Raw genomic sequence first — 56498 nt, forward strand, 5'->3', positions numbered from 1 at the left:
GCTTGGTCGGAATGGTCGTGTTGCGCTCGATGAGCTTGGTCATGATGCCGCCCTTGGTCTCGATGCCGAGGGACAGCGGGGTGACGTCCAGCAGCAGGACGTCCTTGACCTCGCCCTTGAGGACACCCGCCTGAAGCGCGGCACCGATGGCGACGACCTCGTCCGGGTTCACGCCCTTGTGCGGCTCCTTGCCGGTGAGGTCCTTGACGAGGTCGGTCACCGCGGGCATCCGGGTCGAGCCGCCCACGAGGATCACATGGTCGAGGTCGGAGACCTTGATCCGGGCATCTTTGACCGCCTGGTCGAACGGGCTCTTGCAGCGCTCGAGCAGGTCGGCGGTCAGCTGCTGGAACTGGGTGCGGGTGAGCTTCTCGTCCAGATGCAGCGGGCCCTCGGCCGAGGCGCTGATGTAGGGCAGATTGATCGTGGTCTCGGTGGACGAGGACAGCTCGATCTTGGCCCGCTCGGCGGCCTCACGGAGCCGCTGGAGGGCCATCTTGTCCTTGGACAGGTCCACCCCATAGGCGTTCTTGAACTGTTTGACCAGGTGGTCGACGATCCGCTGGTCCCAGTCGTCGCCTCCCAGATGCGTGTCGCCGTGGGTGGCCTTGACCTCCACGACACCCTCACCGATCTCCAGCAGCGAGACGTCGAAGGTGCCGCCACCCAGGTCGAAGACCAGGACGGTCTGCTCCTTCTCCTTGTCCAGGCCGTACGCCAAGGCGGCGGACGTCGGCTCGTTGATGATCCGCAGGACTTTGAGGCCCGCGATCTCGCCGGCCTCCTTGGTGGCCGTGCGCTGGGAGTCGTTGAAGTACGCCGGGACGGTGATGACGGCGTCCGTCACCTTCTCGCCCAGGTAGGCCTCCGCGTCGCGCTTGAGCTTCTGCAGCACCCGCGCGGAGATCTCCTGGGCGGTGTAGCGCTTCCCGTCCACGTCGCCCTTGTCCGGGAAGCGCCACTCCGACTCGCCCACGTGCCGCTTCACCGACCGGGCGGTGCGCTCCACGTTGGTGACGGCCTGGCGCTTGGCGATCTCGCCGACCAGCACCTCTCCGCTCTTCGCGAAGGCCACCACCGACGGGGTGGTGCGGGCCCCCTCGGTATTGGTGATGACGGAGGGCTCACCGCCCTCCAGGACGGACACCACGGAGTTCGTCGTACCGAGGTCGATACCGACCGAGCGTGCCATGTCAGCTCTCCTCTACGTACCCACCGCGTCCCCGACTCACCGAATGCCGGTGCCGGGGGCCGATACCGTCGGGCAGGGCCATGGAGTCGGCTACCCGGAATACCGGCCCGCCATGACGCTCGCGTGAGCGTCTGCTCGGCGATCGCGCTCCTACCACTCCAGGGTGCCCCCGCGCAGTGTCGACCACCAGCGGCAGGCCGTGTTCGACCGCGCGGGGCCACGGCGGATCCGGCTCGTACCGGACCGTCGATCTGCGCTCAACCGCGCCGTGAAGGCGGAGGGTGAAGCCCGTGCCACCGAGCGTCACGGCATCGGCGTGGCCGGTGCTGTCGTGCGGGAGGGACCTGACCCGGTGCGCGCGATCGGCTACGGTGCGAATCGGGTCGATGACAGAAAGAAAGCCCGGGCCGGTGGCCTGGGCTTGGTGTGCTCTTGGCACGCACAGCGCCTGCGAGGTGGGCTTCCTTCGCCGGCATTGTCCGGATCAGGTGATGGAGGTCGCCTTCCGGTCTCCCCGACCTTCAGGCCTCTCAGCCGCCGGTGCAGCATCTGTGACGAGAACCGTAGTCCCCGCTTCGATACTGCTCCGGTCGAGCTCCCTCGCTCGCCCCGCAGGCTTACTGTCAGGCTACATAGGTCCGTATTGCCTGACTAGCCCCGAATGGACTTTTTTCGAATTTTGTCGCAGTGACTCATCGGGTCCCGGTGCTCACCGAGCGCTCACGTCGGCGTCGCACCCAGGCCAGCAGGAAGAGCAGCAGGCTGAGCGCGCCGATGGCGAGGACTTCGCCCCGTACCGACCAGATATGCAGGGCCAGCATGGCCTGGGCGGTCAGTACGTCTACGACGGCCGCACCGGCGACCGCCGCCACGCTCCGGCTGGGGGCACCGCCCAGACGGAGTCTGGGGGAGGATCCAGCCCGGGGAGCCCGGCTGCCACGGCGACCGTGGGCGCGGCGATGAGGAAGAAGACGGTGACCGGTGCTCGCAGCGGCGAGGCCAGGTCGACGAGCGCGAGCAGCACGCCGATCCCGCCGACGGCCACGGCCGCCGCTGCGAGCAGTGGGAAGGCGTCCCGCGTCGTGGATCTACTGTCACTGATGGTCCGCATGGGCGACTTTGCCCCCCGAAGCGCCGGATGCCGGGCTTCAATGTCGCGCACCGGACCTTGGGCGTCAAGACGTGATCCCGCCCCGGGAACCGGCCAACTTCCGGTCCCGGGGCGGGAGTTATGCGGTGTGCCGAGTGATGCGGAGGGTCACTCCACGATCTTCAGCAGCTTGTTCGGCGAGCCGGAACCGGGGCTCGTGACGACATCGGAGGTCGCGCCGTTCGTCAGTGCCTGGGCGACCTGGGCGGGCGTGGCGCTGGTGTGCCCTGCCAGGTACACGGCTGCGGCGCCCGCGACGTGCGGGGAGGCCATCGAGGTGCCGGAGATGGTGTTGGTCGCCGTGTCCGAGGTCCTCCAGGCACCGGTGATGCTGGAACCCGGTGCGAAGACGTCCAGTCGCTGACCCCAGTTGGAGAAGTTGGACCGGGCGTCGCTGTTGGTGGTCGAGCCGACCGTGAGCGCCTCGGCCACCCGGGCCGGAGAGAACCGCTCGGCGTTGGCGTTCGAATTGCCCGCCGCCACCGCGTAGGTCACACCGCTGGCGATGGACTTCTGGACGGCGGAGTCCAGCGCCGGGTCGACGCCGCCGCCGAGCGACATGTTCGCCACGGACGGGCCGCTGTGGTTCTTCGTCACCCAGTCGATGCCGGCGACGACCTGTGCGGTGCTGCCGGAGCCTTGGTCGTTGAGCACCCGCACCGCCACGACCTTGGCCTTCTTGGCCACGCCGTGCGCGGTGCCCGCGGCCGTCGAGGCCACGTGCGTGCCATGGCCGTGTCCGTCGTCCGCGGTGTTGTCGTTGTCCACCGCGTCGAAGCCGTGGCTCGCCCGGCCGCCGAAGTCCTGGTGGGTGATACGCACGCCGGTGTCGATGACGTAGACCGTGGTGCCGCTGCCCGCGCTGTCGGGGTACGTGTACTTCTTGTCGAGGGGCAGCTTCGCCTGGTCGATCCGGTCCAGCCCCCAGGACGGCGGGTTGGTCTGGTCCGCCACCAGGCTGACTCTCTTGTCCTGGAAGACCCGGTCGACCGCGGGGTCGGCGGCGAGCCGCCGGGCCTCGGTGGCGTCGAGACGCGCCGCATAGCCGTTGAGCGCGGCCTGGTACGTGCGCTGCACGGTGCCGCCGTACTCGGCTATGAGCTCCTTGCCCTCCGCCGATGCGGCCTTCAGTCCGCTGTTCTGCTTCAGGGTGACGATGTAGCTGCCTTTCACCGCGTCAGGGGCGCCGGCCCCGACCACGGTTCCTTCTGCCGGGGCTGCTTCTGCGGGGAGCGCGCTGATCGCGCCGAGCAGCGCGGCGGCGGTCGCCGCCGTGACCGCGGTACCCATCCGGGTCTTGGAGGTACGTATCACTGCCATGGTGCGGGATCCTCCTCGTCGGTGGCGCGCTCTGGTGTGCGCGCCTGTGGGGGGTATGCGCACTGGGTCGTACGCATGGGCGGAGCGGAAGGGTCCGCACCCCGCCCGCAGATGAGAGTCCCGTGACCGGCAGGCGAGGAACAAGAGTTCTGACGCGATGTCATATGCCCGTCATACAGGAGCAATGCCCAGTGGGGATGCTGCCGGGCATTTTTGACATGAACACTTCCCGTGTCGGATGTGCGCTGGTACGACAGATGTGGCAGAGATCCTGCTAAGGGAGGATCCATGAAACTGTCCCGATTTGCGGCCGCACTGTCCGCACCCCTCCTCACCGCAGCGCTCGCCTTCACCGGGGCGGGCGCCGCACACTCCGCCCAACTAGCCGACCCACCCCACTATGTGGCCCTCGGCGATTCGTACTCATCCGGCGTCGGGGCCGGGAGTTACGACAGCGGCAGCGGGTCCTGCAAGCGCAGCTCCCGGGCCCACCCCGCCCTCTGGGCCGCGGCCAACCCGGTCGCGTCCTTCTCCTTCACGGCCTGCTCCGGCGCCCGTACGGGTGATGTTGTCGCAGGTCAACTCGGACCCCTGAACGCCGCCACCGGACTCGTCAGCGTCACCGTCGGCGGCAATGACGCCGGCTTCTCCGATGTGATGACCACCTGCGTCATGGGCTCGGAGAGCGAATGTCTGCGCCGCGTCCAGGAGGCGCGCGATTACGTCGCCACGACCCTGCCCGGCAAGCTCGACCAGGTCTACACGGCGATCCGCGACCGAGCCCCGGCAGCCCGGGTCGTCGTCCTCGGCTACCCCCGCCTCTTCAAACTGGAAGGAACCTGCAACGGCGGGATGAGCGAGCGGAAGAGGGCGGCGCTCAACGCCGCCGCCGACGACATCAACGCCGTCACGGCCAAGCGCGCAGCCGACCACGGCTTCGGGTTCGGTGATGTGACCACCACCTTCGCCGGACACGAGATCTGCTCGGGCGACGCGTGGATTCACAGCGTCACCTGGCCCGTCGAGAACTCCTACCACCCCACGGCCGCCGGCCAGTCCGGTGGCTACCTCCCCGTCCTCCGGTCAGCGACCTGACAACGAAGCCGTCCCCGATGTGGAGGAGGCCTCGCCGGTCGGGGCCTCCTCGCAGGTGACCGAGAACGACACGCGGTTCGACTCGACGCGCCGGGGACTGCGCACCTCGACCGCCATCGAGTCCTGGTACGTCTCCCCGTCCCTATAGGTGAGTTCGGTGTGCTCCACGGTCCGCGTCCTGTTGGTGCCGCTCGGATACGACGCCGTCTTCCATCCGGGGTCCGACCCCTCGCCGCTTCCGGTTCGCCAGCGGTACTCCACCTCGGCGGGGGTACGGCCGACCGTGATCTCCGCGGCGAAGTGGGGAGCCTCGGCGGCCGGCGGCGGGCAGGGCCCGCTGTAACTGCCTCGGACCGCGGTCACCTTCACCGTCACGGTGGGCGCGGGCGGCGTATCGGTCGACGGCTGCGAACTCTCGCGTCCCTCGGTGCCTCCCTCTTCGCCGCCTCGGCCTTCCGCGGCACCGGGTGAGCTCCCGGGGCCCGCCGCGCCCTTCTTCCGTCCCGCCTCCCCGCCGCCGGAGTCCCCGCCGGCCGAAGCCGCTCCCGCGGTGCTCCCGTCCTTGTCGCCCTCCTCAAGCACCGCCCACGTCACCCCGCTTGCCAGCAGCACCGCGACCAGTACGCCGACGGCCGTCGCGGCACGCCGCCGCGGCCGGTCCGGCCCGGGCCGGTGCTCGGACCCGTGGTCGGGAACGGGGTCGACGACCGCGGCTCCGGGCCGGCCCGGGACCGGCGGCGCCGCCGCGGCGGCCCGTCCGCGCTCGTCTGGCGTGGCCTCGGGCGCGGCCCTGGTCACGTCATCCCCCGGCACCGAAGGCGACTGAGCTCGCGGGGTCCCGCCGGCCGCCGCGATCTGCAGCATCCGCTCCGCTTCCGCCGCCCCCAGGCGCAGCTCCGGCTCCTTGCGCAGTAGCCCCGCCAGTACGGGTGCCAGAGCTCCGGCCCGGCGCGGCTCCGGCAGCTCCTCGTCCACCACCGCTCGCAGGGTGCTCAGCGGAGTGTCCTGCCGAAACGGCGTACGGCCCTCCACCGCCGCGTACAGCAGCACGCCGAGGGACCACAGGTCCGACTCCGGGCCCGGCGTACGACCCAGCGCCCGCTCCGGGGCGAGGAACTCCGGGGACCCCACGAGTTCCCCGGTCATGGTCAGCGCCGTACCGCCCTCGATCATCGCGATGCCGAAGTCGGTGAGCACGACCCGTCCGTCATTCGCGATCAGCACGTTTCCGGGCTTCACATCGCGGTGCAGCACCCCGGACTCGTGCGCCGCGCACAGTGCGGCCAGCACCTCGGCGCCGACGGTGGCGGCGCGCTGCGGCGGCATGGGGCCTTCCGCCTCCAGGACGTCGGCCAGCGACAGCCCGCGCACCAGCTCCATCACGATCCACGGCCGGCCGTCATCGGTGGCCACGTCGTGCACGGTGACCACATTGCGGTGCGAGATGCGCGCCGCTGCCCAGCCCTCGCGCTCCATGCGTGCGTACAGCCGGGCCACGTCACCCGTGTCCAGGCGGTCCGGCGCGCGCACCTCCTTCACGGCCACCTCGCGGCCCAGCACCTCGTCGCGGGCCCGCCACACCACCCCCATGCCGCCGCGGCCGAGCTCCGCGAGCAGCTGGTAGCGGCCCGCCACCAGTCGTTGCATGCCAGCACCTTCGGTCACGGCTGGGTCCCCTCGGCCGCGCGACGTCGACGGCGCCTGGGGGCACCCCCTGGGGGCACCTCCCAGCGGTAGCTGGGGGAGGTAGTCCCCCTGGGCCTAACGGCCCGGGAGGTACCCCCTGGGGAAGGGCGCCACCGCCCAGCATGGCCGAAGTTCCACCGCAACGGTACGATCCGAGCGAAACGGCGTGCTCTCGGCGTCAACTCGCCTTCGTGGCAGGCCGGTTCGGGTGTGAGCGTCAACACCCTTGCAGGTTAGGTGAATCCATCCCTGTGATACGTGGGTGACGTGACAGGAGGGTAGGGTTAACCTGCCTCGGCCGGGTGCCCTCGTTGGGTGGGGAGTGTCATGGAGCAGATAACGATGCGGAGCAGGCCACGCGTACCTGCCGTCAACTGCGGAAACGGCGCGTCCAGTACGCGTCTCGACCGCCATCTCGCCGTGCTGGCCGGCCCCGCCGTCCCGCAGCGCGAGACGGAGGAGGCCACCCTGCTGATGCGCGAGGTCGCTGCCCGCGACGTGCCGCGAGTCGGCTCCCACCGAGGCGCGCGGGTGTCGAAGGTCTCGCTCTTCGCACCGTTGCGGCGGCTGCGTCGCTCGCTCTTCGGCAATCGGGGCTGACCCTTCCTTCCCCGCCCCGGCCATCACTCGCCAAGGCTTCGGCCTAGGCGACCACCCCATCCCGGCGCAACGCCGCGACCTGTGTATCCGTCATCCCCAGGGCGCGCAGCAGCGCATCGGTGTGCTCGCCCAGCGCAGGCACGTCACCCATCCTCGGCGGCTCGCCGCCCGGCAGTGTGATCGGCGGCAGCAGCGTCCGCAGCGGGCCCGCCGGTGAGCCCGTCTCCCGCCACCGGTCCCGGGCGGCCAGCTGCGGATGGTCCGCCAGTTCGGCCACGTCATTGAGCCGGGCGCAGGCGATCCCCGCCCGCTCCAGGCGCGCGAGCGCCTCGTCCGCCGGAAGCGCGGCCAGCGCCTGCGCCACCACGTCGTCGGTCTTCGTCCGGTTCCGGGTCCGCGCCACATTGGTGGCGTAGTCCGGATCGTCGCCCAGTTCCGGACGTTCCAGCACCTGTTCGGCGAGCCGCCGCCATTCCCGGTCGTTCTGCACCGACAGCAGCACCAGTGGGCCGTCCGCCGTCGGATACGCGTCGTACGGCGCGATGACGGCGTGCGCGAGCGCGGTGCGCGCCGGGGGCTCACCTCCGTACATCCCGAAGTACAGCGGGTGCCCCATCCACTCGGCGAGCGCATCGAACATCGACACCTCCACCGGTCCGCCGCGGCCCGTGATGCCGCGCCGCAGCAGCGCCGCGAGCACCCCGGAGAAGGCGTACATCGCGGCGGCGATATCGGCGGCGGGAATGCCGGCCTTGGCCGGCTGGTCGGGCGTGCCGGTCACCGAGACGAGTCCGGCCTCGCACTGGACGAGCATGTCGTACGCCCGCCGGTGGGCGTACGGGCCGTCCGGGCCGTAGCCGGAGATGTCGACCGCGACCAGCCGCGGATGGCGGCCGCACAGTGTCGCCGCGTCCAGACCGAGCCGGGCCGCGGCGCCCTGCGCGAGGTTCTGCACGAAGACGTCGGCATCCGCGATGAGCTGCTGAAGGATTGCCAGACCGCGTGGCTCCTTGAGATCGAGCGCGATCGACTCCTTTCCGCGGTTGGCCCAGACGAAGTGCGAGGCCAGTCCGTGCACCGCGGTGTCGTAGGCCCGTGCGAAGTCGCCTCCGTCGGGCCGTTCCACCTTGACCACGCGGGCGCCGAGATCGGCGAGCTGGCGGGTGGCGAAGGGCGCGGAGACGGCCTGCTCGACGGCGACGACGGTGATGCCGTCGAGGGGGAGGGGCTGCGGTGCCACGGAGTCGTTCATGGTCCCGGTCCTATCGCGCCGACGGCGCCTTTGTCACCGTCGTGATCACTGACAGGGCCACCGGTGTCGCCCGGTGGGCCCCGGCTAGAGCAGGGCGAACTGGCCGTTCGGGCCTTCCTCGTGGTGGTCGAGTACGGACGCGGGGCGACGGGACGCGGCGGGTGACGGGAGCACGCCCGCCCGCCGCAGGTCGGCGGCGCTGAGCCGCGGGCCGTCGGCCAGTCGGGCGGCCAGCTGCCGTCGCTCCGGGCGCACCGCCGCCAGCAGGGCGAGCACCGTGATCAACTCGAGGAGTTCGGAGGTCCACTCCCTCGGCCAGCCGGCGGGCCGGACGGCGGCCAGCGTCCCGGGCTCGGGCGTGCCGGTGCGCCGCTCGAACCAGTGCTCCAGCACGCGGACACCGCCCGCGTGGAACTCCCAGGCGGCCGGAGGTACGGGCGCGATGCGGCCCGTGCCCAGGAGGAGGGCCCGTTCCTCCGGGTCGTAGTGCAGGGACGCGGGGAGCGCCCGGCGGTCGGTGAGGATGGCGGACCGGACGTAGGGCCGCTGCCCGCCGGGGAGTTTGGGCCTTTCATCGGGTCCGGCGGCGCAGCGGGCCCCGTACGTGTGCAGCCACAGCATCCTGCGGCCGAGGGCGACACCCGCGTCCCAGACGTCGGCGGACAGCGGCAGCGGTACCGCGCACTCTCCTCCGGCTGTGCGGCGAACGGCCGCGGCGGCGGTCCAGGCGAGCAGGTCCTCCGCGGTGACGGGCCGGTCGAGGCGAACGGCGAGGAGGTTCGGCAGACCGGGGGCGATGTTGGGCTCGCGGCCGCCCGGCCGGCGGTACAGGGGACGGATCCGGCCGGGACGGCCCGCCGAGGAGCGGCCGTCCGGCAGCAGCGCGGAGAAGGCCAGCACCGGGCCGGGCGTCTGGGGTATGTGCCCCTGCTCGATGGCGTAGAGCTGGTGCTCGTCGGCCACCCGCCACAGCTCGGGCCGGGCCACGTCGATGAGCCGGTGATCCGGGATCAGCCACTGCCGGTCGAAGGGGCCGTGCAGGACTCGGACCGGCTCCGGGCAGGGGCCGCTCTCCGTGGCCAGCGGTGCTGTGGGTGAGAGGTGACCGGGGAGCTGAGGAACGGCGGAGTGCAGTCTGCGGGCGCGTGACGGCTGGAGCAGCGCCTCGCGGGCTGCGGTGCTCTCCGCACGCAGCAAGGTGTCCCAACGGGTCCTCAGCGAGGCGGCGTCGGGGCCTAGCGGCCAGGCCCGGCCGATCCGCAGCGGGGCCACAGCCCAGGGCATGAGGTCCGCGAGCAGCGGAGCGCCCAGCGGCGCGGTCAGCTCCTCCGCTCTCTCCTCCGCCATGGCGCGGTCGTCCTCCCCGGCAGCGGCTGAGGTCACCGCCTCTCCCGTCGCTTCGGCACGCTCCCCGCCGCGGGCGTCCTTCCCGCCCCGGCGCCGCCCCGCATCGTACCCACGCCGCTTCTCCGTGAAGCGGGCCACGTGGGGTTGGGGCTTCGACGACTTGCGGGGATATCGGGCGGTTAGGAATCAAAGGCGTAGAACATGGCTATGATCCGTGGAACCGGCCAGAAGGGATGCGTGCGGATGGAATTCGGGGTCTCGACGTCCGTCACGGACGACGGCATCACGCCCACGGCACTCGGACCCGCACGGGAGGAACGCGGCTCGGACTCGCTGTTCGTCGCGCAGCACTCCCACGAGACCCTGCGCAGCCTCGACCAGCCGGCCGAGGTCGCCTCGGCATCCCGCTGAGGCGTCCGGACGGGGCTGGTTCCGTGCCGGACCTGGCGGTGGACGAGGCGCAGCGGCGGTTCGCGCGCAGCCGCGTGGCCCGGCTGGCCACCGCGGACGAGGGCGGCCGCCCGCATCTGGTGCCGGTGACTTTCGCGCTGCACGACGGCGTGATCGTGACCGCCGTCGACCGCAAGCCCAAGCGAACGCAGCGGTTGAAGCGGCTCGGCAATATCGCGGCGAATCCGGCCGTGTGCCTCCTGGCGGACGAATACGACGAGGACTGGGACCGGTTGTGGTGGGTCCGGATGGACGGCGAAGCGCGGCTTCTGCCACCGGCTCTCGCGGGGGAGGAGGCGTCCGGGGCAGCCGCGGAGTACCGGCACGCGATCGCGCTGCTGTGCGAGAAGTACCCGCAGTACCGTCATCGGCCGCCGGACGGGACCGTCGTCCTGATCGCCGTCCGGCGGTGGCGCGGATGGTGCGCAACGCTCCCGTGAGACATCCCGCACCCGCGCCGTACGAGACGCCGGCACCCGCGCCGTCCGCTGCTCAAGCCTCCACGGTCACCGTGAAGGAGAAGCGGTCGCCGCGGTAACGGATGCGGGCCACATCGACGACCTGGCCCCGGTCGTCGTACGTCACTCCCGTGTAGTGCAGGATCGGGCTGAGCAGCGGTACGTCCAGCAGCCTGGCCGTCTCCGGGTCGGCCAGGCGCGCCTCGACCGTGTCCGTGATGCGGCTGATGCGCACGCCGACCACGTCGCGCAGCACCTTGGTCATCGGCCAGTGCGCCAGATCGCCGAGGTCGATTCGCTCGGCGAGTTCGGGGCGCACCGCGTTCTCCGCCCAGTTGGTGGGCTCGCCGCTGCTCCCGTCGCAGCGGAGCCGGCGGTACTCCACGACCTCGTCCAGGTCCGGGAAGTGCTCCGCGAGCTCCGCCGGTACGGGGGCCGGGCCGTGGCCGAGCACGGTGGCCCGCTCACCGGACTGCTGGGCCACGATGGCGTCCACCGAGCCCAGCAGCCGTACCGGCGCACCGCGTTGCGCCGTCGGCTCGATGAAGGTGCCGCGCCGCCGGTGCCGGCTGATCAGGCCCTCCGACTCCAGCTCCTTGAGGGCCTGGCGCATGGTGAGCACGCTGACCCCGTAGTGCTCGGCGAGCCGGCCCTCGGTCGGCAGGCGCAGCGGCTCGTCCGGGCGGCGGCCCAGTATCGAGGCACGAAGCGACTGCGAAACCTGGTACCACAGCGGCAGCTTGCGGTTCAGGACCAGCGAGTCGGGCGCGAAGGCGGTCACGGTGGCTCCGCTGTGATCGTCCGCTGTCACGGCCGGAAGTTTCGCTGCAGACCCTGCCATACGTCGTCGTAGCCCTGCTGCAGGTGGTCCGCGGAGAGGGCCTGGGCGGTGGGGGTCACGGGCCAGCGGGTTTCGAACATGAAGGCCAGCCCGTCGTCGATCTTCTGCGGCGTGAGCTCGGCGGCGCTCGCCTTGTCGAAGGTCTCACGGTCGGGTCCGTGTGCGGACATCATGTTGTGCAGGGAGCCGCCGCCCGGCACGAATCCCCCCGGACCGGCTGTCTTGGCGTCGTACGCGCCCTCGATCAAGCCCATGTACTCACTCATCACATTGCGGTGGAAGTAGGGCGGGCGGAAGGTGTCCTCGCCGACCAGCCAGCGTGGCGCGAAGAGGACGAAGTCCACGCCGGCGAGGCCGGGGGTGTCGGAGGGGGAGGTGAGCACCGTGAAGATCGACGGGTCCGGGTGGTCGTAGCTGATGGTGCCCAGGACGTTGAACCGGCGCAGGTCGTAGACGTACGGCAGGTGGTTGCCGTGCCAGGCGACCACATCCAGCGGCGAGTGGTCGTACGTCGCCGACCACAGGTTGCCGCAGAACTTGTTGATCACCTCGACCGGTTGGTCCCGGTCCTCGTAGGCGGCTGTGGGTGCGAGGAAGTCGCGTGGGTTGGCCAGCCCGTTGGCTCCGATCGGGCCCAGGTCGGGCAGGACGAACGGCTGCCCGTAGTTCTCGCAGACGTATCCGCGCGCGCTCGCCTCCAGCAGCTCGACGCGGAAGCGGACTCCTCGCGGGATCAGTGCCACATGGCCGGGCTCCACCCGCAGCAGGCCGAACTCGGTGCGCAGCAGCAGCCCGCCGCGCTCCGGGACGATCAGCAGCTCGCCGTCGGCGTCCGAGAAGACCCGGTCGGTCATGGGGGCGTTCGCGTGGTAGAGGTGGATCGCCATGCCCGTGCGCTGCCGGACGTCGCCGTTGCCGCCGAGGGTCCACAGGCCGTCGACGAAGTCCGCCCGTCCCGCCGGCTCCGGCAGCGGATTCCAGCGCAGCCGGTTCGGGTCGGCTGCGGTTTCGTCGAAGGGAGCGCTGCGGAGCGCGCCGGTTTCGATGCGGCGGAACGCGGGGTGGGCGGCCGAGGGGCGGATCCGGTAGAGCCAGGAGCGGCGGTTGCGGTGGCGCGGCTCGGTGAACGCGGTGCCGCTGAGCTGCTCCGCGTACAGCCCGAGAGGGGCGCGCTGCGGCGAGTTGCGACCGATCGGAAGGGCGCCGGGGATCGCCTCGGAGCTGTGCTCGTTGCCGAATCCGGACAGGTACTCCAGCCCTTCGGCCGTCTTCCTCGCCTGCTCGCTGCCCGTACCGCTCATCGCGTGCTCCCGCCGCTGCTCAACGATTCCTATGTCAGACCATAGGAATGATGCGAGGGGTGCGTCAACGAGGCCTCACGGCATGATGGGCGGGTGCACACGCTCACCGACCAGCAGCCGCATCCGCCCCTGCGCCGGAAGCCCGTCCAGCAGCGCAGCGCCGACCGACTCGCCCGCATCCTCGATGCCTGCGCCGAGGTGCTGGACGAGACCGGCTACGAGGGCCTCAGCACCCGGGCCGTCGCGCAGCGTGCGGGCGTTCCCATCGGCTCCGTCTACCGCTTCTTCAGCAATAAGCGCGCCATGGCCGATGCGCTCGCGCACCGGAACCTCGACGTCTATATCGAGCGGGTGCAGGAGCAGGTCGACGCCGACCGGCTCGGCGTGGACCCGCCACTGGACTGGCGCCGCGCCATCGACATCGTCCTGGATGTCTATATCGGGATGAAGCAGGACATGCCCGGTTTTGCTCTGCTGGACTTCAGCGTGCCCTCGCCGACCGAGCGGGACGGGGGTGCCAATCACCTCGTCGCCCAGCGGCTCTGCGATCTGCTCGCCGGACCGCTCGGCCGCGCCCCCGACGCCGAGCTGCAGCGCACCTTCCTGATCGGTGTCGAGGCCGCCGACGCGCTGCTGCAGCTGGCCTTCCGTACCACCCCGGCAGGGGACCAGCTGATCATCCGCGAGACGAAGGAGCTGCTGCGCGCATATCTCGCGCGCATCCTCGACTGACAGGATGCCAACCGGTCGGTATGGTCGTGTGGGGGCACCGCCCTGAACCCCGGCGACAGTCCTCCTGGGCCCAGCGGCCCGGGTGGGGTTCCCTTGGAGGCGTGCCCCAGGGGGTGGCCGGGGAAGACGCGTGCCGCCGCCCGCCGCCGCCCCGGGAGGGACCGATGAGTCGTACCACCGCCAGTGCCACCCATACCGCCCCCCGTATCTGCCCGCTCTGCGAGGCCACCTGCGGCCTCACGCTGACGATCTCCGGGGACCGGGTCACCGGGGCCCGCGGTGACCGTGACGACGTGTTCAGCGCCGGCTTCATCTGTCCCAAGGGCGCCGCGTTCGGTGAGCTCGACGGTGATCCGGACCGGCTCACCGGCCCCCTGATACGCCGTGCCGGGCAACTGGAGGAGGCGAGCTGGGAGGAGGCGTTCGACGCGGTCGCCGCCGGGCTGCGGCCGCTGATCGAGGAGCACGGGCCGGACGCCGTCGCCGTCGTCCTCGGCAACCCCAATGTCCACACCATGGCCGGCGGCCTCTACCCGCCACTGCTGCTCGCCGCCCTGCGCACCCGCAACCTTTACACGGCGAGCACCGTCGACCAGATGCCCAAGCACGTCTCCAGCGGCCTGCTGTTCGGCGACCCCTTCGCGATTCCCGTACCGGACCTCGACCGCACGGCCCACCTGCTGCTCATCGGCGCCAATCCGCTCGACTCCAACGGCAGTCTGTGCACCGCCCCCGACTTCCCCGGCCGCCTGAAGGCGCTGCGCCGCCGCGGCGGAACCCTCACGGTGATCGACCCGCGTCGCACCCGCACCGCCCGGCTCGCCGACCGCCATGTGGCCGTACGCCCCGGTACGGACGCCCTGTTGCTCGCCGCCCTGGTGCAGGTGCTCTTCGCCGAGGACCTCGTCGACCTCGGCGACCTCGACGGACATGTGACAGGGGTCGACGAAGTCCGTTCGCTGACCGCCGACTTCACGCCCGAGGCGGTGGCGCGCGTGTGCGACGTCCCGGCCGAGGACATCCGGGCGATGGCACGCGAGCTGGCCGCCGCGCCCACCGCCGCGGTCTACGGCCGGGTCGGCAGCTCCACCGTCGAGTTCGGCACCCTGGCCAACTGGCTCGTCGATGTGCTGAACACCCTGACCGGGAACCTGGACCGCCCCGGCGGGGCCATGTTCCCGCTGGCCGCCACGGCCCGCGCACCCCGCCCGCCCGCGCCGGGCAAGGGCTTCGCCCTCGGGCGCTGGTGCAGCCGAGTCAGCGGGCACCCGGAAGCCAAGGGCGAGCTTCCGCTCGCCGCGCTCGCCGAGGAGATCGACACGCCGGGGGTGGGGTCCCCCATGCCGGAGGCCAGGGGAGGGAAGGTCCGGGCGGTGATCAGCATCGCGGCCAACCCCGTGCTCTCCGCGCCCGACGGCGACCGGCTCGACCGTGCCCTGGAAAGCGTCGACTTCATGGTGGCCGTCGACCCGTATCTGAACGAGACCTCCCGGCACGCGCACGTGGTGCTGCCCCCGCCCCGCCCCTCGCAGGTCCCGCACTTCGACTTCGCCTTCAACAACTTCGCGGTCCGCAACCAGGTCCGCTACACCCGCGAGGCCCTGCCTCTACCGGACGGCCGGCCCGACGAGTGCGAGATCCTCGCCCGGCTGGTGCTGTGCGTGAGCGGCATGCACCGGGCCGCGGAACCGGACGCCGTCGACGCGATGGCGATCGACCACATGCTCGGCAAGGCCGTGGCCGACCCGCACTCGCCGGTGCACGGCCGCGCTCCGGAGGAACTGGCCGGGCAGCTCACCGGCCGCACCGGCGCGGAGCGGCGGCTCGACCTCATGCTGCGACTCGGCCCATACGGCGACGGGTTCGGGGCCTTCGCAGCCGACGCTCCCGAGGGCCGGAGGACGGACGGCCTCAGCCTGGAGAAGCTCCTCGCCCACCCGCACGGCATCGACCTGGGCCCGCTGGCCCCGCGCATCCCGCAGCTTCTCAAGACCCGAAGCGGCAAGGTCGAACTCTGCCCCGAGCCCATCGCCGCCGATGTGCCGAGACTACGCCGGGCGCTCGCGGAACGGCCCGCCGGGCTGGTCCTCGTCGGCCGGCGTCATCTGCGGTCCAACAACAGCTGGATGCACAACGTGCCCGCTCTCAAGGGCGGCAGCAACCGTTGCACCCTCCAGGTGCACCCGGAGGACGCGGCCCGGCTCGGGCTGGCCGACGGCGGGGCGGCGTGGGTGAAGGGGGACGGTGGCGCGCTGGAGGTGCCGGTCGAGGTGACCGACGCCGTACGCACCGGGGTCGTCAGCCTGCCCCACGGCTGGGGCCACGACCGGCCGGGCACGCGGCTCGCCGTGGCCGCAGCCGATGCCGGAGCGAATGTGAATCAGCTGCTCGACGGCACGCGACTCGACCCTCTGTCGGGCACGGCGGTGCTCAACGGCTTCCCTGTGCAGGTAGCGCCCGCTGGATAGCCCGCGAGACGCGCCTGCGCAGCACGCTGCCTTGCGCCCTGTCAGGGCGGGCGCGCCTCACCCGCACCGTGGAGACTCCGGCGCGGGCGTGTCGGAGCGTGTGCGCCCGCGGCCTCGTGCGCCTTCTGTCCGGGGAGGAATCGGGAGATTGGCGTGTGGATGGAACGCCGCAGCGACTGTGTGGCCGAGCAGGCGGCGGGGTGACTCCCGCCCCGACGAGCGGCGGGCCACCCATGACGGATGTGAATCATCAGGTCAGCAAGTGGATGGTGCGCGAGGCCGAACGCACCGGCCGCGGGGTGGCTCTGGAGGACCTCCAGGGCATCCGCGGGCGGGCAAGGGCTCACCGGTCCCAGCGGCGCACCCTCCACTCCTGGGCTTTCGGCCAGCTGATCGACCAGTGCCGGTACAAGACCCAGCGCGCGGGTGTGGCGCTGGTCATGGTTGATCCGGCCTACACCTCGCAACGCTGCCCGCCCCTGCTCGGGGGCTGCGGGCATGTGTCGAGGCGGAACCGGCCCGCTCGCGGCCGGTTCGTATGTGAACGCTGCGGCCTCGCTGGGCACGCGGACCACTTCGCGGGCGCCAACATCGCCGAACGCGCGATGGGCGTCTGGGCCGACGTCAACCGGCCACACGCTACGGGCCGCCCGGCAGCCAGTCGGGACCACGAGAGCAGACCCGCTCCTCACGGCCGCCACCGCGCGGCGAAGCACCGGGAACTACCCCACCCCCGCCGCACCCCGGCACCCGTGGGACAAGCCCGTACTTCAGGAGCAGGTGGTTGACTGTCAGGTGGGCCGCGCTCACCTCGCTGGTGGTACTCGGCGCGGGAATACTCTTCGGAATCTCCCCCAGCTAACGCTGGGAGGTGCCCCCAAACCGTGACGCTCGCAGAGCCCGGCAGGAGCTGGCTGATCCGCCTGGTCATCGCCTTCGCGTTCGCGCAAGGGGCGGTGTCCATGGCCCGGCCCGCCGTCTCCTACCGGGCTCTCGCGCTGGGCGCCGACACCCGAGCCGTCGGCATCATCGCGGCCGGCTACGCGCTCCTGCCGTTGTTCGCGGCCGTACCGCTGGGACGGCGTACGGACGGGGGGCGGTGCGCGCCGCTGCTCCCGGTCGGTGTCGTGCTCATCGCGGGCGGCTGCGCGCTGAGCGGTACGGCCGGCTCGCTCGGCGCGCTGGCCGCGTGGAGCGGCGTGATGGGTCTCGGCCATCTGGCCTTCGTCATCGGCGCGCAGAGCATCGTGGCCCGGCAGAGCGCACCCGCCGAACAGGACCGCAACTTCGGCCACTTCACCATCGGCGCCTCCCTCGGCCAGCTCGTGGGCCCGATGGCCGCCGGACTGGTGGTCTCCGGGCAGGCCGGGGCGATGGCCGGCACCAGCGCCGCCGCACTGCTGGTCTCCGCCGCCGTCGCCGCTTGCTCCTTCTCCGCGCTGCGGGGGATCGAGCGGCCGGACGCCGTGCCCGACCGCGAGTCGCCGAGCGCTGGGGACACCCCTGGGACCATCTCCCAGACGGAGTCTGGGGGAGGTAGTCCCCCTGGGCCCCTGGGTGGGGGTCCCCCCAGCGGTAGCTGGGGGAGTACCCCCAAGGGGAGGCCGCGCGTGCCGGTCCATCGCATCCTGCGCACCAGGGGCGTCGCGGGTGGCATCTTCACCAGCCTCGCCGTCCTGTCCGCCACCGACGTGCTCACCGCCTACCTCCCGGTCGTCGGGGAGCAGCGCGGGATTCCGCCGGCGACGATCGGCCTGCTGCTCAGCCTGCGCGCCGCCGCCACCATCGTCTGCCGGCTCGTGATGAACCCGCTGATCCGGGTCCTGGGCCGTACGGTCCTGCTGGTCGGCAGCTGCGTCGCGGCCGCTCTGCTCTGCGCGGGCATCGCCGCTCCCCTTCCCGCCTGGGCACTCGGCGTGCTGCTCGCGGCCATCGGATTCTGCCTGGGGGCGGGGCAGCCGCTCTCCATGACGACCGTGGTGCAGTCCGCGCCCGAGGAGGCCCGCAGCACCGCGCTCGCCCTGCGCCTGACCGGAAACCGGCTCGGCCAGGTCGCCGCTCCGGCGGCCGCCGGACTCGTGGCGGGCCTTGTCGGTACGGCGGCGCCGTTCGCCATGCTCGGCTTGGTCCTGCTCGCCTCGGCGGCCACGGCGACCGGCGCGCCGCATATCGCCGAGCCCCGGGAATCCGCTGTCGCCGGACGCGACCGACCACGTGGTCGCCCGAGCGCGGAGCGACTCCCGTAGTCGTCAGGCCGCTCTGCGCCCTCGCGCGCCAAGCTCGAGGACCGAGACGCGCCTGGTCGCCGTGCGACACCCAGGTACGGATCGACGAGCTCGTCCCATCCAGCCATCCCCCGCGGCCCGCGTCGAGGGTGTGCGCGCTCGAGCGCGGGTACGCGTGCCGGGCCGAGTGGCCCTGGCGGCGGAAAACTACCGCCGCTAGTTTGGGACACTGCAGACCCGATCACGTACGCGGAACCAGCTGGCGCGGGAGGACGCGATGAAGGCCCATGACGGGATGTACATCGACGGAGGCTGGCGGCCGTCCGCCGGGACCGGCACGATCGAGGTCGTGAACCCGGCCGACGAGCAGGTCGTCGGGACCGTGCCGGCCGGGACCGCCGAGGACGTGGACGCCGCCGTACGGGCCGCCCGCGCCGCGTTCCCCGCCTGGGCCGCCACTCCACCTGCCGAGCGTGCCGCCCGTATCGCCGCTCTCCGCGACGCGCTCGCCGCCCGGCGCGACGAGATCGCCGAGACGGTCACCGCCGAACTCGGCTCACCGCTCGGTTTCTCCCAGAAGGTGCACGCCGACCTGCCGATCGCGGTCGCGGGCAGCTACGCCGAGCTCGCCGCCTCCTACGCGTTCGAGGAGAAGGTCGGCAACTCCACCGTCCTGCACGAGCCGGTCGGTGTCGTCGGCGCGATCACCCCCTGGAACTACCCACTCCACCAGGTCGTCGCCAAGGTCGCGCCCGCTCTCGCCGCGGGCTGCACCGTGGTGTTGAAGCCCGCCGAGGACACCCCGCTGGTCGCCCAGCTCTTCACGGAGGCGGTGCACGAGGCGGGTGTGCCGGCCGGTGTGTTCAACCTCGTCACCGGGCTCGGCCCGGTCGCCGGGCAGGCCCTGGTCGAGCACGAGGACGTGGACCTGGTCTCCTTCACCGGCTCCACCGCCGTCGGCAAGCGGATCGGCGCCACGGCCGGTGCCGCGGTCAAGCGGGTAGCCCTCGAACTGGGTGGCAAGTCTGCCAACGTCATCCTCCCGAGCGCCGACCTCGCCCGCGCGGTCAACGTCGGCGTCGCCAACGTCTTCGCCAACTCCGGGCAGACGTGCAGCGCATGGACCCGGATGCTGGTGGACGCCACCCGGTACGACGAGGCGGTCGAGCTCGCACGCAAGGCGGCGGCGAAGTACGTCCCCGGCGACCCGTACGACGCCGCCAGCCGCCTCGGCCCGGTCGTCAGCGCCAAGCAGCGCGACCGCGTCCGCGGCTACATCGAGCGGGGTGCCGAGGAAGGCGCGCGGATCGTCGCGGGCGGCCCGGGCGCGCCTGAGGGCCGCGAGACCGGCTACTACGTCCGCCCGACGGTGTTCGCGGACGTCGCACCGGAGATGACGATCGCGCAGGAGGAGATCTTCGGGCCGGTCATCGCGATCCTGAAGTACGAGGACGAGGAGGACGCGGTGCGGATCGCCAACAGCACGGCGTACGGGCTCGCGGGCGCGGTCTGGTCGGCGGACGAGGAGGAGGCCGTGGCCTTCGCCCGCCGCCTCGACACCGGCCAGGTCGACATCAACGGCGGCCGGTTCAACCCGCTCGCCCCCTTCGGCGGCTACAAGCAGTCGGGCGTGGGCCGCGAGTTGGGCGTGCACGGCCTGGCGGAGTACCTCCAGACGAAGTCGCTCCAGTTCTGAGTCTTCAGACGCCTCCGCCCGGAGGCCCCGGGCCCGACCCCAAGTCCGCCCGCACCCGAGGAGAAACCGTGGTCCGCGCCGCCGTACTACCGGAGATCAACGCCCCGTTGGAGCTGCAGGAGATCGATCTCCCGCAGCCCGGCCCTGGCCAAGTCCGGGTGCGGCTCGCCGCCGCCGGCGTCTGCCACTCCGACCTGTCCCTGTCCAACGGCACGCTGCGCCAGCCGGTCCCCGCCGTGCTCGGTCACGAAGGTGCGGGAACCGTCATCGCCGTCGGAGACGGCGTCACCGGGGTCGCCCCGGGTGACCCCGTCGTCCTCAACTGGGCACCCTCGTGCGGCAGCTGTCACTACTGCGGCCTCGGTGAGCCCTGGCTGTGCGCCAACGCCTTGACGGGTGCGGCAGAGCTGTACGCCCGTACGTCGGAGGGCCGTGGGCTGTACCCCGGCCTCGGCAGCGCGGCTTTCGCCGAGGAGACCGTCGTGTCGGCGCAGGCCGTGCTGCTGCTGCCCGACGGGGTGCCGCTCACCGACGCGGCGCTGCTCGGCTGCGCCGTCCTCACCGGTTACGGCGCGATCCACCACGCCGCCCAGGTCCGGGCGGGCGAGTCCGTCGCGGTCTTCGGCGTGGGCGGCGTGGGACTGGCCGCGATCCAGGCCGCCCGTATCGCGGGGGCGGGCACGATCGTGGCCGTCGACATCTCCGCGGGCAAGGAGGAGTTGGCGCGCACGGCGGGGGCGACGGACTTCCTGCTCTCCGCTCCGGACACCGCCAAGCGGATCCGTAAGCTCACCGGCGGGCACGGCACAGACGTCGCCGTCGAGTGCGTGGGCCGCGCCGAGACCATCCGCACCGCCTGGGACGCCACCCGCCGCGGCGGCCGTACCACGGTCGTCGGGATCGGCGGCAAGGACCAGCAGGTCTCGTTTTCCGCCCTGGAACTCTTCCACTTCGGCCGCACGCTCTCCGGGTGTGTCTACGGCAACTGTGACCCGGCCAAGGACCTCCCGCTGCTCGCCGACCACATCCGCGCAGGCCGCCTGGATCTGGCGGGCATGGTCACCGACCGGATCGGCCTGGATGGCATCCCGGCCGCCTTCGACGCCATGATCAGCGGCCGCGGCGGCCGCACGCTGGTGGTCTTCTAGTTGTCGGGAACGGCCGGTGCGCGGCGCACGCCGCGGTCGGTCAGGCGATCCGCCCGGCGATCCGATCGGGGTTCGCCGACAAATCCCTTGCGGCCGCGGCACATCGGGGATACCTCTTGACCCGATGACCACCGACATCCACAGGGTCGGCCTGACGTCGCTCCTCGCGACGATCGAGGAGCGGCTGCGCACGCTGTACGTCGTCCCGGAGGCCGCCGAGCTCGCGGTCAAGGCCCTGCGGGAGCGCTGGGCGGGCGGCTCTCGGGCGGGCGAAGAGGCGGTCGAGGGCCAGGCGTTCGCCACCGCCATAACCGCCGTGCTGCAGGCGGCCACCGGCGACAAGCATCTGCGCCTCGAACACTGTGCGGAGCGGCTGCCCGCGGCCGAGACGGACACCGGTCCGGAAGCGGGCCGCCTGCCCAAGGCGCTCCGCTCGCCGCTCGACACCCGGGCCAACAACGGCGGCTTCTCGCGCGTCGAGCGGCTGCCGGGCAATGTGGGCCTGCTGGACCTGCGGAACTTCTACGCCCCGACGAGGCGGGTGAACTGGCCATCGCGGCCATGACCCTGCTCGCCCGCGCCGAGGCGCTGATCGTCGACCTGCGCCGCAACACCGGGGGCAACCCAGAGATGGTCACGCTCCTGAGCAGCTACCTCTTCGACGAGCCCGTGCACCTGAACACCCTGGAGAACCGGTCGGCGGGCAGGCAGCACCAGTTCTGGACGGTGTCCTGGGCCCCGGGTCCCCGCTTCGGCGGCGCGCAGCCGGTCTGGGTCCTCACGTCGGGGGACACGTTCTCCGCTGCGGAGGAGTTCACGTACAACCTCCAGCAACGCGGCCGCGCGGTGGTCGTCGGCGAGCGCACCCGCGGCGGCGCGAACGCCGGCAGCTGGTACCGGCTGACCGATCACCTGCGGCTCTTCGTCCCCGGCGTCCGTGCCGTCAACCCGGTCTCGGGCACCAACTGGGAGGGGGTCGGCGTCACCCCCGACGTGCCGACTGCGGCGGCCGAAGCGTTGGACGCGGCGTACGAGGCGGCGCTCCACAGCGTCCTCGCGCGGGACGTGCCGGCAGCCGTCGCCGACGAGGCCCGTGCGGCACTTGCCGCGTCCGCCTCCCCCAGCTACCGCCGGGAGGTACCCCCAGCCCGACGCTGAGGCTCAGGCCGAAGGCAGCTGCTCGTACTGCAGGGCCAGACCGTCCAGCAGGGCCGTGAGGCCGGTCTCGAAGGCGCCCTCGTCGACCCGCTGCTGGTGTTCGGCCAGCAGGTGGGCCTGGCCGAGACGGGGGTAGTCCGCGGGGTCGTATGCGTCGGCGTCGTCCACGAAGCCGCGGGCGAACGAGCCGAGTGCCGAGCCCGCGACGAAGTAGCGCATCAGCGCGCCGATACGGGTCGCCTGGGCGGGTGGCCAGCCCGCGTCCACCAGGGCGCCGAAGACGGCGTTCGCCATGCTCAGCCCGGCCGCCCGGCGTCCCGGACCCCGGGCGAGGAACGGCACGATGTTGGGGTGTGCTGCGAGCGCTGCACGGTACGAACGGCTCCACTCCATCAGTGCCGTCCGCCAGTCCGCGTCGCCGTCGAACACCGACAGATCCACCTCGCCGACGACGGTGTCCGCGACCGCATCCAGGATCTCGTCCTTGACCTTGAAGTGGTTGTAGAGCGACGGCCCGCTCACCCCGAGTTCGGCCGCGAGCCGACGTGTCGACACCGCGTCCAGCCCTTCGTGGTCGATCAGGGCGAGGGCTGCCGCGACGATGCGATCACGGCTGAGCAGGGGCTTGCGGGGGCGCGCCATGCGGCACATGGTAGGGGCCGTCCAGCCGAAAACTAGCAGTGCTAGGCCCATGGCCTGTGCCGGGCAGTTCCTAAGCGCTTGCTCAGTTTCGATGTATGGTGGTCGTCCTGTCCGGGGAGAGTCCGCGGGGGCAGGGTGAGGTCCGGGAGAACGGGGCGTGCGTGCGATGAGCACCGAGGTGGAGCAGACCGAGCAGTGGGCCGGCGTCACTCCCGACGCCGCCAGACGGCTGGTGATCGCCGCGGTCCAGGCCTTCGCCGAGCGCGGCTACCACGCGACCACCACCCGCGACATCGCCGGTCGCGCCGGCATGAGCCCGGCCGCGCTCTACATCCACTACCGGACGAAGGAAGAGCTGCTCTTCCAGATCAGCAGCGTGGGCCACCAGCTCTCGCTCGCGACTCTGCGGGAGGCCGCGGCCGGGGAAGGGGGCCCGGCCGAACGGCTCGCCGCCGCCGTGCGCTCCTTCGTCCGGTGGCACGCCCAGCACCACACCACCGCCCGGGTGGTCCAGTACGAGCTGGGTGCGCTCGGCCCGGAGCACTACGCGGAGATCCGCGCTCTGCGCCGCGAAGTCGACGGCGCGATGCGGTCGATCATCCAGGACGGTGTCGCGGCGGGCGACTTCGACGTCCCCGACGTGCCCGGCACGACGCTCGCCGTGCTGTCGCTCTGCATCGACGTGGCGCGCTGGTTCAAGGCCGAGGGCCGGCGTACGCCCGACGAGGTCGGGGATCTGTATGCCGACCTCGTCCTCCGCATGGTCGGTGCCGTCCGGCAGGGTTAGTCAGGCCCGACGCGGCTACCGTCCCGCGGGAGGCAGCGCACGGCAGCGAGGTGGAGTCGATCAGCCGCGGGCCGTCGTCCCCCAGGCCGGCACCTGCCTGGCCAGGGCCAGTTCGGCAGGAGAATCCTCACGTTCCCGTCACGCCGTGGCGAACCGCGTCAGCACCGCCTCCGGGCGCACGTCCGGCAGCGCTCGCCGGAACGCCCGGTAGTAGGCCAGCTCCTCGGCCGTCCGCAGTTCCACCTCCGGTGCCTCCGCGCGGAGTTCGGCCTCGCTCACCTGCTCGTCCAGCCGCGGGGTCAGCACGTCCTGCGCACCGCTGCCCGTGCCGAACTGCTCCTTGCGGCGCCACAGCAGATGCTCAGGGAGCCAGCCCACGAACGCCCGGCGCAGGTGGCCCTTCTCCATGCCGTCGGGCTCAAGTCCCTTCAGCTCGGGCGGCAGCGACATGGCGTGCGCGATGACCTGCGCGTCCAGGAACGGCACCCGCGCCTCGAGGCCGTGCGCCATCGTGACGCGGTCGCAGCGCTGGAGGTTCAGCCCGTGGAGGTCGCCGATGGTGCGCGCCAGCTCGGCGTCCAGTTCGGCGGGGTCGGCGTGCGCGCTGTGGTAGTAGTCGTAGCCGGCGAACAGCTCGTCCGCGCCCTCACCGGTCAGGACGGCCTTGACGTGCCGGGAGGCCAGCTCCGAGAGGAACCAGTTGGGCACCGCGCTGCGGATGAGGCTGGCGTCGAACGACTCGACGGACGCGACCACCTTGTCCAATACGGCCGTTGCCTGCTCCGCATCGAAGACGGCCTCGTGGTGCTCGGTCCCGAGGAACGCCGCCGCCTCGCGGGCCGCGAGCAGATCGGGCGAGTCCTCGGTGCCCACGGCGAACGTCTTGAGCCGCTTGCCGGCCTTGGCGTACTCGCGGGCGGCGATGGCGGCCACGACGCTGGAGTCGAGCCCGCCGGAGAGGAAGACGCCGACCTCGACGTCCGCCATGAGATGCCGGCGCACGGAGTCCACGAGAACCTCGTGGGTGGCCTTCTCGGCGATCTCGGGGACCAGATCCTGCCAGCTCTCGGCGGATTCGGCAGGACGCGTGACAGGCTCGGCGAACCGGACGATGCCGGTCTCCGGCGTCCAGTAGCAGCCGGGCGGGAACGCCTCGACCGCGGGCTGGACCTCACGCGGGAAGGCGCGCAGCTCGGACGCGAACCAGATGCAGCCGTCCTGGCGCGCCCAGTACAGGGGCTTGATGCCGATCCGGTCGCGGGCGGCGACGAAGCGGCCGTCGGGGGTGGCGGCGCACAGCGCCCACATGCCGTGGAGGCGGTCCAGAGCGGACGGGCCGTGCAGCTTCAGCAGGGCCAGGGCCGACTCGCTGTCGGACGAGGTGGTGAAGGACGCCTCTCCGAGTTCGGCGCGGATGTCGGCGTGGTTGTAGATCTCGCCGTTGCAGACGAGCGCCCAGTCGCCGGGGGTGTCGGGGGCGCTGAGGGGCTGGCGTCCGCCGTCGAGGTCGACGATCGACAGACGCGTATGGCCGAGCCAGGCGGAACGCCCGATGGACCAGTGGTCACTGTCGTCAGGGCCGCGGTGCCTGATGCCGTCCAGCATCAATCGGCCCGCGGCGCATGTATGGAGGGGGTCGGAGTCCTTGGGGGACTGGTGATAAATCGCAGCTATGCCACACATGCGCATCGACCTTAGGTGGTCAGGGCGTATAGGACAACTTGTGTTGCGCTATACGCACGCCTGCGGGAAGGTGGTCCCATGAGCAACGACGGACTCAGCAGCGTGCAGCGCGCCCTGAACGTCCTGCGCGCTCTCGGTCAGGGGCCGCTGCGCGTCCAGGAGGTGGCGAACGCGATCGGCAGGGAGAAGACGCAGGTCTCGCGCACCCTGAAGGTGCTGGCCGAGGAGGGCTTCGCCGTGCGCGACCCGGAGACGCTGGAGTATCGGCTGGGCTGGCAGTTCTTCGCCCTCGCCGCGGCCGCCGAGGACAACCCGCTGCGGCATGAGGCGCCCGGCGTGCTGCGCGCCCTCGTCCGTCAGTTCGGCGAGGCGGCGCACCTCACATCGCTGGCCGGGAACGCCGTGGTGACAGTGCTGTCGGAGCGCCCCGCCCGCACCCTCCAGGTCCACGAGCGCGTCGGCCAGACGTCCCCGCTCAACTGCACCTCCTCCGGGCGCGCCCTGCTGATGGGCCTCTCGGACGACGAGGTGGCCGCGCTGCTCGCGACTGCGGGAGAAACCCTGCCCGGCAGCGAGCGCGCGCCCCGGACCGTTCCCGCCCTGCTGGAGCGTCTTCACGAGGAGCGCCGGGCCGGTTACGTGGTGTGCGCCGAGGAGCACGAGCCCGGCCTGACCGCGGTGGCGGCGCCGGTGCTGGACTTCCGCGGGTCGCCCGTGGCCGCCGTCAACATCTCGGCGCCCACCGTCCGGCTGCCGCCCGAGGCGCTGCCGCCCGTGATCGACGCGGTGGTGGCGGCGGGCAAGCGGCTCTCGGGGATGCTGGGGTACGCCTGAACGCAGCCGGGCCGCTGATCTCGACGGTGATCGAGGCACTGGCCAGGCAGGTGCCGGCCTGGCACGACGGCCTGCGGCTGATCGACTCCATCCCGCGGCCGTGCCCTGCCTCCCGCAGGACGGTCAAGCGTCCGCCCTGGCCGGGCATGCCGACTATGGCTACTGCCGCAGCCACTCCCGGTTCTTCTGGGGCTTTCGGCTGTACCTGCTGACCACTGCCGAGGGCATGCCAGTGTCCTCGGACTCATTCATCTAGAGATAGAACCGGCTCACGGTCTCCGCGACGCAGACCGGCTTGTCGCCGCCCTCACGCTCGACCGTCACGGCCGTCGTCAGCTGGACTCCGCCCTCGACCTCGCTCACATCGGCGATCCGCGCCGTCGCCCGCACCCGCGAGCCCACCGGCACCGGTGCGGGGAAGCGGACCTTGTTGGAGCCGTAGTTGATGCCCATCCGTACGCCCTCGACCCGCAGCAGCTGGGGCACGAGCGCCGGAAGCAGCGACAGCGTGAGATAGCCGTGGGCGATGGTTGTCCCGAACGGTCCGGCCGCGGCCTTCTCCGGATCGACATGGATCCACTGGTAGTCACCGGTCGCGTCCGCGAAGAGATCGACCCGCTTCTGGTCGATCTCCAGCCAGTCGCTCGTGCCCAACTGCTCGCCGACCGCCGACCGCAGTTCGTCGAGCGATCCGAAGACCCGAGGTTCTGCCATGTCCCCTACCTCCACCGGGCGTCCCGTCCGTCCCTACGTACTAAGCAGTTGCTCAGCATGGTTCCACGACGCTCGTCTGTCAACGGTCGTAGGGTTGGGCTCCGTGCCCCAGATTCCCACCACTGTTCACGAACTCACCGTCGGGCAGCTGTCCGCCCGCAGCGGCGCAGCGGTCTCCGCGCTGCACTTCTACGAGTCCAAGGGGCTGATCAGTAGCCGCCGCACGTCGGGCAATCAGCGTCGCTACAGCCGTGACGCGCTGCGCCGGGTGGCGTTCGTCCGTGCCGCGCAGCGCGTCGGCATCCCCCTCGCCACCATCCGGGACGCGCTGGCCGAGCTGCCCGATGAGCGAACCCCCAACCGCGAGGACTGGGCCAGGCTCTCCGCGGTGTGGCGCGCGGAGCTGGACCAGCGCATCGAGCAGCTGGGCAGGCTGCGCGACCACCTCACGGACTGCATCGGCTGCGGCTGCCTCTCGCTGGACAACTGCGTGCTGTCCAACCCGGACGACGTGATCGGCGAACGGGGGAGCGGCTCGCGCCTCCTGGTCGAGCGCAAGCGCTGAGCCGCCCCGGCACGCCGCCCGGCGCGGCAGTGGCCACGCCGGATTCACCGCACGGCAGGCCTCACCAGACCGACGGACGCCGCCCCGTCCACGGGCGGGCCTCCTCCAGTTCGGCGGAGAGGGAGATCAGCGTCGTCTCCTCGCCGTACCGGCCGCCGAGCATGACGCCGATCGGGAGGCCCTCCGCCGACCAGTGCAGCGGCAGGCTCACCGCGGGCTGACCGGTGGCGTTGTACAGCGGTGTGAAGGGTGTGAAGGCGGCCATCGCCGCGAACTCCGCCGCCGGGTCGGCGTCATTGCGCAACTCGCCCACCAGCGCCGGTGGCTGCGCCAGGGTGGGCGTGAGGATCACGTCGTACCCGGTCCCGCGGGTCAGCAGCGCGTCCTCGACCAGCTGGCCGAGCATCCGGAACGCGTACAGCGCATCGGCGAACTCCCGGCCGGACACGCGGGTGCCGCACTCGCGCAGATGCCGGGTGAGCGGCTCCAGCAGCTCGTCGGACCCCGGCGGCAGCGGGCGGGTCAACGCCATCACATCCCAGACCGCCGTGAACGCGCGCCGCACCGAGTCGTCCACCGGCAAGTCCACCTCGTCCACGTGGTGGCCGAGTTCACGTAGCAGCGACGTGGCGTCGTCCGCTGCCGCCCGGCAGTCCGGATGCAACTCGACGCCCGGCACCGGTGGGGTGAGCAGCGAGACCACCCGCAGCCGCTCGGCCGGGTGCCGTCGGGCGTGGTCGAGGAAGGACTCGCCGGGCGGCAGGGCCGGGGCCCCGTACGGGTCGCCGGGCATGGTCCCGGACAGCACGTCGAGCAGCGCGGCGGCATCCGCGACCGTACGGGCGATGGGACCGGAGGTGCTCAGCCCGCTGATGTCGTGCTGCACCGGGCCTCCGCTGACCCGTCCCCGGCTCGGCTTGATCCCGTACAACCCGCAGACCGAGGAGGGGATGCGGATCGAGCCGCCGCCGTCGCTGCCGTGCGCGAGCGGTGCGAGCCCGCCCGCCACCGCGGCAGCCGCGCCGCCGCTCGACCCGCCCGCCGACCGGTCGAGGTCCCAGGGGGTGCGGGCCGGGGGCGCGACCCGGTTCTCGGTGTAGCAGGGCAGGCCGAACTCGGGGGTGTTGGTCTTGCCGAGCATCACCGTGCCGGCCGCGCGCAGTTTGGTGACGACATGGTCGTCGACGTCCGGGATGTGGTCCACGAAGGCCTGGGAGCCGAAGGTGCAGCGCACGCCCGCCACGAGGTTGAGGTCCTTCACCGGTACCGGCACCCCGTGCAGCGGGGACAGCTCGCTGCCGTCCCGTCGGGCCGACAGCGCCTGGCTCTCGGCGTCGGAGGCCTGCTTACGGGCCAGTTCGGCGGCGGGCGTGATGAAGGCGCCCAGGCCCGCGTCCAGCCGATCGATGCGTTCCAGGTAGTGCTCGGTGATCTCCACCGGCGAGAGCGTCCCCTCCCGGACTGCCTTTCCCTGCTCCAGCGCTGTCAGATCGTGCAGCTCGGCCATGCCCATCCGTCCTCTCGGCGAGTGGGTCAGATCCTCGCACTACTGGCCGGTAGTGACCAGATCCGATCCAGCGTGCCCCTGCCGTGAGAGTCAGTGGCGGCGCTGTGCAGGCCCGGCGCCCAGGACCGCTTCGGCTACGCCCGGACCAGCGCCTCGCCGGCGGATCTCTTCGCCTCCGCCAGGGCACGCGGGGCCAGTACGGGCTCGGGCACGACGATGCCGCACCCCGTGCAGACCGGCCCGCAGTCCGGATGGTGGTCCAGGCCGTGGCGCCAGACGATGCGGTCGCCGGCGCAGACCGGGCAGATCGCGCCCGGCGCCGCATCCAGTGCAGTGATGAGCCTGCGCAGCACGTCCGGCAGCGGAGCGGACGGGTGGAGCAGCGGGTCGTCGCACCAGAGGACCCCGCAGCCGCCCCACGTGCGGCGGTGCCAGCCGTCGAGGGCGCCGGGCTGGCGCAGGCCGTCGTGCTTCTCCCGCTTCCGCCGCGCCGCGAACTGCTCTTCGTACGCGAGCCATATGGTCCGCGCCTCCTCCAGTTCGGCCAGCGCGGCGACGAGCCGCTCGGGGTCGGGCTGCCGGTCCTCCGTGCCGATGCCGACCCGGGTGCACAGATGGTGCCAGGTCGCCCGGTGACCGTAAGGCGCAAATTTCTCCAGGCACTTGCGCAGGGCGGTACGCCTTCGGCGGGTCACGATCAGGGGGTCGCGCACATGCTCGGCGAGACTTCTGAATCCGGCCATCCCTTGCCACCTCCGTCATTCGCACGTTTGGCGATGAGGGTGGGACGAACGGCGCAGCAGATCGGATCCAATCGAACGCTTCATCGAGCGATGTGCGCCTCCGCTGAGATGGGGCGATTCGGAAAAGGTGACATCCGCTCACCTTCCCGCCGTGGCATACCGCCGGTAACCTCCGCACTGCCACTGGGAGGAATCAGGAGGAGCAAGGTATGCGTCGGCGCAGCCACCGCCCCACCGTCCGCAGATCGCTACGCTCCCGCAGCGTGCCGGTCGTCGTCGCCGTCCTGGCGCTCAGCGCCGGGCTCGTGTCCCCGCTGCCGCGGCCCGCGGCCGCCGAGCAGGGCTCATCCGTCGTCGATCACTGTCAGGGCCAGTGCGCCGACATCCTGCCACCCGGTCAGAACGGCAACGCCACCCTCGCCGAGATCCTTGCCCACCGGGTCTTCGGTACCCGGCCCGCGCACAGCTCCGACCAACTCGGCCGCTACAACGACCTGGTCGCCGGCCAGTCCTCGCTCACCGACGACAAACTGGCCGAATTCTTCAACGACTCCTCCTTCGGGGTGCCGAAGGACCAGGTCGGCTCCGTCATCCGGCCCCGCCCCGACGTGACGATCACCCGCGACAAGAAGACCGGCGTTCCGCACATCCAGGGCACCACCCGCGAGGGGACCGAGTTCGGCGCGGGGTACGCGGCAGGCCAGGACCGCCTCTGGCTGATCGACTTGTTCCGGCACATCGGTCGCGGTGAGTTGACCCCCTTCGCGGGCGGTGCGCGCAGCAACCAGGGACTTGAGCAGGGGTTCTGGCCGCAGGCCCCGTACACCGAGAAGGACCTTCAGGCGCAGATCGACCGGATCATCGCCACCGGCGGTGAGCGCGGCAAGCAGGCCATGGCCGACACCCAGGCTTACGTCGACGGCCTCAACGCCTACCGCAAGGACGCGAAGGACGGCCGGTACTTCCCGGGCGAGTACGTGCTCACCGGCCACATCGACGCCATCACCAACGTCGGCGAGATCGAGCCGTTCAAGGTCACCGATCTGATCGCCCTGGCCTCGGTGGTCGGCGCCCTCTTCGGCAACGGCGGTGGCGGTGAAGTGCAGTCGGCGCTGTCGTTGCTCGCCGCACAGAGCAAGTACGGCGCCGCCAAGGGCACATCGGTGTGGGAGTCCTTCCGGCAGCGCAACGACCCCGAGGCCGTGCTGACCGTGCACGACGGCAGCCGGTTCCCGTACGCGGGCAAGCCCCGGCACGCCGAGGGCACGGCGCTTCCCGACCCGGGTTCCGTCAAGCCCGAGCAACTGGTCTACGACCGCACTGGATCCGCCGCCGAGCCGCACAAGGCACCGGTGAAGGCTCCGCGGAGACTGAAGCCGCTCCAAGGCCTGCACGACGACGGGGTGCTGCCCGGGAACCTGTTCAGCACCAAGCACGGCATGTCCAACGCCCTCGTGGTCTCCGGCGACCACACGGCGAGCGGAAACCCGATCGCCGTCTTCGGGCCGCAGACCGGCTACGTCGCCCCACAGCTGCTGATGCTCCAGGAGCTCCAGGGCCCCGGCATCAGCGCCCGCGGCGCGACCTTCGCCGGCCTCGGCATGTACGTCCAACTGGGCCGGGGCCAGGACTACGCCTGGAGCGCGACCTCCGCCGGCCAGGACATCACCGACACCTACGCTCTCGAGCTGTGCGAGACAGACGGGTCCCGGCCGACCAGGGAATCCACCCACTACCGGCACCACGGTGCCTGCGTGCCCATGGAGAAGCTGGAGCGGCGTAACGCGTGGAAGCCGTCGGTCGCCGACTCCACGGCCCCGGGCTCGTACCGGATGCAGGTGTACCGCACGGCGTACGGCATCGTGACGCACCGCGCCACCGTCCGTGGTGAGCCCGTGGCCTACACCTCGCTGCGTTCCACCTACCGCCACGAGGCCGACTCCATCATCGGCTTCCAGATGCTCAACGACCCCGGCCATGTCCGCGACGCGGCCTCCTTCCAGCGCGCCGCCCAGCACATCGACTACGCCTTCAACTGGTTCTACGCCGACTCCCGGCAGACCGCGTACTACAACAGCGGACTCAACCCCGTACGGGCCGCGGCCGTCGACCCGGCGCTGCCCATCCGGGCCGAGAAGGCGTACGAGTGGCGGGACTTCGACCCGTCGGCCAACACCGCCGCCTACACGCCACCGGCCCAGCACCCGCAGTCCGTCGACCAGGACTACTACATCTCCTGGAACAACAAGCAGGCACGGGACTACTCCGCCGCGGGCTTCGGCAACGGATCCGTGCACCGCGGCGACCTGCTGGACGACCGGGTGGCGAAGCTCGTCCGGAAGGGCGGGGTGACCCGGGCCTCGCTCACCCGCGCGATGGCCGAGGCGGGCGTCACGGATCTGCGCGGTGAGGACGTGCTGCCGGAGCTGTTGCAGGTGGTACGCGGCGCGCCGGTCACCGACCCCCAGCTCAGCAAGGCCGTCCAGCAGTTGGAGGCCTGGCTGGCGGCGGGCGCGCAGCGACGCGAAACCGCCCCCGGCTCGCACACCTACGCCCACTCCGACGCCGTACGCATCATGGACGCCTGGTGGCCCCTTCTCGTCGAGGCGGAGTTCGAACCAGGGCTGGGACGCGGACTCTACGACGCCCTCCGCACGAATCTCGGGATCGACGAGTCGCCCTCGTCGGGCCACGGCTCGACCGGCTCGCATGCGGGTTCGTCGTTCCTGTTCGGCTGGTGGAGCTATGTCGACAAAGACCTGCGTCGGGTGCTGGGCGAGCCGGTGAAGGGGTGGCCGGCCAAGGCGTACTGCGGGAACGGCGAGCGGACGGCCTGCCGTGACACCTTGCTCGCGAGCCTGAAGCGAGCCGTGGACAAGTCCGCCACCGAGGTCTATCCGGGCGACTCCGACTGCAAGGCGGGCGATCAGTGGTGTGCCGACGCGATCGTCCACCGGCCGGTCGGCGGGCTCACCCACGACCTCATCCACTGGCAGAACCGGCCGACCTACCAGCAGGTCGTGGAGTTCCCCCGGCACCGGTGACAGCGGGCGTGCCGCCCGCTGCCGGGTCAATTCCATGACGGGGCGTCAATGGCAGCGACGGCACTCTCCGCTGGGAGTTGACCGGCAAGGGGCCCTGGGCGGGGCGGCGCGCCCGGCGAGATCCGGGCCGGGGCACGGTGAGTTGCCGCCCGCCCGGCTCCGCGAGGACGCGGCGAGCAGCGGCGCGGGCGGTGCTCAGCGGTAGTGGAGAAACATCCTGCGGACGGCGCGGAAGTCGGCCAGCCGGTCCTGCCAGGCCTCGACCACCTCGTCCGTCCCGGCGCCCGCGTCGATCATGGTGCGGACCGTCGCCGACCCGGTCAGCTTGTCGATCCAGCGGTCCGGGCGCCATGCGAAGCCGCTCCACACCCGCTTCGCGGTGACGAGCAGGCCGATGCCGGTGCGCACCGGGTCGTACGCCTCCCGGTCGTGGACGTGCAGTTGGACGCCCCCGACGGTCTTGCCCTGGAACTTGGAGAAGACCGGCGCGAAGTACGCCTCCCGGAAGCTGACCCCGGGCAGGTCGAGGGCGTTCACCGCCTGCGCCCACCGGCGGTCGATGCCCTCCGCGCCCAGCAGCTCGAACGGCCGTGTGGTGCCGCGCCCCTCGGAGAGGTTCGTGCCCTCGAACAGGCACGTACCGGCATAGACGAGAGCGGTCTCCGGGGTCGGCATGTTGGGGCTCGGCGGCACCCAGGGCAGCCCGGTCCGGTCGTAGAAGTCCCCGCGCCGCCAGCCGGACATCATCACCGTCTGCAGCTCGACGGCCCGGCCCGCCGCCTCGGGCAGGAACACGTCGTTGAACAGCAGTGCCAGCTCGGCCACCGTCATGCCGTGCGCCTGCGCGATCGGCTCCCGCCCCACGAAGCTCGCGTACGCCTTGTCCAGCACGGGGCCGAAGGCGTTGCGCCCGGTGATCGGGTTCGGCCGGTCGAGTACCACGAACCGCTTGCCCGCCAGGACCGCCGCGACCATGCAGTCGTAGAGCGTCCAGATGTAGGTGTAGAAGCGCGCGCCCACGTCCTGGATGTCGAAGACGACGGTGTCGACGCGGGACTTGGTGAAGATGTCCGCGAGCTCTTTGCCGCTCTTCAGGTACGTGTCGAAGACCGGCAGGCCGGTCGCCGGGTCGTCGTACCGGCCCTCGGAGCCGCCCGCCTGGGAGGTCCCCCGGAAGCCGTGCTCGGGGCCGAAGACGGCGGTGATGTTCACCCGGTCGTCGGCATGCATGACGTCCACGATGTGCCGGACGTCCGGGGTCACGCCCGTCGGGTTGGTCACCACCCCCACGCGCTGCCCGTCCAGCGGTCGGTAGCCGGATGCGGCCAGCCGCTCGAAGCCCGTACGGACCCGGCGCCGGCCGGGTGTCCCGGCTGCCTCCTCAGTACGTCGTCCGGTCGCGGCGGCGGGTGCGGCTCCCGCCGCGACCGTCCCCACGGCGCCGGTGGCGGCCAGCAGGCTCCGTCTGGAGAGATGCGATGCATCAGAAGTCGGCATGTCCGTGGACGCTAGCGCCCCCGGCCGCCCTGGGGAACGACCTCGACCGGCCACGTGTACGTGCCCCTTCCCGTACGACATACCGACCGGTTAGTCTGCCGCCAATCGAGTCGAAGGAGCGCGATCGTGAAGACCGTCCAGGACGCCGGAGTCGTCGTCACCGGAGCGGGCGGCGGCATCGGGGCCGCCCTCGCCCGCAGGTTTGCCGCCGAAGGCGCCCGGGTGGTGGTCAACGACGTGGACGCCGAGAAGGCCAAGGCCGTCGCCGAGGAGGTCGGGGGCACGGCCGTGCCCGGGGACGCCTCCGCCATCGTGTCCGAAGCCCGCGACGCGCTGGGCGGCCGGGTGGACGTCTACTGCGCCAACGCCGGGCTCGCCTCGGCCGGCGGGCCCCGCTCCCCGGAGGACGTGTGGGCCGCCGCCTGGGACGTCAATGTGATGGCGCACGTCCGGGCGGCCCGCGAGCTGCTGCCGGAGTGGCTGAAGCGGGGCAGTGGCCGGTTCGTGTCGACCGTCTCCGCGGCGGGGCTGCTCACGATGATCGGCGCGGCCCCGTACAGCGTCACCAAGCACGGCGCCCTCGCCTTCGCCGAGTGGCTCTCGCTCACCTACCGGCACCGCGGCATCCAGGTGCACGCCATCTGCCCCCAGGGTGTCCGTACGGACATGCTGCGGGCGGCCGGCAGCGCGGGGGAATTGGTCCTGGCACCGACCGCCATCGAGCCCGAGCAGGTCGCGGACGCCCTCTTCGCCGCGATGGCCGAGGAACGGTTCCTGGTCCTTCCGCACCCCGAGGTCGCGGACTTCTACACCGCGCGCGCCACCGACACCGAGCGCTGGCTGACCAACATGAACCACCTTCAGCAGAAGTGGGAGGGGGAGGCCGAATGAGCCCGTTGAGCCCGTCCAGCTATGCGTCCAAGCCCTGGCTCGCCCAGCTCACCGACGTCCAGCGGGCTCCCGCCGATCCGCCGGAGACCGTGCTGCACGCCTTCCGGGACGCCGTGCGCCGCGCGCCCGACCACACCGCGCTCGCCTACTTCGACGGGCGGCTGAGCTATCGCGAGGTCGACGAGCTGTCCGACGGCATAGCGGGTCATCTCGCCGAGCGCGGTTTCGCGCGTGACGACCGGATCGCCATCATCCTGCAGAACGTTCCGCAGTTCGTCCTCGCGCTGCTGGGGGCCTGGAAGGCCGGCGGCATCGTCGTGCCCGTCAATCCGATGTACAAGGACCGGGAGGTCGCGCACGTTCTCGCCGATGCCCGCGTCTCCGCACTGGTCTGCGCCGATCACGCCTGGGAGGCGTATCTGCGGGCCACCGCGGCCGATTCTCGGGTGGGTATCTCCCTGACCACCGGCGAGGCCGACCTTCAGACGCGCGACGACGTGCGGGTGCTGCGCGGGGAGCGCATGCCGGTGCCGGCTGGTGCCGAGGACCTGCTGGCCGTCGCGCGCGGGGGCGCAGCGGTGCCCGGCGGCCGGGAGCTCACCAGCGACGACATCGCGCTGATCAGCTACACCTCGGGCACTAGCGGCACCCCCAAGGGGGCCATGAACACCCAGGGCAACATCGCCTACAACGCCGAGCGCCAGCGCACCGGCCTCGGTCTCCCCGAAGGCAGCACGATCTTCGCTCTCGCGCCGCTCTTCCACATCACCGGCATGGTCTGCGAGCTCGCGGCCTCCCTGGCGAACGCCGGCACCCTCGCGCTCGCCTACCGCTTCGAGCCGGGCGTCGTCCTCGACGCCTTCCTCGAGTACCGGCCCGTTTACACCGTCGGCCCGTCCACGGCGTACATGGCCCTGGCGGCCCACCCCGCAGCCACGCCCGACCACTTCAGCTCCTTCCGGATGCTCTCCTCCGGCGGCGCGCCGGTGCCGCCCGCCCTGGTGGAGAAGTTCCGGGCCGGCTTCGGGGCGTACATCCGCAACGGCTACGGGCTCACCGAGTGCACCGCGCCCTGCGCCAGCGTCCCGCCGGAGAAGGAGGCGCCGGTCGACCCGATCTCGGGCACCCTGTCCGTCGGTGTGCCCGGCCCCGACACGGTCGTACGCATCGTGGACGAGCAGGGCGGGGACGTGCCCTTCGGCGAACACGGCGAGATCGCGGTGCGCGGCCCGATGGTCGTGCCCGGTTACTGGGGACGGCCCGAGGACAGCGCCGCCGCGATCCCGGACGGCGAGCTGCGTACCGGCGACATCGGCTTCATGGACGAGAACGGCTGGCTGTACGTCGTCGACCGCCTGAAGGACATGATCAACGCCTCCGGCTTCAAGGTGTGGCCGCGTGAGGTCGAGGACGTGCTCTACACTCACCCGGCCGTACGCGAGGCTGCTGTGGTGGGCGTGCCCGACACCTACCGCGGCGAGTCCGTCAAGGCGTACGTCAGTCTGCGCCCCGGGGTACCCGCCGAGTCGCAGGAGCTGGTCACGTACTGCAGGGAACGCCTCGCAGCCTACAAATATCCGCGCGAGGTGGAGGTCCTGCCGGAGTTGCCGAAGACGACGAGTGGGAAGATCCTCCGACGGGAGCTGCGCTCCCGCACATGACCCGGGCAGGATCGCAGAGGGAGAAAGAGGGGCAGGTGGCGGCGATGGCCAAGGCAATGGAGGGCGATGGGACACCCGTGCCGCAGCGGCTGCTGGCTGCAGCCACCCGTCTCTTCGCCGAGCGCGGATACGACAGGACGTCCGTCCAGGACATCGTCGAGGCGGCCGGTGTGACCAAGGGCGCGCTCTACCACTACTTCGGTTCGAAGGACGATCTGCTGCACGAGATCTACGGACGCGTGCTGAGACAGCAGCAGGAGCGGTTGGACGCCTTCGCGGGCGCCGACGCACCGGTGGAGGAGCGGCTACGCGGTGCCGCGGCCGATGTCGTGGTCACCACCATCGAGCACCTTGACGACGCGACGATCTTCTTCCGCTCGATGCACCAGCTCAGCCCGGAGAAGAACAAGCAGGTGCGGGCGGAGCGGCGGCGCTATCACGAGCGGTTCCGCGCGCTGATCGAGGAAGGGCAGAAGGCGGGGGTGTTCAGCACCTCGACCCCGGCCGACCTGGTGGTGGACTACCACTTCGGGTCCGTCCACCACCTTGCCAGCTGGTACCGCCCCGAGGGGCCACTGTCGCCCCAGCAGGTCGCCGACCACCTCGCCGACCTTCTCCTCCGAGCGCTGCGGCCTGGGGGCACCTCCCAGCGGTAGCTGGGGGAGGCCGGCACTAGGGACCCGGGTGCGGCCGGTTTGGCACCGCCGAACCACAACGTCGGGCTTCTCGCCGTCGCGGCGGGATGAGGCGCCGCTGCGGCGGCGTGCGACCAGGGGGTGTGGGGATTCCAGGCGCCGTAGCGGGGTTTTTGCCGCCGCGGCGGCGGGAACCCCAATGTTGTGGTTCGGCGGTGCCGAGCGGGCTCAGCTGGCGGTGGGTGGGGGACCCTGGCGCAGCCGGGGGAGAGCCCCCCACCGCCGGGGTGGCGGTGGGACGTCGGCGCCCCCGCCCGGAGGGCTACTCGTAGCGCTTGAGTTCGCGCCGCGCGAGTGAGCGCTGGTGGACCTCGTCCGGTCCGTCCGCGATCCGCAGCGTACGCGCGCCCGCCCACAGCTCGGCGAGCGGGAAGTCCTGGCTCACACCACCCGCGCCGTGCAGCTGCACAGCCCGGTCCAGGATGTCCACGACCGTGCGGGGCGTCGCGATCTTGATGGCCTGGATCTCGGTGTGCGCCCCCTTGTTCCCGACCGTGTCCATCAGCCAGGCCGTCTTGAGGACCAGCAGCCGCAGCTGTTCCACCGCCACCCGCGCGTCCGCGATCCACTCCTGGACCTGGCCCTGCCGCGCGAGCTGCTTGCCGAAGGCCGTACGGGACACCGCCCGGCGGCACATCAGCTCGATGGCCCGCTCGGCCATGCCGATCAGCCGCATGCAGTGGTGGATGCGGCCAGGACCGAGGCGGGCCTGGGCGATGGCGAAGCCGCTGCCCTCCTCGCCGATCAGGTTCGTTGCAGGGACGCGGACGCTGTCGAAGACGATCTCGGCGTGGCCGCCGTGGTAGTGGTCCTCGTAGCCGTAGACCTGCATCGCACGGCGGACCTCTACGCCCGGAGTGTCGCGCGGCACCAGGATCATCGACTGCTGGCGGCGGATGTCCTCCCCGTCCGGGTCGGTCTTGCCCATCACGATGAAGATCTTGCAGTCGGGGCTCATCGCCCCGGAGATGTACCACTTCCGGCCGTTGATGACGTAGTCGTCGCCGTCCCGCTCGATCCGGGTCTCGATGTTGGTGGCATCCGAGGACGCGACCTCCGGCTCCGTCATGGCGAAGGCGGACCGGATCTCTCCGGCGAGCAGCGGCTCGAGCCATTGCCTGCGCTGCTGCTCGTTCGCGAACTGGGCGAGCACCTCCATGTTTCCCGTGTCCGGGGCGGCGCAGTTGAGCGCGGTGGGGGCCAACTGCGGGCTGCGCCCGGTGATCTCGGCGAGCGGGGCGTACTGCAGGTTGGTCAGCCCGGCGCCATACTCCTCGTCGGGGAGGAAGAGGTTCCACAGGCCCTGCTTGCGGGCCTGTGCCTTCAGTTCCTCCACGATCGGCGGGGTGAGCCACGGGGAGCTGAGCCGGGCGCGCTGCTCGTCGACCACCTTCTCCGCGGGGTACACATGCTCGTCCATGAAGGCGAGCAGCTTGCCGCGCAGCTCCTCGGTACGCGCGTCGAATGCGAAGTCCATGAGTGCTCAGCCTTCCTGAAGGGTGGTGAGGCCGTTGTCGATGAAGACGGGGACGAGATCGCCCATGCGATCGAAGCCCGGGCCGACGGTCCGGCCGAGCGTGTAGCGGTAGTGGATGCCCTCGAGAATCACGGCGAGCTTGAACCAGGCGAAGGCGGTGTACCAGGCGATGTCCGAGACGTCGCGGCCGGAGCCGGTGGCGTATCGCTCGATCAGCTCGGCGGGCTCCGGGTGGCCCGGGGCGCCTGCGGTGGTGCTGACCGGCGAGTCGGACAGGTCGAGCGGCCTGCTGTACATCGCCAGCAGTCCGAGGTCGGCGAGCGGATCGCCGAGCGTGGACATCTCCCAGTCGAGGATCGCCGTGATGCGATCGTCGGCGTCGACGAGCACGTTGTCGAGGCGGTAATCACCGTGGACGACGGTCGCTGCGGTGGACCGCGGCAGGGCCTTGCCGAGCGTCGCGTGCAGCTCATCGATGCCGGCGAGCTCGCGGTTGCGGGAGGCGTCCAGCTGCTTGCCCCAGCGGCGCAGCTGGCGCTCCAGGAAGCCGTCGGGCCGCCCGAAGTCGGCAAGCCCCGCCTCCGCCGGGTGCACGGCGTGCAGGTCGACGAGGGTGTCGACCAGGCCGAGCAGCACGCCGCGGGTGCGCTCCGGGCCGAGCGTCGCGAGCTGCTCGGCGGTCCGGTAGGGCGTCCCGTCGACGAACTCCATCACGTAGCAGGGCGAACCGATGACGGACTCGTCCGGGCAGAGCAGCACCGGTGCCGGGACCGGCACGGCGGTCCGGTGCAAGGCGCTGATCACCCGGTACTCGCGGGTCATGTCATGGGCGGTGGCGAGGACATGGCCCAAGGGGGGCCGACGGACGACCCAGCGGGAGGCACCGTCGGTGACCGCGTAGGTCAGGTTCGACCGGCCGCCCTGGATCAGCTCGGCGCGCAGCGGTCCGCGCACCAGGCCCGGTCGCTCGCGGTCCAGGTGGTCGCGCAGCCGCCCGAGGTCGAGTCCTGGCGGCGCTCCCTCTGCAGGCGCTTCCCCAGCTGCCTCAGCTGCCGCCGGGGGGACTGCTGCTGGGGGCACCTCCACCGATGCCGAAGTCCCGGGGCCTCCTGCAGGGGGGACCCCAGCGGGTCGGTGGTCGTTGCTCATCCGGGCCTTCTCCTCCGCGGGACGATCGGTCGGTCAGTAGGCACCATCATGCCGACCAGTCGGTATGGCGTCCAGTGGTCCGATGCTGCCATCTGGCGTGTTGAACGAGTGCATGAATAGGGTTCATGTATGCATACGGAGCTCATCATCGACGACGTCCGGCTCACCCCGGTCCTCATGGCCGATCCACCCCTGCTCAACGTCCAGGGCGTACACCAGCCGTATACGCCCAGGCTCATCGTGGAGGTCATCACACGAGGCGGCGCGACGGGAGTGGGAGAGACCTACGGCGACGGGAAGTACCTCGAACTCGCCCGGCCGCTGGCCGAGGCCCTGCCCGGGCGCTCGGTCAGCGATGTGAACGCGCTCGTGGCACTGGCCGACGAGGTCTGCGGCGACTCGGCCCCGGTGGAGACGACCGTGGACGCGGGCGGGCTGCGCGGCGTGCAGACCACCGACAAGCTGCGGCTGTCCGTCGTCTCCGGGTTCGAGGTCGCCTGCCTGGACGCGCTGGGAAAGGCGCTGGGCCTGCCCGTGCACCGACTGCTCGGCGGCAAGGTGCGTGACCACGTCGAGTACAGCGGGTACCTCTTCTACCGCTGGGCCGAGCACCCCGAGGGCGGGGAGCGCGACGACTGGGGAGCGGCGCTCGACCCGGCTGGAGTCGTCGCGCAGGCCCGCCGGTTCGCCGACACCTACGGCTTCCGCTCCTTCAAGCTCAAAGGCGGGGTGTTTCCGCCCGACGAGGAGATCGCCGCGGTGCGTGCCCTCGCCCGGACACTGCCGGGGCACCCGCTGCGCCTGGACCCCAATGGCGCCTGGTCCGTCGGGACGTCGCTGCGCGTGGCCGACGAACTGCGGGACATCCTCGAGTACCTGGAGGACCCCACCAGCGGTACGGACCGGATGGCCGAGGTCGCCGCCCGCGCAGGACTTCCGCTCGCCACCAATATGTGCGTGACCACGGTGCCCGAGGTCCGGGAGGCCTTCACCCGCGGTGCGGTCCAGGTCGTGCTCTGCGACCACCACTACTGGGGCGGGCTGATACGTACCCGCGAACTCGCCGCGATCTGCCGCGCCTTCGGCGTCGGGCTCTCCATGCACTCCAACACGCACCTGGGCATCAGCCTCGCCGCCATGACGCACGTCGCCGCGACCGTACCGGTGCTCGACTACGCCTGCGACACCCACTACCCCTGGCAGCGCGAGGACGTCATCACCGAGCGGCATGCCTTCCGCGACGGCCGGCTCGAGGTGTCGGACGCCCCGGGCCTGGGTGTCGAACTGGACCGCGCCGCGCTCGCCGTGCTCCACAAGCGCTGGCTCGACGACGACGGGACGATGCGCGAGCGCGACGACGCGGCCGCCATGCGCAAGGCCGATCCGGGCTGGACGACGCCCGCCGTGCCGCGCTGGTGACGTGCCCCCGCACGATGCGCACCCCATCAAGGCCGAGGCTCAGTGCGGGATGTCGGGGAAGTCGGGCGTGTCGTCAGCGATCCGGGCGAGCGCCCGGTCGACGATCTCCTCCGGACCGCCGTCGACCGGGACCGTCGCTCCCCGCTCGTCCGCATCCAGCGGCTCCAGGTCCGCGAACTGCGAGTGCAGCAGGCCCGTCGGCATGAAGTGGCCCGTGCGCCGGGCGAGTCGATGCTCGATCAACTCGTACGAGCCCGTGAGGTGCAGGAAGAACACCTCGGGCACGGCCTGCGCCAGCCGGTCCCGGTAGCTGCGCTTGAGCGCGGAGCAGCTGACCACCCCGCCCTTCCCGGACCGCTGGGTGAGCCAGACGGCGATGGCGTCCAGCCACGGGCGGCGGTCCGCGTCGTCGAGCGGTCTGCCGGCTGACATCTTGGCGATGTTCTCGGCGGGGTGGAATCCGTCGGCCTCCGCGTACGGGAGTCCGAGCCGGTCGGCGAGCAGCTCGCCGATCGTCGTCTTGCCCGAGCCCGATACGCCCATGACGACGACCAGGGGCGGCGCCGCGTCCGCCGGCTGCCGACCCGTCCTGATCATGCTGCCTCCCGTGCCTCCCCGGTCTCGTTGCGCGGGACCATCACACCACGACCGCGACGCCCAGCAGACCCAGCGCGATCGTGCAGCCCACCGCGGCCACGGCCGTCCGTGGAGCCAGTGCGGGCGGCCGTGGCACGTCCAGGGAGCGGATGCGGCGGTGCGCCACGGCGAGGAGGACCGCCAGGGTGAGCGCGCCGAGGGCCACCGCCACGGCCGCGAGCGGTGACGGCGTCCCGCCATGCAGTGCCTGACGCCCCGCCAGCAGTGCGGCCACCGCGTACGTCAGGGTCGTACGCCGCCACGCCAGCCGGGTCCGCTCCGGCTGCAGCCCGGCATCTCGTACCCCGGGTCTCATCAGTCGGCCCAGCCCGCGGCCACGGCGACCACCATCACCACCGCCATCACGCCGATCGCCAGCGCCAGGACGGAAGGGAAGTGTGAGACCGGCAGGTCCTCGCCGCGCCGCATCGCCCGCTCGCAGCGCACCCAGTGGTTGACGGCCCGCAGCGCGCACAGGGCACCGATCGCCAGCAGCAGCAGGGCGAGCGAGACACGCAGCCCGCGGTGCAGGTCCGGCAGGAACTGGGCGACCGCGAAACCGCCGCCTACCAGCGCCAGCGCAGTGCGCAGCCAGGCCAGGAAGGTGCGTTCGTTCGCCAGGGAGAATCGGTAGTCGGGCGTCTCGCCCTCATCGCGAATCCGCGCAGGAGACCACCACAGCCGGACCCCGGCGGCCGCCGAGCTCAGTCGGTCGGATACCGCCTTCGCGGAAAGGGGCACGCCGCGCACCCCTACCGGCCGTGCCACTGCTGGAGTCTGCGGTACGCCTCCAGGCCGTCCGGCACCCACTCCCACTGCGGGAGCCTGTGCTCCAGCTCCTCCTCTGTGAGGAAGGCGTGCCAGGCGACCTCCTCCGGTTGCGGGCTGACCGGCAGCGTGCAGCGGGCCTCGAAGACGGACGACCACCAGGTGTGCTCGGGGGTCTCGTACAGGAACCTGAACAGCGGTACGGGCTGGGGGAGTCCCGACACGCCGAGTTCCTCCTCCGCCTCGCGCAGCGCGGCCTGCTCGTATGACTCGCCGGCGCCGACCACTCCGCCGACGAACATGTCGTACAGCGACGGGAAGACGAGTTTCTGCGGGGTCCGGCGGTGGACGAAGGTCCGGCCGTCTGCGTCCCGGGCGCGGACGAAGACGCAGCGGTGCCGGAGCCTGCGTGCCATCGCCTCGCCACGGCGGGCCCGGCCGATCACCTGGTCCTGCTCGTCCACGATGTCCAGCAGTTCTTCCGCTGAGCTCGGTGTCACTTCGGCCATGCCGCCATCCAAGCACGTGCGGCGCGCCTCGGTCGCCCAGCTCACGCTGGGGGTGCCTCAGGCGCCGTGGCCCGCGGCCTCGGCTCAGCCAAGCGCCTTCAGCCCTCGTGCCGGTCCGCGCTCCGCTTCCCGTGCTCGCGCGGGTGCCCTTCACCGTGCTGGTCGCCGCGCCCGTGGTCCCCGTCCTGGCCAGAGCGGCGGTCGCCGTCCTCGCGGTCCTCAGCGTGCCGGCCGCCGTCGTGCTGCCCGTGCCGGTGGTGCCACCCGTGGTGGCGCGAGTTCGTCCGCCCTTGGGTGCGGGCCGTGGGCCGGTGGGCGACCGGACCTCTGGGGGACGGGCGTGAGCGGGCGGGTGCGGTACGGAGACCGGGCGCGGGGGCGGAGGGCTCCGCCGCATGCTTCGTACGCTCCCGGGGCGGCGCGGACGTGCGCCCCCCGTCGGGCAGACCGCCCGGGCCGGCCCCGCTCCCCGGTGGAGCTGAGGCTGCCGCCGGCCGGTCCGCGCCCGGGACGGGTGTCTCCGCGCCCGGTACAGGCGTGACGTCCTTACCTGGTACGGGCGTCACGTCCGCACCCGGTGCGGGAGTCGCGTCCGGGCTCGCGACCGCATCGCGTGCGGCTCCTCCGGCCCCCGGCGGCTGACTGGGCAGCAGCATGGCGAGGGCCGCGGCCGTGCCGACCGCGATCAGCACGATCGCCCCCGCCGTACGTCTGCGGTATGGCGCCCATGGTGCGGGATGGGGCTCCAGGACCGTCCCCTTGATGACCTGCGGCCCGCCGGTGGCCAGGCCGTGCTCGACCGGTCGCGGCGCGGGGATGACCCGGGTGGGGCTCATCGGGCGCAGGGACGGGAAGGCCGGTCCTTCACCCCCGGACGGGGAAGCCGGTCCTTCGTACCCGGACGCGCCGTGAGATCCGGATGCACCGTGGGACGTGGATGCACCGTGAGACATGGGCCCGGATCTTTCACCTCCCGCCCGGCCCTGTCCAATGAGTGCAGAAACGAAGTGGCAGTCGGCGAAGGGAAGTTGGGGGCAAGGTGATGCCGAGGTGCCGGAGGCGGTCCGGCGAGTCGAACCCTCCAGGTGGGACGCTTTCCGGCGAGCTGCGCGGCGGGAACCGCCACCCGCGACCGCCGGTCGGATTCGCTCTCCCGGCAGACGCACCACCGCGCCCGGCGTGACACGATTCGGGGATGTCTCGTCGTCGATGTTGACGGTCGATATTGACGCGGCGCCCCGCGGTCCCGAAGATCGTACGCACGGTAACCCCGCGCAGTTCGCGCTCCGAAGGATGGAAAACCATGGCGTACGACGCTGATGTGATCGTGATCGGTGCGGGGCTCGCCGGCCTGGCGGCCACGGCCGAGCTCGCCGATGCCGGACGCCGCGTCATCCTGCTCGACCAGGAGCCCGAAGCCTCCCTCGGCGGCCAGGCGCACTGGTCCTTCGGCGGCCTCTTCTTCGTCGACTCGCCCGAGCAACGCCGGATGCGCATCCGCGACAGCCATGACCTCGCCTGGCAGGACTGGCTGGGTACGGCGGGCTTCGACCGCCCCGAGGACCACTGGCCCCGACGCTGGGCAGAGGCCTATGTCGACTTCGCGGCGGGGGAGAAGCGGGCCTGGCTGCGCGCCCTGGGCGTACGGATCTTCCCGGTCGTCGGCTGGGCGGAGCGCGGCGGCTACGACGCCACCGGGCACGGCAACTCGGTCCCCCGGTTCCACATCACCTGGGGCACCGGCCCGGGCCTCGTCGAGCCCTTCGAGCGGCGGGTGCGAGCGGCCGCCGACCGCGGCCTGGTCGACCTGCGTTTCCGTCACCGGGTCACCGGTCTCTCCCGTACTGCGGGCACGGTGGACACCGTCAGCGGTGAGGTCCTGGAGCCGAGTGACGCCGGGCGCGGCACCGCCAGCAGCCGGGAGGTCTCCGGCTCCTTCGAGCTGCGGGCGCAGGCGGTGATCGTCACCTCCGGTGGCATCGGCGGCAACCACGACCTCGTACGCCGCAACTGGCCCGAACGGTTGGGCAGTCCGCCGGAGCGGATGCTCTCCGGCGTCCCGGCGCACGTCGACGGCGAGATGCTCGGCATCTCCGAGGCGGCCGGCGCCCGGTTGATCAACCGGGACCGGATGTGGCACTACACCGAGGGAATCGAGAACTGGAACCCGATCTGGGCCCGGCACGGCATCCGCATCCTCCCCGGGCCCTCCTCGCTGTGGCTGGACGCGCGCGGCCGGCGGCTGCCGGTGCCGCTGTTCCCGGGCTTCGACACCCTCGGCACGCTCGCCCACATCATGAAGACGGGGTACGACTACACCTGGTTCGTGCTGGACCAGCGGATCATCGGCAAGGAGTTCGCGCTGTCGGGCTCCGAGCAGAACCCCGACCTGACGGGCCGCAGCGTGCGCGAGGTGATCGGCCGGGCGCGGACCGACGTACCCGGCCCGGTCAAGGCATTCATGGACCACGGCGTCGACTTCGTCGTCGAGAAGGACCTCGGTGCGCTCGTCCAGGGCATGAACGCACTCACCAAGGAATCGCTGATCGACGAAGCGGAGCTGCGCCGCGAAATCACCGCACGGGACCGCGAGATCGCCAACCCCTTCACCAAGGACCTCCAGGTGATGGCCGTGCGCTCGGCCCGAAGTTACCTCGGTGACAAGCTCATTCGTACTGCCGCCCCGCACCGCATCCTCGACCCGAAGGCCGGCCCGCTGATCGCCGTACGCCTGAACATCCTCACCCGCAAGACCCTCGGCGGGCTGGAGACCGACCTGTCCTCGCGGGTGCTCGGCGACGGCGGAGAGCCGTTGCCCGGCGTCTACGCCGCGGGCGAGGTGGCCGGTTTCGGCGGCGGCGGGATGCACGGCTACCGCTCTCTGGAAGGCACCTTCCTCGGCGGCTGTCTGTTCTCCGGACGTACGGCGGGCAGGGCGGCCGCCGAGGCGGTCGGGTAGCGTACCCTTTACGCCTCCGTCGAAGCCGCCATTACTTCGGATCTGTCCACCATGCCGGACATAGCGGGGAGTTGGAGGAGTGGAAGGATCCTCTTCCGGCCTTGACGCGGCCCAGTGACAGACGATTTGCTGTGCGTGATCATTGGCCGCCGGTGAGGCGTGACCACCCTCACCTCACACGCCGTCATATCTGCTCAAAAACGCCCCAGTTGGGGCAGAAAGTGGCGTGCGTCGTGGAGGAGACTGACGATGACGCCCCCTCCGCCCCTGGGCCGGTCCTGGCGCCGGGACGGTGTGACCTTCGATCCGGCTCTCGACGACCCGGCCCTCGCGCGCGCCCGTGACGCCCTCGCCCAGGGCCGGTGGACCGAGGCCCGGACGCTGCTCGCCATGACCGGCGAGGACTGGGACCGTCGCGGGCACCGGCTCATCGTTCTCGCCGAAGGCTCCACCAGCGCCACCTGGGCCCAGGAGTGGAAGCTGGCCGAACCCGACAGCGCCGACGCCGCCGCGCTGTTCGCCTGCGCCACCGTGTTCCGCGCGCTGCGTGGCAAGGTCGGCGCGGATGCGGCCCGCGAGGCGTGCCGGGCCGCGGCGCGGATGGCCCCGGCCGACCCCACGCCCTGGCTCGGCCTGCTGATCCTGGTGCGCCGCAGCGGCACCGACGACGAACGGCTGCAGGTCTTCGACCAGGTGCGCGGCCGCCACCGCGAGCACCATCACGCCCACCATCTGATGACGGCCTGCCTGGCGGAGCGTCAGCAGGGAGACCGTGACGACCCGTTCCACGAGGTGTACGACTTCGCCGCCTGGGCCGCCGATCAGGCTCCCGCCGACTCCCCGCTCGCCGTCCTTCCGGTCGTCGCGCACACCGAGCGCTACCGGGTGCTCGCCCGGGCCGGGATCGAGCCGGACGACCCGGCCCGGTCGGGGCACTGGATCACCCGCCGCGCCCGGCAGGCCATGAAGGCCGCCTTCGACTGGTGGCTGGAATGGGAGGGCGAGAACCATCCCCGGCATCTGGTCGATCTCAACTTCCTGGCTCACGCCACGGTGTACGAGGGGCGGATGGCCGAGGCTGCCGCCCTGTTCAACCGGATCGGACCGTACGCCTGCACCGTCCCGTGGTCCTATCCGGACCGCGATCCGAGGAAGGCGTTCCGCGCTGCGCGCCGCGCCGCACTCGGCTCCTCGTAACACGTAACACGTAACACCCGGCACCACCGAAGTCCCCGCCGCCTCCACGGGAAGGACCTCTGCCATGCTGACGGGCCACAGCACCGGGATCCGCACGTTCAAAGGCCAGGACAGAGCGCTGCGCGCCGACCGGATCGGGACGGCGGGGCTGCTGCTCGCGGTGCTCGCCGCCAGCGCCCCGCTCATGGTGGTGGCGGGCGTCATGCCGACCGCGTTCGCGGTGATGGGGATCGTCGGACAGCCGCTGCTGTTCGTGCTCCTCGGAGTGGTGCTCGCCCTGTTCAGCGTCGGCTACGCGGAGATGAGCCGGCACGTCCACAACGCCGGGGCGTTCTACGCCTATATCGCTCGCGGCCTCGGCGGCACGGCCGGCGCGGGCGCTGCCGTCCTCGCCCTTGTCTCGTACAGCGCGATGCAGGTCGGCGTCTACGGCATCTTCGGCCATGAGCTGACCGTCCTGCTTAACGCCCATCTGCAGATCACCATCGAGTGGTGGGTACCCGCCCTCGCCGGAGTCGCCCTCGTCGGCGTCCTCGGCTGGCTGAAGATCGACCTCAACGTCAAGGTGCTCGGTGTACTGCTGCTGGTCGAGTGCTTCATGGTCGTCGTGTTCGACGTCGCCGCCGTCATCGACCCCGCCGCCGAAGGCCTGTCCCTGCACGCCTTCGACCCCGCGACGCTGACCGGCGCCGGGCTCGGCACCGCCCTGTGCTTCTGCATTGCCAGCTTCGTCGGCTTCGAGCAGCCCGCCGTGTACGCCGAGGAAGCCAGCCGTCCCCATGTCGTCGTCGCCCGAGTGACCTTGGTCGTGGTCGGTTTCGCCACGGTCTTCTTCACCGTGAGCTCCTGGGCGATCAGCGTCGCCACCGGACCGTCCGAGGTCGTCCTGACCGCGCAGAAGCAGGGTCCGGGGCTGCTGTTCGCGCTCACCGAGTCCCGGCTCGGCACCGGCTTCGCGGACGTCCTCCACCTCTTCTTCGTGACGGGCATGTTCGCCTGCATGCTCAGCTTCCATCACGTCGTCGCCCGCTACGCCTTCGCCATGGGGCGCGAGGGCCTGCTGCCCGCCGCCTTCGGCGGCACCAGCCGGACGAGCGGCGCGCCCGCGCTCGGCTCACTGCTGCAGTCCGCGGTGTCCCTGATCGTCGTCATCGCGTTCGCGGTCAGCGACGACAACCCGATCGGCGATCCCACCGTCCCCGTGCTCCGCTTGTTCGCCTGGTCGGGCAATGTCGGCGCGCTGGGCGTCATCGTCCTTCTGGTGACCACCTCCGTCGCCGTCGCCGCCTTCTTCGTCCGCCGCGGCGCGGTACGCTCCCAGGCCTGGCGCATCTTTGCCTCCGCCGTGTCGGGCGTCGCGCTGGCCGTGATCGCGGTGTACGCGGTCAAGGACTTCTATGTGCTGGTGGGCACCGGGCCGAGCTCGTCCCTGAGATGGATCCTGCCCGGCATCATCGGCGCCGCCATCGTGATCGGCGTCGGCTACGGGTTGGTGCTGCGCTCCGTCAAGCCCGGACTGCACAGCCGGATCGGGCTGAGCAACGAAGCCTTCCAACTGGACAAGGCCGCCTCCACCGCGGGTACGACGGCACCGAACTGACGGTCCCCCGTACCGTGACCGAAGGCCGCGCTCGCCCGGCGCTCCGGGAGCACTCGTCGGCCGAACTCCGCTGATATCACGGCAAGTTGCGGCAAGCCTCTATGCAGGAGACCAACCAGCCGGTATCTTGCCCTCCCCACCCCTCGGTCGGTGTCCGCACCGGCAGCACCACGCGCTCGGGCAAGGAGACGCTGTGCGCGAATTCGGTCTTCCTCCCCTCGTATCGCCCCCGAGCGCCGGGGGCCTCGCCGACTCCGTGTACGACGTCGCCGAGCGCACCCCCTACCTGCCACAGCTCTCCCGGCGCAGCTCGGCGACGTCCCTGGAGTGGACCACGGTGACCGCCGCCCGCTTCCGCGACGAGGTGCTGGCCCTGGCGAAGGGGCTCATCGCCGACGGCGTCGGATTCGGCGACCGGGTCGCGCTGATGTCCCGCTCCCGCTACGAGTGGACGCTCTTCAGCTATGCGGCGTGGTCCATCGGCGCCCAACTGATCCCCGTCTACCCGACGTCCTCCTCCGAGCAGGTGCACTGGATCCTCTACGACTCGCGCGCGTCTGCCATCGTCGTCGAGCAGGAGGACCAGGCGATGACCGTCGGCTCGGTCTGCGACGGCCTGCCGCTGCGCCGCATCTGGCAGCTGGACGCGGGCTGCGTGGCGGAACTCTCCGAGCAGGGCAGAGGAGTCACCGAGGCCGTGGTGCACAACCGGCGCCGCTCGGTGAAACCGCACTCGGCCGCCGCCATCACGTACACCTCGGGCACCACGGGTCGGCCCAAGGGCTGCGTCATCACCCACGCCAATCTCGCGTTCGAATGCGACACGCTGCTCGCGGGGTGGCACTCGCTGCTGGCCGAACCGGGCGAGCAGCCTTCCGTGCTCGCCTTCCTCCCGCTCTCCCACATTTACGGCCTGATGATGCAGGTCGGCTGTCTGCGCGGCGGGATCCTGCTGGGTCATCAGTCCGACCTGAGCACCAATGCGCTGTTGCCCGCCCTCGCGTCCTTTCGGCCCACGTTCATCTACGGCGTGCCGTACATCTTCCAGAAGATCTGTGACCGCGCGCGCCGCACCGCCGAGGAGACCGGCCGGCTCGAGGTGTTCGACAAGGCGGTCGAGGTGGCGGTGCGCTACGCCGAGGCCATGGAGCAGCGCGCCCTGGGAACGGGCCCGGGACCGAGCCCGTCGCTCCGCGTTCAGCATGCACTGTACGAGCGCCCGGTGTACGAGCGGATGAGGGCGGTGCTCGGCGGCCGCGCCCGGTTCGCCCTCTCCGGCGGCTCCACGCTCGGCCGGGAACTGGGCCTCCTGTTCTGGGGCATCGGGATCAAGATCCATGACGGCTACGGGCTCACGGAGTCCTCCGGAGGCGTGACGGCGCAGCCCCTGGGGCGCATCAAGTACGGCACCGTCGGCCGACCGCTGCCGGGCTGCTCCATCCGGATCGCCTGGGACGGCGAGATTCTGGTCCGGGGCGATGTGGTCTTCGCCGGCTATCTGGACGACCGGGTCGGTACGGAGGCGGCGCTGCGGGGTGGCTGGCTCGCCACCGGGGACGTCGGATCGCTCGACAGCGAGGGCTATCTGACCATCACCGGCCGGAAGAAGGACACCATCGTCACCAGCGGCGGCAAGAGCGTCGCCCCGGCCGTGCTGGAGGAACGGCTGCGGGCGCATCCGCTGGTCTCCCAGTGCCTGGTCGTGGGCGACAACCGACCGTTCATCTCGGCCCTGATCACCCTGGACCCCGAGGCGCTCGGGCACTGGCAGCGGCTGCACCAGAAGCAGGAGCTCGACTTCCGTGCGATGACGTCCGACCCGGAGCTGCGCGAGGAGATCGGGCGGGCGGTGGGCTCGGCCAACAGCGCGGTGTCACGCGCCGAGTCCATCCGTGCGTTCCGGATTCTGCCCGCCGAGTTCAGCGCGGCGGACGGCTTGATGACGCCCTCACTGAAGCTCCGGCGCAGTGCCGTCGTCAAGGCGTACAGCGCCGAGATCGCCGGGATGTACGCCCCCTGACCCCAGCGAGCGCATAGCGGTCCCCTCAGCCCGACCAGGTCCAGTCGGCGACCTCCGGGAGGTCGGTGCCGTGCTCGCGGATCCACGCGTGGTGACGGGTGCGGGCATCGGCCATCGTCTGGCGTACGGTGATGGCCCGCATCCCGAGGCCCGGGACGCGGTCGACGACGTCCATGACGAGCCGGTAGCGGTCCAGATCGTTGCGGACCACCATGTCGAACGGCGTGGTCGTGGTGCCGGCCTCGCGATAGCCGCGCACATGCAGATGGGCGTGGCCCGCCCGGCGGTAGGCGAGGCGGTGCACCAGCCAGGGATAGCCGTGGTAGGCGAAGACGACCGGCCGGTCACGGGTGAACAGCGCGTCGTACTCCGCGTCCGACATGCCGTGCGGATGCTGCTCGCGCGGCATCAGCTTGGTCATGTCGACGACATTCACCACCCGGACCCCGAGGTCGGGCAGGTGCCGCCGGAGCAGTTCCGCGGCGGCCAGCACCTCCTGCGTGGGCACGTCCCCGGCCGCCGCCAGCACCACATCGGGTCTCCGGCCGGTGTGTTCCCGGCCCGCCCACGTCCACGCCCCGGCGCCGCGGGCGCAGTGCGCCCGCGCCTCGTCCAGCCCGAGCCAGTCGAAGCAGGGCTGCTTGCCCGCCACGACGACGTTGATCCGGTCCCGGGTGTGCAGCACATGCTCGGCCACGCAGAGGAGGGTGTTGGCGTCCGGGGGCAGATAGACCCGGACGACCTCGGGACTCTTGTTGAGCACTTGGTCGACGAAGCCCGGATCCTGGTGCGAGAAGCCGTTGTGGTCCTGCCGCCAGACATGCGAGGTGAGGAGGTAGTTGAGGGAGGCGATGGGGCGGCGCCAGGCGAGCGGGCGGGAGCTCTCCAGCCACTTGGCGTGCTGGCCCGCCATCGAGCCGACGATATGCACGAAGGCTTCGTAGCTGGCGAAGAAGCCGTGTCGGCCGGTGAGGAGATAGCCCTCCAGCCAGCCCTGGCACAGATGCTCCGAGAGGACCTCCATCACCCGGCCGTCGCGGGCCAGATGTTCGTCCCCGTCGACCAGGGCGCCCTGCCAGGCCCTGCCGGTGGCCTGGTACAGCGCGTCCAGCCGGTTCGAGTCGGTCTCGTCCGGGCCGACGACCCGGAAGTCGCGGCGCTCGGCGGTGTCGGCCATGATCCTGGCCAGATAGCCGCCCAGCACCCGGGTGGGCTCGTGGAGGGCGGCGCCCGGCCGTGCGACCGACACCGCGAACTCCTCGAGACGGGGCGTCGGGAGGTCGCGCAACAGCAGCCCTCCGTTGGCGTGCGGGCTGGCGCCGAGCCGGGCGTCTCCCTCCGGTACGCAGGCCAGGACCTGCGGACGGGGGCGTCCGTCCGCGTCGAAGAGTTCCTCCGGGCGGTACGAGCGCAGCCACTGCTCCAGCAGCCGCAGGTGCTCGGGGTTCTCGCGCACTGCGGTCAGGGGAATCTGGTGCGAGCGCCAGGTGCCCTCGACGGCCAGCCCGTCCACTTCGGCGGGCCCGGTCCAGCCCTTGGGCGTACGGAGCACGATCACGGGCCAGTGCGGCCGGTCGGAGACGCCCTGTTCGCGGGCGGCGCGCTGGGCGAGGGCGATATGGTCCAGGGCCCGGTCCATTGCGCTCGCCATGGCCCGGTGCACCTGGAGCGGATCGTCTCCGGCCACGTGGATCGGCTCGTGACCGTAGCCGCGCAGCAGCCGGTCCAGCTCCCCTTCCGGGAGGCGGGCGAGCACCGCCGGGTTGGCGATCTTGTAGCCGTTGAGGTGCAGGATCGGCAGGACCGCGCCGTCGTGGACCGGGTCGAGGAACTTGTTCGCGTGCCAGGAACCGGCGAGTGGTCCGGTCTCGGCCTCACCGTCGCCGATCACACAGGCCACGAGCAGGCCGGGGTTGTCCAGGGCGGCGCCGTAGGCGTGGGCGAGCGAGTAGCCGAGCTCTCCCCCCTCGTGGATCGAGCCGGGTGTCTCAGGGGCGGCGTGGCTGGGGACGCCGCCCGGGAAGGAGAACTGGCGGAACAGCCGGGCCATGCCGGTAGCGTTCCGGGGAACGTCCGGATAGACCTCCGAGTAGCTGCCCTCGAGCCAGGAGTTCGCCACGACCGCGGGACCGCCGTGGCCCGGGCCCCAGATGCAGATGGCGTCCCGGCCCCGCGCCCCGATCACCCGATTCAGATGGGTGTACACGAGGTTGAGCCCCGGGACGGTGCCCCAGTGACCCAGCAGCCGGGGCTTGATGTGCGCGGCGGTCAGGGGCTCGCGCAGTAGCGGATTGTCCAGGAGATAGATCTGTCCCGCCGACAGATAGTTCGCGGCCCGCCAGTGCGCGTCCAGCGCCGCCAGCTCGTCGTCGGTCGGGACAGGCCGGGCGGTGGTCATCGAGGCCTCCTCCACCACATGGCCACCCGATGAGATCACTCGGGGCTCGGCCAATCATGTGCACGGAATCGCGGAATCGGCGCGGGGAGTTCTGCTATTCGGGGGGTGGCGGGAGAGTCGGCCCCAGGACCTGATCTCACGGGAGGGCAGGAGGGGCTCTTATGGACGAGGACGGCAGCCGGGGCGTGGTGTCACGGCAAACGGTCCTGGTCGCCGCATCCGCCGTTCTGGGCCTGATGCTGAGCGGCTGCCTGACGATGGCGCAGAAGGCGACGGAGAGGACGCAGGACGCGCGTACGGCCCGGGCGACCGGGACCCCGGAGCCCGATCTCACGAATGGAGCAGCCGAACCCGTGCCCATCGACCGGGAGCTCTGGGTCGATCCACAGACTCCGGCGGCCCGGCAGGTGCGGGAATGGGTGGCCGAGGGGCGCACGGCCGAAGCGGAACTCCTGCGGCAGATCGCGGACCGGCCGGTGGCCGAATGGATCGGTGACGACCCGGAGGAGCGCACCCGGAGCATCACGAGATCCGCGGCCCGCGCCGGCCGTATGCCCGTTCTCGTGGCGTATCACATTCCGCACCGCGACTGCGGACATCACTCCGCCGGAGGAGCGGTGGATGCGGCCGCGTACCGCGAGTGGATCCGCCGTATGGCGGCCGGAATCGGCGACCGCAGGGCGATCGTGGTACTGGAGCCCGATGCGGTGGCCCACGCGGTCGACGGCTGTGTGCCCGACGACCTGCGCGACGAGCGCTTCGCCCTGCTGAACGAGGCCGCCGCCACCCTCGCCGCGCTGCCCGGCACGAGGGTGTACCTGGACGCCGGACACCCCGCCTGGATCAGGGACATCCGCCGCCTGGTGCGGCCGCTGCGGCACAGCGGCATCGCCCACGCCGACGGCTTCGCCCTCAACGTGGCCAACTTCCAGCCGACCCGCGTCGTCGAGCACTACGGGCGACGGCTCTCCCGTGCCCTCGGGGGCAAGCCGTTCGTGATCGACACCAGCCGCAGCGGAAACGGCCCCGCGACCGATGAGCCGGGCGCGGAGCGCTGGTGCAATCCGCCCGGCCGGAAGCTCGGCGAGCCGCCGACGATCCGCACCGGCCGGGAGAAGGTCGACGCGTATCTGTGGATCAAGCGCCCCGGCGAGTCCGACGGCTTGTGCAACGGAGGGCCGCGGGCGGGGGAGTGGTGGCCCGAGTACGCACTGGACCTGGTCGGGAAGGCCGAGGCCTGAGCCGGGCCCGGCGCCCCGGGCCACAGCGTCATGGCACGTGCACCCACTTCGCCACGGACGGGGTGCCGCGGCGATCGGAGACGAACAGCATGTACCAGCCGCGCGGCACCAGCGTCGGGTCTTTCGGCACCGACAGCCGGAGCTTCCGTCCGTGCTGGTCGACGGGGAGCGCCACCGATCGCTGCTCCACATCCGTCGTATGGGTGACCGCGCTGGGCCGGATCAGCCGCGCGGTGGCGATCCGCCCGGCGGACCACACGCCGAAGGTGGCGGTGGAGCCGCGGCGCAGCTCGGTGGGACCGTCCTCGAGGGCCGGGCGGGATGTCCGGTACAGGTACGGCGGGGTGTAGATCTCCACCCGTTGCTCGAATGTGCCGGTCCTGGTGTTGTCCCGGTCGGCGTAGAGCGGGTCCGAGCCGAAGGTGGCGACCCGTCCATCGGGCAGCAGCAGCGCCGACGAGTGGTAGTTGCGCGCCACGGCGGGGTCGGCGGCCGGACGGAAGGTGTTGCGCTTGGGGGAGTAGAACTGCGCCTTGCGGATGTCGCTGTCGTTCTTCCCCCGGTAGTCGACGGACCCCCCGGTGGTGAAGACGGTGTCGTCGGGCAGGATCACGCTCGACAGATAGCGGGTGCCCTGCGGCAGGTCCGGGCCGCCCCGGAAGCGGGGCCGCGCCGCTCGGGTCTTGAGGTCCGCAACGGCGGTGCGCGGCGTCGACCTCGCCGATTCGCCGACGCCCCCGCCGCCGAGCACCATCACCTTCTGGTCCTGGGCGGGTGGGAGCAGCACGGATGCCGAGGTCTCCAGCAGGTCGGGGTCCTCGAGGCCGGGGACGGGCGCGAAGGTATTGCGGTGGACGTCCCACAGACCGGGCACGCGGCCCTTGTCGGCGGGGCCGTACCCGGCGTTGGAGCCGGAGTAGAAGAGCTTGCCGCCCCTGGTGAGGAACAGTGCGGGATAGGTGGGGAAGTAGCGGTCCGGCCCCTTGGACCACGTCCTGGTGCGCGGATCGAAGATCTCGTTCTTTCCTTCGATGATCCGGCCCACGTCGTCCAGACCGGACACGGCCAGCACCCGGCCGTCCTCGAGCGTGACGAGCGTGGGGTACCAACGGCTCTCCGCCATCGGGTCGACCGGCACATAGCGCTCGCTGAGCGGGTCGAACTCGTAGGCCACGTCAAGGCCCTGGTAGTCCTGCTTGTCCATGGTCATGGCCTGGGCCAGGCCGTACACATTGCGCGCGTCCGGGCCCCGCAGGCCCTCGATCCGGTACTGAGCGGGCCGGTCGCGGACCTGGCCGGGGCCCTTCTGCACCGCCTGCACGAAGGTCCGCGCCTCGCTCGCGGTCACGACGACCTCGGTCTTCTTCCTCCCCTTCGCCTTCCGTTCCGGGACGGTGTGCTTCATCGCCGGCGGGAGAGTGAAGGCTCGCACGGAGCGGTACGCCGTCCCGTCGGGGGCGCGGAAGACGGTCCCCCGGGGAATGCTGCGCCGGACGTCCGGGTCCTCGTTCCTCACCAGCATCGGCCCGGCGGCCCGCTCGACCTTGTCCTGAAGGATCTCGTAGCGCGCCGTGCCGCCCGCCACCAGGAGTCGGCCGCCGGGAAGCTGGGCGTGGCCGGCACAGAAGAGATCGTCGGGAGTGGGGATGAGCTTGAAGGAGTTCTTCACCGGATCCCACAGCACCGTCTTGAAGGTCTTCGCTGCGAATTGCCGTTCCACATTGCCGGAGCCGGCGATCAGCA

The 56498-nt window shown here is 71.5% G+C and carries 49 protein-coding genes and 2 pseudogenes (1 of these 51 running past the window's edge); 26 read left to right on the forward strand and 25 right to left on the reverse strand.

What is annotated here, in order from left to right; translation table 11 throughout:
• The 4 genes from dnaK to ACTWQI_RS27580 form a co-directional block, all read right to left on the reverse strand.
• The coding region (dnaK, locus tag ACTWQI_RS27565) for a molecular chaperone DnaK (protein WP_443274472.1) at positions 1-1192 on the reverse strand (1192 nt) is incomplete at its 3' end.
• 692 nt (positions 1193-1884) lie between these two features.
• Positions 1885-2064: a hypothetical protein gene (locus ACTWQI_RS27570; RefSeq protein WP_443274473.1), complete on the reverse strand. Its 180-nt coding sequence runs from the start codon at positions 2062-2064 to the stop codon at positions 1885-1887.
• Positions 2034-2303 (reverse strand): hypothetical protein, encoded by a 270-nt coding sequence (locus tag ACTWQI_RS27575; protein WP_443274474.1) that lies wholly within the window; start codon positions 2301-2303, stop codon positions 2034-2036. The genes ACTWQI_RS27570 and ACTWQI_RS27575 overlap by 31 nt, the downstream gene beginning before the upstream one ends.
• Before the next feature lie 147 nt (positions 2304-2450).
• Positions 2451-3662: a S8 family peptidase gene (locus ACTWQI_RS27580; RefSeq protein WP_443274476.1), complete on the reverse strand. Its 1212-nt coding sequence runs from the start codon at positions 3660-3662 to the stop codon at positions 2451-2453.
• Between the two features lie 288 nt (positions 3663-3950).
• Here ACTWQI_RS27580 and ACTWQI_RS27585 point away from each other — a divergent pair, with 288 nt between their 5' ends.
• Positions 3951-4757 carry an SGNH/GDSL hydrolase family protein gene (locus ACTWQI_RS27585; RefSeq protein ID WP_443274477.1) on the forward strand — a complete coding sequence of 269 codons (807 nt, stop codon included), beginning with the start codon at positions 3951-3953 and terminating at the stop codon, positions 4755-4757.
• Here the strand turns inward: ACTWQI_RS27585 and ACTWQI_RS27590 are convergent.
• On the reverse strand, positions 4746-6404 hold the full coding sequence (locus ACTWQI_RS27590) for a serine/threonine-protein kinase (RefSeq protein WP_443274479.1): 1659 nt from the start codon (positions 6402-6404) through the stop codon (positions 4746-4748). The genes ACTWQI_RS27585 and ACTWQI_RS27590 overlap by 12 nt on opposite strands.
• Before the next feature lie 366 nt (positions 6405-6770).
• Between ACTWQI_RS27590 and ACTWQI_RS27595 the strand changes: the two genes are divergently transcribed.
• Entirely contained in the window at positions 6771-7043 is a 273-nt protein-coding gene (locus ACTWQI_RS27595) for a hypothetical protein (protein WP_443274481.1), read from the forward strand.
• A 43-nt stretch (positions 7044-7086) separates the two neighbouring features.
• Here the strand turns inward: ACTWQI_RS27595 and ACTWQI_RS27600 are convergent, their stop codons facing one another.
• Together ACTWQI_RS27600 and ACTWQI_RS27605 are read right to left on the reverse strand one after the other, a co-directional pair.
• Positions 7087-8295, reverse strand: coding sequence for a CaiB/BaiF CoA transferase family protein (locus tag ACTWQI_RS27600; RefSeq protein ID WP_443274482.1), 1209 nt, complete (start codon positions 8293-8295; stop codon positions 7087-7089).
• 84 nt (positions 8296-8379) lie between these two features.
• Positions 8380-9642: a type ISP restriction/modification enzyme gene (locus ACTWQI_RS27605; protein WP_443274551.1), complete on the reverse strand. Its 1263-nt coding sequence runs from the start codon at positions 9640-9642 to the stop codon at positions 8380-8382.
• A gap of 201 nt (positions 9643-9843) precedes the next feature.
• Between ACTWQI_RS27605 and ACTWQI_RS27610 the strand changes: the two genes are divergently transcribed.
• Together ACTWQI_RS27610 and ACTWQI_RS27615 are read left to right on the forward strand one after the other, a co-directional pair.
• Positions 9844-10053: a hypothetical protein gene (locus tag ACTWQI_RS27610; protein ID WP_443274484.1), complete on the forward strand. Its 210-nt coding sequence runs from the start codon at positions 9844-9846 to the stop codon at positions 10051-10053.
• A gap of 23 nt (positions 10054-10076) precedes the next feature.
• The gene (locus tag ACTWQI_RS27615) at positions 10077-10532 is read left to right on the forward strand and encodes a TIGR03668 family PPOX class F420-dependent oxidoreductase (protein ID WP_443274486.1); all 456 of its coding nucleotides are present in this window, start codon (positions 10077-10079) and stop codon (positions 10530-10532) included.
• 52 nt (positions 10533-10584) lie between these two features.
• Here ACTWQI_RS27615 and ACTWQI_RS27620 read toward each other — a convergent pair whose 3' ends face one another.
• Together ACTWQI_RS27620 and hmgA are read right to left on the reverse strand one after the other, a co-directional pair.
• Positions 10585-11331 carry a GntR family transcriptional regulator gene (locus ACTWQI_RS27620; RefSeq protein ID WP_443274553.1) on the reverse strand — a complete coding sequence of 249 codons (747 nt, stop codon included), beginning with the start codon at positions 11329-11331 and terminating at the stop codon, positions 10585-10587.
• Positions 11332-11357: 26 nt separating this feature from the next.
• Positions 11358-12692: a homogentisate 1,2-dioxygenase gene (gene hmgA / locus ACTWQI_RS27625; protein WP_443274488.1), complete on the reverse strand. Its 1335-nt coding sequence runs from the start codon at positions 12690-12692 to the stop codon at positions 11358-11360.
• 93 nt (positions 12693-12785) lie between these two features.
• Between hmgA and ACTWQI_RS27630 the strand changes: the two genes are divergently transcribed.
• The 8 genes from ACTWQI_RS27630 to ACTWQI_RS27665 all read left to right on the forward strand — a co-directional run bounded on the left by ACTWQI_RS27630 (position 12786) and on the right by ACTWQI_RS27665 (position 22119).
• Positions 12786-13424: a TetR/AcrR family transcriptional regulator gene (locus ACTWQI_RS27630; protein WP_443274490.1), complete on the forward strand. Its 639-nt coding sequence runs from the start codon at positions 12786-12788 to the stop codon at positions 13422-13424.
• Positions 13425-13588: 164 nt separating this feature from the next.
• A complete protein-coding gene (locus ACTWQI_RS27635) occupies positions 13589-15892 on the forward strand; it encodes a molybdopterin-dependent oxidoreductase (protein ID WP_443274492.1) in 2304 nt (767 codons plus the stop codon).
• A 233-nt stretch (positions 15893-16125) separates the two neighbouring features.
• Positions 16126-16680 (forward strand): IS200/IS605 family accessory protein TnpB-related protein, encoded by a 555-nt coding sequence (locus tag ACTWQI_RS27640; protein WP_443274494.1) that lies wholly within the window; start codon positions 16126-16128, stop codon positions 16678-16680.
• 96 nt (positions 16681-16776) lie between these two features.
• Positions 16777-18138 carry an MFS transporter gene (locus tag ACTWQI_RS27645; RefSeq protein WP_443274496.1) on the forward strand — a complete coding sequence of 454 codons (1362 nt, stop codon included), beginning with the start codon at positions 16777-16779 and terminating at the stop codon, positions 18136-18138.
• 256 nt (positions 18139-18394) lie between these two features.
• Positions 18395-19813 (forward strand): aldehyde dehydrogenase family protein, encoded by a 1419-nt coding sequence (locus ACTWQI_RS27650; protein ID WP_443274498.1) that lies wholly within the window; start codon positions 18395-18397, stop codon positions 19811-19813.
• Between the two features lie 68 nt (positions 19814-19881).
• Positions 19882-20961 carry a Zn-dependent alcohol dehydrogenase gene (locus tag ACTWQI_RS27655; protein WP_443274500.1) on the forward strand — a complete coding sequence of 360 codons (1080 nt, stop codon included), beginning with the start codon at positions 19882-19884 and terminating at the stop codon, positions 20959-20961.
• Positions 20962-21085: 124 nt separating this feature from the next.
• Entirely contained in the window at positions 21086-21526 is a 441-nt protein-coding gene (locus tag ACTWQI_RS27660; RefSeq protein WP_443274502.1) for a hypothetical protein, read from the forward strand.
• Positions 21523-22119 (forward strand): S41 family peptidase, encoded by a 597-nt coding sequence (locus ACTWQI_RS27665; RefSeq protein ID WP_443274504.1) that lies wholly within the window; start codon positions 21523-21525, stop codon positions 22117-22119. Before ACTWQI_RS27660 ends, ACTWQI_RS27665 begins: the two co-directional genes overlap by 4 nt.
• Positions 22120-22122: 3 nt before the next feature.
• On the opposite strand, the gene ACTWQI_RS27670 is transcribed toward ACTWQI_RS27665, so the two are convergent.
• A complete protein-coding gene (locus ACTWQI_RS27670) occupies positions 22123-22770 on the reverse strand; it encodes a TetR/AcrR family transcriptional regulator (protein ID WP_443274506.1) in 648 nt (215 codons plus the stop codon).
• Positions 22771-22927: 157 nt separating this feature from the next.
• Between ACTWQI_RS27670 and ACTWQI_RS27675 the strand changes: the two genes are divergently transcribed.
• Entirely contained in the window at positions 22928-23548 is a 621-nt protein-coding gene (locus ACTWQI_RS27675) for a TetR/AcrR family transcriptional regulator (RefSeq protein ID WP_443274554.1), read from the forward strand.
• On the opposite strand, the pseudogene ACTWQI_RS27680 reads toward ACTWQI_RS27675, so the two are convergent.
• Both ACTWQI_RS27680 and asnB read right to left on the reverse strand, forming a co-directional pair.
• Positions 23535-23656: pseudogene (locus tag ACTWQI_RS27680) on the reverse strand (IS982 family transposase); the annotation flags it as partial. The gene ACTWQI_RS27675 and the pseudogene ACTWQI_RS27680 sit on opposite strands and share 14 nt — an antisense overlap.
• Before the next feature lie 30 nt (positions 23657-23686).
• Entirely contained in the window at positions 23687-25231 is a 1545-nt protein-coding gene (asnB, locus tag ACTWQI_RS27685; protein ID WP_443274508.1) for an asparagine synthase (glutamine-hydrolyzing), read from the reverse strand.
• Between the two features lie 78 nt (positions 25232-25309).
• On the opposite strand from asnB, the gene ACTWQI_RS27690 reads away from it, so the two are divergent.
• Both ACTWQI_RS27690 and ACTWQI_RS27695 read left to right on the forward strand, forming a co-directional pair.
• The gene (locus tag ACTWQI_RS27690) at positions 25310-26065 is read left to right on the forward strand and encodes an IclR family transcriptional regulator (protein ID WP_443274510.1); all 756 of its coding nucleotides are present in this window, start codon (positions 25310-25312) and stop codon (positions 26063-26065) included.
• Positions 26059-26300 (forward strand): annotated as a pseudogene (locus ACTWQI_RS27695) (IS982 family transposase); the annotation flags it as partial. The gene ACTWQI_RS27690 and the pseudogene ACTWQI_RS27695, both read left to right, overlap by 7 nt.
• A 17-nt stretch (positions 26301-26317) precedes the next feature.
• Here ACTWQI_RS27695 and ACTWQI_RS27700 read toward each other — a convergent pair.
• Positions 26318-26779, reverse strand: a complete 462-nt coding sequence (locus tag ACTWQI_RS27700; protein ID WP_443274512.1) for a MaoC family dehydratase — start codon at positions 26777-26779, stop codon at positions 26318-26320.
• A 103-nt stretch (positions 26780-26882) separates the two neighbouring features.
• Here ACTWQI_RS27700 and soxR point away from each other — a divergent pair, with 103 nt between their 5' ends.
• The gene (gene soxR, locus ACTWQI_RS27705) at positions 26883-27344 is read left to right on the forward strand and encodes a redox-sensitive transcriptional activator SoxR (RefSeq protein WP_443274514.1); all 462 of its coding nucleotides are present in this window, start codon (positions 26883-26885) and stop codon (positions 27342-27344) included.
• A gap of 61 nt (positions 27345-27405) precedes the next feature.
• Here the strand turns inward: soxR and ACTWQI_RS27710 are convergent, their stop codons facing one another.
• Both ACTWQI_RS27710 and ACTWQI_RS27715 read right to left on the reverse strand, forming a co-directional pair.
• On the reverse strand, positions 27406-28851 hold the full coding sequence (locus ACTWQI_RS27710; protein ID WP_443274516.1) for an amidase: 1446 nt from the start codon (positions 28849-28851) through the stop codon (positions 27406-27408).
• Between the two features lie 134 nt (positions 28852-28985).
• Entirely contained in the window at positions 28986-29594 is a 609-nt protein-coding gene (locus tag ACTWQI_RS27715) for a hypothetical protein (protein WP_443274518.1), read from the reverse strand.
• A 209-nt stretch (positions 29595-29803) separates the two neighbouring features.
• On the opposite strand from ACTWQI_RS27715, the gene ACTWQI_RS27720 reads away from it, so the two are divergent.
• Entirely contained in the window at positions 29804-32638 is a 2835-nt protein-coding gene (locus tag ACTWQI_RS27720) for a penicillin acylase family protein (RefSeq protein ID WP_443274520.1), read from the forward strand.
• A 195-nt stretch (positions 32639-32833) separates the two neighbouring features.
• Here ACTWQI_RS27720 and ACTWQI_RS27725 read toward each other — a convergent pair whose 3' ends face one another.
• Complete coding sequence (locus ACTWQI_RS27725; protein ID WP_443274522.1) at positions 32834-34135, reverse strand: exo-beta-N-acetylmuramidase NamZ family protein; 1302 nt, start codon at positions 34133-34135, stop codon at positions 32834-32836.
• Positions 34136-34258: 123 nt separating this feature from the next.
• Between ACTWQI_RS27725 and ACTWQI_RS27730 the strand changes: the two genes are divergently transcribed.
• The 3 genes from ACTWQI_RS27730 to ACTWQI_RS27740 are packed head-to-tail and all read left to right on the forward strand — an operon-like array spanning position 34259 to position 37343.
• Positions 34259-35026, forward strand: a complete 768-nt coding sequence (locus ACTWQI_RS27730; protein WP_443274556.1) for an SDR family oxidoreductase — start codon at positions 34259-34261, stop codon at positions 35024-35026.
• Positions 35023-36687: an AMP-binding protein gene (locus tag ACTWQI_RS27735; RefSeq protein WP_443274524.1), complete on the forward strand. Its 1665-nt coding sequence runs from the start codon at positions 35023-35025 to the stop codon at positions 36685-36687. Before ACTWQI_RS27730 ends, ACTWQI_RS27735 begins: the two co-directional genes overlap by 4 nt.
• Positions 36688-36731: 44 nt before the next feature.
• The gene (locus tag ACTWQI_RS27740; protein WP_443274526.1) at positions 36732-37343 is read left to right on the forward strand and encodes a TetR/AcrR family transcriptional regulator; all 612 of its coding nucleotides are present in this window, start codon (positions 36732-36734) and stop codon (positions 37341-37343) included.
• Between the two features lie 301 nt (positions 37344-37644).
• Here the strand turns inward: ACTWQI_RS27740 and ACTWQI_RS27745 are convergent, their stop codons facing one another.
• Positions 37645-38859 carry an acyl-CoA dehydrogenase gene (locus ACTWQI_RS27745; RefSeq protein WP_443274528.1) on the reverse strand — a complete coding sequence of 405 codons (1215 nt, stop codon included), beginning with the start codon at positions 38857-38859 and terminating at the stop codon, positions 37645-37647.
• Positions 38860-38865: 6 nt separating this feature from the next.
• Positions 38866-39849: a phosphotransferase family protein gene (locus ACTWQI_RS27750; RefSeq protein ID WP_443274558.1), complete on the reverse strand. Its 984-nt coding sequence runs from the start codon at positions 39847-39849 to the stop codon at positions 38866-38868.
• Between the two features lie 288 nt (positions 39850-40137).
• Between ACTWQI_RS27750 and ACTWQI_RS27755 the strand changes: the two genes are divergently transcribed.
• Positions 40138-41427: a glucarate dehydratase family protein gene (locus ACTWQI_RS27755; RefSeq protein WP_443274530.1), complete on the forward strand. Its 1290-nt coding sequence runs from the start codon at positions 40138-40140 to the stop codon at positions 41425-41427.
• A 39-nt stretch (positions 41428-41466) separates the two neighbouring features.
• Here the strand turns inward: ACTWQI_RS27755 and ACTWQI_RS27760 are convergent, their stop codons facing one another.
• From ACTWQI_RS27760 to ACTWQI_RS27780, 5 genes are all read right to left on the reverse strand, one after another.
• A complete protein-coding gene (locus ACTWQI_RS27760) occupies positions 41467-42024 on the reverse strand; it encodes a gluconokinase (protein WP_443274531.1) in 558 nt (185 codons plus the stop codon).
• A 40-nt stretch (positions 42025-42064) separates the two neighbouring features.
• Entirely contained in the window at positions 42065-42379 is a 315-nt protein-coding gene (locus ACTWQI_RS27765; RefSeq protein WP_443274533.1) for a DUF202 domain-containing protein, read from the reverse strand.
• Positions 42379-42804, reverse strand: a complete 426-nt coding sequence (locus ACTWQI_RS27770) for a YidH family protein (protein ID WP_443274535.1) — start codon at positions 42802-42804, stop codon at positions 42379-42381. The genes ACTWQI_RS27765 and ACTWQI_RS27770 overlap by 1 nt, the downstream gene beginning before the upstream one ends.
• A gap of 11 nt (positions 42805-42815) precedes the next feature.
• Positions 42816-43340 carry an NUDIX hydrolase gene (locus ACTWQI_RS27775; protein ID WP_443274537.1) on the reverse strand — a complete coding sequence of 175 codons (525 nt, stop codon included), beginning with the start codon at positions 43338-43340 and terminating at the stop codon, positions 42816-42818.
• 98 nt (positions 43341-43438) lie between these two features.
• Positions 43439-44176: a hypothetical protein gene (locus tag ACTWQI_RS27780; protein ID WP_443274538.1), complete on the reverse strand. Its 738-nt coding sequence runs from the start codon at positions 44174-44176 to the stop codon at positions 43439-43441.
• Positions 44177-44643: 467 nt separating this feature from the next.
• Here ACTWQI_RS27780 and ACTWQI_RS27785 point away from each other — a divergent pair, with 467 nt between their 5' ends.
• The 4 genes from ACTWQI_RS27785 to ACTWQI_RS27800 all read left to right on the forward strand — a co-directional run bounded on the left by ACTWQI_RS27785 (position 44644) and on the right by ACTWQI_RS27800 (position 51116).
• Positions 44644-46299: an FAD-binding dehydrogenase gene (locus ACTWQI_RS27785; RefSeq protein ID WP_443274540.1), complete on the forward strand. Its 1656-nt coding sequence runs from the start codon at positions 44644-44646 to the stop codon at positions 46297-46299.
• Between the two features lie 249 nt (positions 46300-46548).
• Complete coding sequence (locus ACTWQI_RS27790) at positions 46549-47496, forward strand: hypothetical protein (protein ID WP_443274542.1); 948 nt, start codon at positions 46549-46551, stop codon at positions 47494-47496.
• A 64-nt stretch (positions 47497-47560) separates the two neighbouring features.
• Complete coding sequence (locus tag ACTWQI_RS27795) at positions 47561-49096, forward strand: APC family permease (RefSeq protein WP_443274543.1); 1536 nt, start codon at positions 47561-47563, stop codon at positions 49094-49096.
• Positions 49097-49289: 193 nt separating this feature from the next.
• The gene (locus ACTWQI_RS27800; RefSeq protein ID WP_443274545.1) at positions 49290-51116 is read left to right on the forward strand and encodes an AMP-dependent synthetase/ligase; all 1827 of its coding nucleotides are present in this window, start codon (positions 49290-49292) and stop codon (positions 51114-51116) included.
• Between the two features lie 25 nt (positions 51117-51141).
• On the opposite strand, the gene ACTWQI_RS27805 is transcribed toward ACTWQI_RS27800, so the two are convergent.
• Positions 51142-53514 (reverse strand): phosphoketolase family protein, encoded by a 2373-nt coding sequence (locus ACTWQI_RS27805; protein WP_443274547.1) that lies wholly within the window; start codon positions 53512-53514, stop codon positions 51142-51144.
• Positions 53515-53675: 161 nt separating this feature from the next.
• Between ACTWQI_RS27805 and ACTWQI_RS27810 the strand changes: the two genes are divergently transcribed.
• Complete coding sequence (locus ACTWQI_RS27810; RefSeq protein ID WP_443274549.1) at positions 53676-54755, forward strand: glycoside hydrolase family 6 protein; 1080 nt, start codon at positions 53676-53678, stop codon at positions 54753-54755.
• Between the two features lie 28 nt (positions 54756-54783).
• Here ACTWQI_RS27810 and ACTWQI_RS27815 read toward each other — a convergent pair whose 3' ends face one another.
• A protein-coding gene (locus tag ACTWQI_RS27815; protein WP_443274560.1) for a galactose oxidase-like domain-containing protein crosses the window boundary here: on the reverse strand, positions 54784-56498 show its 3' portion. Its footprint extends 184 nt past the window's final position; only the last 1715 of its 1899 coding nucleotides appear in the window; its start codon lies off the right edge, out of view — the gene reads right to left on this strand; it ends in the stop codon at positions 54784-54786.

This window comes from Streptomyces sp. KR80 (assembly GCF_052245555.1).
In the GTDB taxonomy this organism is placed as follows: Bacteria; Actinomycetota; Actinomycetes; order Streptomycetales; family Streptomycetaceae; genus Streptomyces.

Excerpts from the sequence above, each read along its gene's own strand:
- ACTWQI_RS27575 (WP_443274474.1), bottom strand. The coding sequence starts at position 2,303 with ATGCGGACCATCAGTGACAGTAGATCCACGACGCGGGACGCCTTCCCA.
- ACTWQI_RS27580 (WP_443274476.1), bottom strand. The coding sequence starts at position 3,662 with ATGGCAGTGATACGTACCTCCAAGACCCGGATGGGTACCGCGGTCACG.
- ACTWQI_RS27585 (WP_443274477.1), top strand. The coding sequence starts at position 3,951 with ATGAAACTGTCCCGATTTGCGGCCGCACTGTCCGCACCCCTCCTCACC.
- ACTWQI_RS27590 (WP_443274479.1), bottom strand. The coding sequence starts at position 6,404 with ATGCAACGACTGGTGGCGGGCCGCTACCAGCTGCTCGCGGAGCTCGGC.
- ACTWQI_RS27595 (WP_443274481.1), top strand. The coding sequence starts at position 6,771 with ATGGAGCAGATAACGATGCGGAGCAGGCCACGCGTACCTGCCGTCAAC.
- ACTWQI_RS27600 (WP_443274482.1), bottom strand. The coding sequence starts at position 8,295 with ATGAACGACTCCGTGGCACCGCAGCCCCTCCCCCTCGACGGCATCACC.
- ACTWQI_RS27605 (WP_443274551.1), bottom strand. The coding sequence starts at position 9,642 with ATGGCGGAGGAGAGAGCGGAGGAGCTGACCGCGCCGCTGGGCGCTCCG.
- ACTWQI_RS27610 (WP_443274484.1), top strand. The coding sequence starts at position 9,844 with ATGGCTATGATCCGTGGAACCGGCCAGAAGGGATGCGTGCGGATGGAA.
- hmgA (WP_443274488.1), bottom strand. The coding sequence starts at position 12,692 with ATGAGCGGTACGGGCAGCGAGCAGGCGAGGAAGACGGCCGAAGGGCTG.
- ACTWQI_RS27635 (WP_443274492.1), top strand. The coding sequence starts at position 13,589 with ATGAGTCGTACCACCGCCAGTGCCACCCATACCGCCCCCCGTATCTGC.
- ACTWQI_RS27640 (WP_443274494.1), top strand. The coding sequence starts at position 16,126 with ATGACGGATGTGAATCATCAGGTCAGCAAGTGGATGGTGCGCGAGGCC.
- ACTWQI_RS27650 (WP_443274498.1), top strand. The coding sequence starts at position 18,395 with ATGAAGGCCCATGACGGGATGTACATCGACGGAGGCTGGCGGCCGTCC.
- ACTWQI_RS27660 (WP_443274502.1), top strand. The coding sequence starts at position 21,086 with ATGACCACCGACATCCACAGGGTCGGCCTGACGTCGCTCCTCGCGACG.
- ACTWQI_RS27665 (WP_443274504.1), top strand. The coding sequence starts at position 21,523 with ATGACCCTGCTCGCCCGCGCCGAGGCGCTGATCGTCGACCTGCGCCGC.
- ACTWQI_RS27670 (WP_443274506.1), bottom strand. The coding sequence starts at position 22,770 with ATGTGCCGCATGGCGCGCCCCCGCAAGCCCCTGCTCAGCCGTGATCGC.
- ACTWQI_RS27675 (WP_443274554.1), top strand. The coding sequence starts at position 22,928 with ATGAGCACCGAGGTGGAGCAGACCGAGCAGTGGGCCGGCGTCACTCCC.
- asnB (WP_443274508.1), bottom strand. The coding sequence starts at position 25,231 with ATGTGTGGCATAGCTGCGATTTATCACCAGTCCCCCAAGGACTCCGAC.
- ACTWQI_RS27690 (WP_443274510.1), top strand. The coding sequence starts at position 25,310 with ATGAGCAACGACGGACTCAGCAGCGTGCAGCGCGCCCTGAACGTCCTG.
- ACTWQI_RS27700 (WP_443274512.1), bottom strand. The coding sequence starts at position 26,779 with ATGGCAGAACCTCGGGTCTTCGGATCGCTCGACGAACTGCGGTCGGCG.
- ACTWQI_RS27710 (WP_443274516.1), bottom strand. The coding sequence starts at position 28,851 with ATGGCCGAGCTGCACGATCTGACAGCGCTGGAGCAGGGAAAGGCAGTC.
- ACTWQI_RS27715 (WP_443274518.1), bottom strand. The coding sequence starts at position 29,594 with ATGGCCGGATTCAGAAGTCTCGCCGAGCATGTGCGCGACCCCCTGATC.
- ACTWQI_RS27720 (WP_443274520.1), top strand. The coding sequence starts at position 29,804 with ATGCGTCGGCGCAGCCACCGCCCCACCGTCCGCAGATCGCTACGCTCC.
- ACTWQI_RS27725 (WP_443274522.1), bottom strand. The coding sequence starts at position 34,135 with ATGCCGACTTCTGATGCATCGCATCTCTCCAGACGGAGCCTGCTGGCC.
- ACTWQI_RS27735 (WP_443274524.1), top strand. The coding sequence starts at position 35,023 with ATGAGCCCGTTGAGCCCGTCCAGCTATGCGTCCAAGCCCTGGCTCGCC.
- ACTWQI_RS27740 (WP_443274526.1), top strand. The coding sequence starts at position 36,732 with ATGGCCAAGGCAATGGAGGGCGATGGGACACCCGTGCCGCAGCGGCTG.
- ACTWQI_RS27745 (WP_443274528.1), bottom strand. The coding sequence starts at position 38,859 with ATGGACTTCGCATTCGACGCGCGTACCGAGGAGCTGCGCGGCAAGCTG.
- ACTWQI_RS27755 (WP_443274530.1), top strand. The coding sequence starts at position 40,138 with ATGCATACGGAGCTCATCATCGACGACGTCCGGCTCACCCCGGTCCTC.
- ACTWQI_RS27760 (WP_443274531.1), bottom strand. The coding sequence starts at position 42,024 with ATGATCAGGACGGGTCGGCAGCCGGCGGACGCGGCGCCGCCCCTGGTC.
- ACTWQI_RS27765 (WP_443274533.1), bottom strand. The coding sequence starts at position 42,379 with ATGAGACCCGGGGTACGAGATGCCGGGCTGCAGCCGGAGCGGACCCGG.
- ACTWQI_RS27775 (WP_443274537.1), bottom strand. The coding sequence starts at position 43,340 with ATGGCCGAAGTGACACCGAGCTCAGCGGAAGAACTGCTGGACATCGTG.
- ACTWQI_RS27780 (WP_443274538.1), bottom strand. The coding sequence starts at position 44,176 with ATGAGCCCCACCCGGGTCATCCCCGCGCCGCGACCGGTCGAGCACGGC.
- ACTWQI_RS27785 (WP_443274540.1), top strand. The coding sequence starts at position 44,644 with ATGGCGTACGACGCTGATGTGATCGTGATCGGTGCGGGGCTCGCCGGC.
- ACTWQI_RS27790 (WP_443274542.1), top strand. The coding sequence starts at position 46,549 with ATGACGCCCCCTCCGCCCCTGGGCCGGTCCTGGCGCCGGGACGGTGTG.
- ACTWQI_RS27795 (WP_443274543.1), top strand. The coding sequence starts at position 47,561 with ATGCTGACGGGCCACAGCACCGGGATCCGCACGTTCAAAGGCCAGGAC.
- ACTWQI_RS27805 (WP_443274547.1), bottom strand. The coding sequence starts at position 53,514 with ATGACCACCGCCCGGCCTGTCCCGACCGACGACGAGCTGGCGGCGCTG.
- ACTWQI_RS27810 (WP_443274549.1), top strand. The coding sequence starts at position 53,676 with ATGGACGAGGACGGCAGCCGGGGCGTGGTGTCACGGCAAACGGTCCTG.